This is a genomic window from Paraburkholderia sp. J11-2, assembly GCF_905220185.1.
In the GTDB taxonomy this organism is placed as follows: Bacteria; Pseudomonadota; Gammaproteobacteria; order Burkholderiales; family Burkholderiaceae; genus Paraburkholderia.
Genome location: NZ_CAJMYY010000023.1, coordinates 56738 through 112775, shown reverse-complemented (window position 1 = coordinate 112775; position 56038 = coordinate 56738). Strand labels below are relative to the sequence as shown.

General features: G+C 63.2%; 53 protein-coding genes (2 of these 53 cut by a window edge). 33 read left to right on the top strand and 20 right to left on the bottom strand.

Features of this window, described 5'->3' with window-relative positions; translation table 11 throughout:
* Window positions 1–70, bottom strand: partial view of an XRE family transcriptional regulator gene (locus U5A57_RS28820; RefSeq protein WP_321915044.1) — the 5' end (the start) only. It extends 503 nt beyond the left edge of the window; only the first 70 of its 573 coding nucleotides appear in the window; it begins with the start codon at window positions 68–70; the stop codon falls past the left edge of the window.
* Between the two features lie 253 nt (window positions 71–323).
* Here U5A57_RS28820 and U5A57_RS28815 point away from each other — a divergent pair, with 253 nt between their 5' ends.
* Genes U5A57_RS28815 through U5A57_RS28805 form a run of 3 tightly spaced genes read left to right on the top strand, consistent with a single transcriptional unit; the run spans window position 324 to window position 4901 of the window.
* Window positions 324–2867 carry an EAL domain-containing protein gene (locus U5A57_RS28815; RefSeq protein WP_321915043.1) on the top strand — a complete coding sequence of 848 codons (2544 nt, stop codon included), beginning with the start codon at window positions 324–326 and terminating at the stop codon, window positions 2865–2867.
* A 48-nt stretch (window positions 2868–2915) separates the two neighbouring features.
* Entirely contained in the window at window positions 2916–3224 is a 309-nt protein-coding gene (locus U5A57_RS28810) for a hypothetical protein (RefSeq protein WP_321915042.1), read from the top strand.
* Window positions 3225–3239: 15 nt separating this feature from the next.
* Window positions 3240–4901: a methyl-accepting chemotaxis protein gene (locus tag U5A57_RS28805; protein WP_321915041.1), complete on the top strand. Its 1662-nt coding sequence runs from the start codon at window positions 3240–3242 to the stop codon at window positions 4899–4901.
* Window positions 4902–4905: 4 nt separating this feature from the next.
* Here U5A57_RS28805 and U5A57_RS28800 read toward each other — a convergent pair whose 3' ends face one another.
* Window positions 4906–5649 carry a FadR/GntR family transcriptional regulator gene (locus U5A57_RS28800; RefSeq protein ID WP_321915040.1) on the bottom strand — a complete coding sequence of 248 codons (744 nt, stop codon included), beginning with the start codon at window positions 5647–5649 and terminating at the stop codon, window positions 4906–4908.
* A gap of 396 nt (window positions 5650–6045) precedes the next feature.
* On the opposite strand from U5A57_RS28800, the gene U5A57_RS28795 reads away from it, so the two are divergent.
* The 4 genes from U5A57_RS28795 to U5A57_RS28780 are packed head-to-tail and all read left to right on the top strand — an operon-like array spanning window position 6046 to window position 10741.
* The gene (locus U5A57_RS28795; RefSeq protein ID WP_321915039.1) at window positions 6046–7173 is read left to right on the top strand and encodes a sugar ABC transporter substrate-binding protein; all 1128 of its coding nucleotides are present in this window, start codon (window positions 6046–6048) and stop codon (window positions 7171–7173) included.
* A gap of 36 nt (window positions 7174–7209) precedes the next feature.
* On the top strand, window positions 7210–8781 hold the full coding sequence (locus U5A57_RS28790) for a sugar ABC transporter ATP-binding protein (protein WP_321915038.1): 1572 nt from the start codon (window positions 7210–7212) through the stop codon (window positions 8779–8781).
* Window positions 8778–9758, top strand: coding sequence for an ABC transporter permease (locus tag U5A57_RS28785; protein WP_321915037.1), 981 nt, complete (start codon window positions 8778–8780; stop codon window positions 9756–9758). The genes U5A57_RS28790 and U5A57_RS28785 overlap by 4 nt, the downstream gene beginning before the upstream one ends.
* A complete protein-coding gene (locus U5A57_RS28780; protein WP_321915036.1) occupies window positions 9755–10741 on the top strand; it encodes an ABC transporter permease in 987 nt (328 codons plus the stop codon). Before U5A57_RS28785 ends, U5A57_RS28780 begins: the two co-directional genes overlap by 4 nt.
* Window positions 10742–10782: 41 nt before the next feature.
* Here the strand turns inward: U5A57_RS28780 and U5A57_RS28775 are convergent, their stop codons facing one another.
* A complete protein-coding gene (locus U5A57_RS28775) occupies window positions 10783–11586 on the bottom strand; it encodes an SDR family oxidoreductase (protein WP_321915035.1) in 804 nt (267 codons plus the stop codon).
* Between the two features lie 143 nt (window positions 11587–11729).
* Between U5A57_RS28775 and U5A57_RS28770 the strand changes: the two genes are divergently transcribed.
* Window positions 11730–12683 (top strand): GlxA family transcriptional regulator, encoded by a 954-nt coding sequence (locus tag U5A57_RS28770; RefSeq protein ID WP_321915034.1) that lies wholly within the window; start codon window positions 11730–11732, stop codon window positions 12681–12683.
* 6 nt (window positions 12684–12689) lie between these two features.
* Here U5A57_RS28770 and U5A57_RS28765 read toward each other — a convergent pair whose 3' ends face one another.
* Window positions 12690–13685 carry a GlxA family transcriptional regulator gene (locus tag U5A57_RS28765; protein ID WP_321915033.1) on the bottom strand — a complete coding sequence of 332 codons (996 nt, stop codon included), beginning with the start codon at window positions 13683–13685 and terminating at the stop codon, window positions 12690–12692.
* A 313-nt stretch (window positions 13686–13998) separates the two neighbouring features.
* On the opposite strand from U5A57_RS28765, the gene U5A57_RS28760 reads away from it, so the two are divergent.
* Entirely contained in the window at window positions 13999–14289 is a 291-nt protein-coding gene (locus U5A57_RS28760) for a hypothetical protein (RefSeq protein WP_321915032.1), read from the top strand.
* A 116-nt stretch (window positions 14290–14405) separates the two neighbouring features.
* Here U5A57_RS28760 and U5A57_RS28755 read toward each other — a convergent pair whose 3' ends face one another.
* On the bottom strand, window positions 14406–14618 hold the full coding sequence (locus U5A57_RS28755) for a hypothetical protein (RefSeq protein ID WP_321915031.1): 213 nt from the start codon (window positions 14616–14618) through the stop codon (window positions 14406–14408).
* A gap of 253 nt (window positions 14619–14871) precedes the next feature.
* Window positions 14872–15258 carry a hypothetical protein gene (locus U5A57_RS28750; RefSeq protein WP_321915030.1) on the bottom strand — a complete coding sequence of 129 codons (387 nt, stop codon included), beginning with the start codon at window positions 15256–15258 and terminating at the stop codon, window positions 14872–14874.
* 347 nt (window positions 15259–15605) lie between these two features.
* On the opposite strand from U5A57_RS28750, the gene U5A57_RS28745 reads away from it, so the two are divergent.
* The 12 genes from U5A57_RS28745 to yicI all read left to right on the top strand — a co-directional run bounded on the left by U5A57_RS28745 (window position 15606) and on the right by yicI (window position 30117).
* Window positions 15606–16505: a LysR family transcriptional regulator gene (locus tag U5A57_RS28745; protein ID WP_321915029.1), complete on the top strand. Its 900-nt coding sequence runs from the start codon at window positions 15606–15608 to the stop codon at window positions 16503–16505.
* Between the two features lie 169 nt (window positions 16506–16674).
* The gene (locus U5A57_RS28740) at window positions 16675–18003 is read left to right on the top strand and encodes an MFS transporter (protein ID WP_321915028.1); all 1329 of its coding nucleotides are present in this window, start codon (window positions 16675–16677) and stop codon (window positions 18001–18003) included.
* Between the two features lie 34 nt (window positions 18004–18037).
* On the top strand, window positions 18038–19078 hold the full coding sequence (locus U5A57_RS28735; RefSeq protein WP_321915027.1) for an amidohydrolase family protein: 1041 nt from the start codon (window positions 18038–18040) through the stop codon (window positions 19076–19078).
* The gene (locus tag U5A57_RS28730; RefSeq protein WP_321915026.1) at window positions 19075–19758 is read left to right on the top strand and encodes an RraA family protein; all 684 of its coding nucleotides are present in this window, start codon (window positions 19075–19077) and stop codon (window positions 19756–19758) included. Before U5A57_RS28735 ends, U5A57_RS28730 begins: the two co-directional genes overlap by 4 nt.
* Before the next feature lie 81 nt (window positions 19759–19839).
* Window positions 19840–20232 carry a hypothetical protein gene (locus tag U5A57_RS28725; RefSeq protein WP_321915025.1) on the top strand — a complete coding sequence of 131 codons (393 nt, stop codon included), beginning with the start codon at window positions 19840–19842 and terminating at the stop codon, window positions 20230–20232.
* 645 nt (window positions 20233–20877) lie between these two features.
* Window positions 20878–22023, top strand: a complete 1146-nt coding sequence (locus U5A57_RS28720) for a hypothetical protein (protein ID WP_321915024.1) — start codon at window positions 20878–20880, stop codon at window positions 22021–22023.
* 167 nt (window positions 22024–22190) lie between these two features.
* Entirely contained in the window at window positions 22191–23237 is a 1047-nt protein-coding gene (locus U5A57_RS28715) for a substrate-binding domain-containing protein (protein WP_321915023.1), read from the top strand.
* 262 nt (window positions 23238–23499) lie between these two features.
* Entirely contained in the window at window positions 23500–24711 is a 1212-nt protein-coding gene (locus U5A57_RS28710) for a sugar ABC transporter substrate-binding protein (protein ID WP_321915022.1), read from the top strand.
* Between the two features lie 87 nt (window positions 24712–24798).
* A complete protein-coding gene (locus tag U5A57_RS28705; protein WP_321915021.1) occupies window positions 24799–25737 on the top strand; it encodes a sugar ABC transporter permease in 939 nt (312 codons plus the stop codon).
* An 84-nt stretch (window positions 25738–25821) separates the two neighbouring features.
* Window positions 25822–26634, top strand: a complete 813-nt coding sequence (locus U5A57_RS28700) for a carbohydrate ABC transporter permease (RefSeq protein ID WP_321915020.1) — start codon at window positions 25822–25824, stop codon at window positions 26632–26634.
* An 18-nt stretch (window positions 26635–26652) separates the two neighbouring features.
* Window positions 26653–27732 carry a sn-glycerol-3-phosphate ABC transporter ATP-binding protein UgpC gene (locus U5A57_RS28695; RefSeq protein WP_321915019.1) on the top strand — a complete coding sequence of 360 codons (1080 nt, stop codon included), beginning with the start codon at window positions 26653–26655 and terminating at the stop codon, window positions 27730–27732.
* Between the two features lie 54 nt (window positions 27733–27786).
* The gene (gene yicI / locus U5A57_RS28690; protein ID WP_321915018.1) at window positions 27787–30117 is read left to right on the top strand and encodes an alpha-xylosidase; all 2331 of its coding nucleotides are present in this window, start codon (window positions 27787–27789) and stop codon (window positions 30115–30117) included.
* 77 nt (window positions 30118–30194) lie between these two features.
* On the opposite strand, the gene U5A57_RS28685 is transcribed toward yicI, so the two are convergent.
* Together U5A57_RS28685 and U5A57_RS28680 are read right to left on the bottom strand one after the other, a co-directional pair.
* Window positions 30195–30461: a DUF4148 domain-containing protein gene (locus U5A57_RS28685; protein ID WP_321915017.1), complete on the bottom strand. Its 267-nt coding sequence runs from the start codon at window positions 30459–30461 to the stop codon at window positions 30195–30197.
* 191 nt (window positions 30462–30652) lie between these two features.
* Window positions 30653–31729 carry a GGDEF domain-containing protein gene (locus tag U5A57_RS28680; RefSeq protein ID WP_321915016.1) on the bottom strand — a complete coding sequence of 359 codons (1077 nt, stop codon included), beginning with the start codon at window positions 31727–31729 and terminating at the stop codon, window positions 30653–30655.
* Window positions 31730–31996: 267 nt separating this feature from the next.
* Here U5A57_RS28680 and U5A57_RS28675 point away from each other — a divergent pair, with 267 nt between their 5' ends.
* Complete coding sequence (locus tag U5A57_RS28675; protein ID WP_321915015.1) at window positions 31997–33250, top strand: serine hydrolase domain-containing protein; 1254 nt, start codon at window positions 31997–31999, stop codon at window positions 33248–33250.
* Window positions 33251–33385: 135 nt separating this feature from the next.
* Here U5A57_RS28675 and U5A57_RS28670 read toward each other — a convergent pair whose 3' ends face one another.
* The 3 genes from U5A57_RS28670 to U5A57_RS28660 all read right to left on the bottom strand — a co-directional run bounded on the left by U5A57_RS28670 (window position 33386) and on the right by U5A57_RS28660 (window position 35148).
* On the bottom strand, window positions 33386–33619 hold the full coding sequence (locus U5A57_RS28670) for a 4-oxalocrotonate tautomerase family protein (protein WP_321915014.1): 234 nt from the start codon (window positions 33617–33619) through the stop codon (window positions 33386–33388).
* Window positions 33620–33700: 81 nt separating this feature from the next.
* Window positions 33701–34411 (bottom strand): SDR family oxidoreductase, encoded by a 711-nt coding sequence (locus U5A57_RS28665; RefSeq protein ID WP_321915013.1) that lies wholly within the window; start codon window positions 34409–34411, stop codon window positions 33701–33703.
* A gap of 314 nt (window positions 34412–34725) precedes the next feature.
* Window positions 34726–35148 (bottom strand): VOC family protein, encoded by a 423-nt coding sequence (locus U5A57_RS28660; protein WP_321915012.1) that lies wholly within the window; start codon window positions 35146–35148, stop codon window positions 34726–34728.
* Window positions 35149–35617: 469 nt separating this feature from the next.
* On the opposite strand from U5A57_RS28660, the gene U5A57_RS28655 reads away from it, so the two are divergent.
* The 4 genes from U5A57_RS28655 to U5A57_RS28640 all read left to right on the top strand — a co-directional run bounded on the left by U5A57_RS28655 (window position 35618) and on the right by U5A57_RS28640 (window position 40651).
* Window positions 35618–37180 (top strand): DHA2 family efflux MFS transporter permease subunit, encoded by a 1563-nt coding sequence (locus tag U5A57_RS28655; protein ID WP_321915011.1) that lies wholly within the window; start codon window positions 35618–35620, stop codon window positions 37178–37180.
* Between the two features lie 105 nt (window positions 37181–37285).
* Window positions 37286–37723 carry a MarR family transcriptional regulator gene (locus U5A57_RS28650; protein ID WP_321915010.1) on the top strand — a complete coding sequence of 146 codons (438 nt, stop codon included), beginning with the start codon at window positions 37286–37288 and terminating at the stop codon, window positions 37721–37723.
* 56 nt (window positions 37724–37779) lie between these two features.
* Complete coding sequence (locus U5A57_RS28645; protein ID WP_321915009.1) at window positions 37780–39303, top strand: efflux transporter outer membrane subunit; 1524 nt, start codon at window positions 37780–37782, stop codon at window positions 39301–39303.
* A gap of 34 nt (window positions 39304–39337) precedes the next feature.
* On the top strand, window positions 39338–40651 hold the full coding sequence (locus U5A57_RS28640) for an HlyD family efflux transporter periplasmic adaptor subunit (protein WP_321915008.1): 1314 nt from the start codon (window positions 39338–39340) through the stop codon (window positions 40649–40651).
* Here the strand turns inward: U5A57_RS28640 and U5A57_RS28635 are convergent.
* Entirely contained in the window at window positions 40624–42045 is a 1422-nt protein-coding gene (locus U5A57_RS28635) for a PLP-dependent aminotransferase family protein (protein ID WP_321915092.1), read from the bottom strand. The two genes, U5A57_RS28640 and U5A57_RS28635, sit on opposite strands and share 28 nt — an antisense overlap.
* A 407-nt stretch (window positions 42046–42452) precedes the next feature.
* Here U5A57_RS28635 and U5A57_RS28630 point away from each other — a divergent pair, with 407 nt between their 5' ends.
* Window positions 42453–42656, top strand: coding sequence for a DUF2970 domain-containing protein (locus U5A57_RS28630; protein WP_110382942.1), 204 nt, complete (start codon window positions 42453–42455; stop codon window positions 42654–42656).
* Window positions 42657–42748: 92 nt separating this feature from the next.
* On the opposite strand, the gene U5A57_RS28625 is transcribed toward U5A57_RS28630, so the two are convergent.
* On the bottom strand, window positions 42749–45421 hold the full coding sequence (locus U5A57_RS28625) for an excinuclease ABC subunit UvrA (protein WP_321915007.1): 2673 nt from the start codon (window positions 45419–45421) through the stop codon (window positions 42749–42751).
* A gap of 296 nt (window positions 45422–45717) precedes the next feature.
* Here U5A57_RS28625 and U5A57_RS28620 point away from each other — a divergent pair, with 296 nt between their 5' ends.
* On the top strand, window positions 45718–46038 hold the full coding sequence (locus U5A57_RS28620) for a DUF4148 domain-containing protein (RefSeq protein WP_321915006.1): 321 nt from the start codon (window positions 45718–45720) through the stop codon (window positions 46036–46038).
* A gap of 160 nt (window positions 46039–46198) precedes the next feature.
* Here U5A57_RS28620 and U5A57_RS28615 read toward each other — a convergent pair whose 3' ends face one another.
* Together U5A57_RS28615 and U5A57_RS28610 are read right to left on the bottom strand one after the other, a co-directional pair.
* Window positions 46199–46984: an anti-sigma factor gene (locus U5A57_RS28615; RefSeq protein ID WP_321915005.1), complete on the bottom strand. Its 786-nt coding sequence runs from the start codon at window positions 46982–46984 to the stop codon at window positions 46199–46201.
* Window positions 46984–47520 (bottom strand): sigma-70 family RNA polymerase sigma factor, encoded by a 537-nt coding sequence (locus U5A57_RS28610; RefSeq protein WP_321915004.1) that lies wholly within the window; start codon window positions 47518–47520, stop codon window positions 46984–46986. Before U5A57_RS28610 ends, U5A57_RS28615 begins: the two co-directional genes overlap by 1 nt.
* A 508-nt stretch (window positions 47521–48028) precedes the next feature.
* On the opposite strand from U5A57_RS28610, the gene U5A57_RS28605 reads away from it, so the two are divergent.
* On the top strand, window positions 48029–48409 hold the full coding sequence (locus U5A57_RS28605) for a DUF4148 domain-containing protein (protein WP_321915003.1): 381 nt from the start codon (window positions 48029–48031) through the stop codon (window positions 48407–48409).
* A 297-nt stretch (window positions 48410–48706) separates the two neighbouring features.
* On the top strand, window positions 48707–49732 hold the full coding sequence (locus tag U5A57_RS28600; RefSeq protein WP_321915001.1) for an AraC family transcriptional regulator: 1026 nt from the start codon (window positions 48707–48709) through the stop codon (window positions 49730–49732).
* A 17-nt stretch (window positions 49733–49749) separates the two neighbouring features.
* Here U5A57_RS28600 and U5A57_RS28595 read toward each other — a convergent pair whose 3' ends face one another.
* From U5A57_RS28595 to U5A57_RS28580, 4 genes are all read right to left on the bottom strand, one after another.
* A complete protein-coding gene (locus U5A57_RS28595) occupies window positions 49750–50676 on the bottom strand; it encodes a 3-hydroxyacyl-CoA dehydrogenase (RefSeq protein ID WP_321915000.1) in 927 nt (308 codons plus the stop codon).
* On the bottom strand, window positions 50651–51058 hold the full coding sequence (locus tag U5A57_RS28590; RefSeq protein ID WP_321914999.1) for an alpha/beta fold hydrolase: 408 nt from the start codon (window positions 51056–51058) through the stop codon (window positions 50651–50653). The genes U5A57_RS28595 and U5A57_RS28590 overlap by 26 nt, the downstream gene beginning before the upstream one ends.
* 30 nt (window positions 51059–51088) lie before the next feature.
* On the bottom strand, window positions 51089–51595 hold the full coding sequence (locus U5A57_RS28585; RefSeq protein ID WP_321914998.1) for a 2,4'-dihydroxyacetophenone dioxygenase family protein: 507 nt from the start codon (window positions 51593–51595) through the stop codon (window positions 51089–51091).
* A gap of 705 nt (window positions 51596–52300) precedes the next feature.
* Window positions 52301–53362 carry a porin gene (locus tag U5A57_RS28580; protein ID WP_415774116.1) on the bottom strand — a complete coding sequence of 354 codons (1062 nt, stop codon included), beginning with the start codon at window positions 53360–53362 and terminating at the stop codon, window positions 52301–52303.
* A 371-nt stretch (window positions 53363–53733) separates the two neighbouring features.
* Between U5A57_RS28580 and U5A57_RS28575 the strand changes: the two genes are divergently transcribed.
* The 3 genes from U5A57_RS28575 (at window position 53734) to U5A57_RS28565 (ending at window position 55695) form a co-directional block, all read left to right on the top strand.
* A complete protein-coding gene (locus U5A57_RS28575; protein WP_321914996.1) occupies window positions 53734–53898 on the top strand; it encodes a hypothetical protein in 165 nt (54 codons plus the stop codon).
* A 106-nt stretch (window positions 53899–54004) separates the two neighbouring features.
* Window positions 54005–54457, top strand: a complete 453-nt coding sequence (locus tag U5A57_RS28570) for a MarR family winged helix-turn-helix transcriptional regulator (RefSeq protein ID WP_321914995.1) — start codon at window positions 54005–54007, stop codon at window positions 54455–54457.
* Between the two features lie 14 nt (window positions 54458–54471).
* A complete protein-coding gene (locus U5A57_RS28565; RefSeq protein ID WP_321914994.1) occupies window positions 54472–55695 on the top strand; it encodes an MFS transporter in 1224 nt (407 codons plus the stop codon).
* Between the two features lie 12 nt (window positions 55696–55707).
* On the opposite strand, the gene U5A57_RS28560 is transcribed toward U5A57_RS28565, so the two are convergent.
* Window positions 55708–56038 carry the final stretch of an MFS transporter gene (locus U5A57_RS28560; protein WP_321914992.1) on the bottom strand. Its footprint extends 1025 nt past the window's final position, so the window shows 331 of its 1356 coding nt (coding positions 1026–1356); its start codon lies off the right edge, out of view; the stop codon is at window positions 55708–55710.

Here is a 56038-nt window from a genome sequence, read left to right as displayed (position 1 = left end):
CTTCGAGCGACCAGCCTTTGGCGTCGCGTAGTTCGCGCAGGCGGCGGGCGATGTTGGTGTGGATATCCATAGTGTCCAGTTTAATGGATTTAACTGTCCAGTAAACTAGATTATGTGGCTCCACATATAAAAGTTTATGCGCATCAAGTTTGTCGCGAGCGCGCGACACATGATGCCGCCCTGATATTCCTGGAAGTGAATGCGCAAACGTTTGCGTGATCTCGGATGGTTAGAACCTTGATTTTCGTCAACTGAAACCCGCTTGCCCGCTGTTAGCTTCCCGCTATCTCACAAAGACATCGCAGTGCGGTTCGGGGCGCTACATGCAACACCACACGCTGGACCTGGAAATCGGGCAGCTTCTTTCAGGGCCGCCGCTTGCCTGCGGGCCCGACGTGCCGATTCGCGAAGCGGCGCGCATGATGAGCGAGCGGCGCTATAGCGCCATCGTGATTACCGAAATGGGGCGGCCTGTCGGCATCTGGACCGAGCACGACGCGCTCGCGCTGGGCGAAGACGCCGCCGCGCTGGCGCTGCCCATCCGTCACGCGATGAGCCATCCGGTGCGCGCGCTGCCTGCGAACACGCGCCTGCGCGACGCCGCGCTGCGCTTCAAGCGCGAGGGCATCCGCCATTGTCTCGTCGTGGATCAAGCTGGCCGCTCGCTCGGCATCGTCACGCAAACCGACCTGGTCATGAATCAGGGGCTCGAATGCTTCCTGCGGCTGAAGACCGTCGGGTCGGTCAACGCCGCGATGCCGCTCGTGGTCGACGCGCGCATGGCTATGCACGAGGCCATGCAGCGCATGCGTGCGCGGCGCTTGAGCGCTCTGGTCGTGAGCTATCCCGAAGGCGACTACGGCATCGTGACCGAGCGCGACGTGGTGCGCTTCGCGGCCGCCGGTGCGCTCGACGGCACGGCCGGCGCGCGCGCGAGCCGGCCGCTGCGCTCGCTCGCGCATTCGCAAAGCCTCTATGCCGCACGTCAGTATCTCGTCGAGCACCGCATGCGCCACGTGGGGGTGATCGGCGAAGACGGCAGTCTCGCTGGCCTGCTCGACCTCTCCCATATCCTGCACGACATCGAAGACGGTTTCGTGCGCGAACTGCAGATCGCGCTGCGCGAGCGCGACGACGCGCTGCTCGCTTCGCGCGCGAATCTGCGCCTCGCCGACCAGGTGGTGGAATCGACGCTCGACGGCGTGATGATCACCGACCTCGACGGCACCATAGAACGCGTGAATCCCGCTTTTACGCGCCTCACGGGCTATACGGAGCACGAAGCGCTGGGCCGCAACGCGAGCCTGCTCAACTCGGGGCGCCAGGGTGCGGCGTTCTACAGCGAACTGTGGCGCAGCCTTCAGCAAAACGGCCACTGGAAAGGCGAAATCTGGAACCGCCGCAAGGACGGCGCGCTTTACCTGGAATACCTGACGATTTCCAGCATCTGCGACCCCGGGGGCCGCTGCACGCATTACGCCGCGATCTTCGCGGACATCACGCAGCGCCGCGAGACCGAGGAGCGCCTGAGCTACCTCGCGACGCACGACGCCTTGACGGGCCTGCCCAATCGCACGCTGTTCACCGAGCGCCTTACGCTCTCGCTTGCGCGCGCACGCCGTTCGGGCAAGCGCGTCGCGGTGATGTTTCTCGACCTCGACCGCTTCAAGCTCATCAACGACACGATGGGCCACGGCGTGGGCGACGAGGCGCTCACGGTGATCGCCACGCGTCTGCGCGAAGCGGTGCGCGAGACCGACACGGTGGCGCGTCTTGGCGGCGATGAGTTCACGCTGCTGATCGAGGACATCGAGGACATTCGCCACGTCGGGCAGATCGCCCAGGGGCTGCTCGCGCGCGTGGGCGCCGCGATGCACATTGGCGAGCAACTGCTGTTCGTCACGCCGAGCATCGGCATCAGCATGTATCCGGACGACGCGCGCGATCCGCGGCAACTGCTCATGCAGGCCGACCGCGCGATGTACGAGGCCAAGGACGCGGGCAAGAACAACTTCCGCTTCTTCGCCGCGCCGATGACGTCTTCGGCCATGGAGCGCATCGTGCTCGAAAGCGAGCTTCACCATGCGCTGGAGGCCGGCGAACTCGTGCTCCACTATCAGCCCGAATTCGATGTGGCGAGCGGGGCACTCGTCAATATCGAGGCGCTCGTGCGCTGGCAGCATCCGCGCCGCGGCCTCGTGCCGCCCGATCAGTTCATTCCGATTGCCGAGGAATCCTCATTGATTGTGCCGCTTGGCGCGTGGGTGTTGCGCGAAGCCTGCCGCCAGGCGCGCGAGTGGCTGGACGAAGGCTTCGACTTCGGGCGCATCAGCGTGAATCTCTCCGCGCGGCAATGCCTGCACGACGGTTTCCTGCATCAGCTGACGACCATACTCAGCGAAACCGGCTTGCCGCCCACGCGCCTGCAGCTCGAACTCGTGGAGAGCATGGCGATGACGTCGGGCCGGGGCGGTATCGAAGCGTTGCTGCAGGAACTCGCCGCCCGCGGCATCAGCCTCGCGATCGACGACTTCGGCACGGGGTATTCGTCTTTCAAGTATCTGCAGTCCTTACCGGTCGACACGCTCAAGGTGGACCGTTCGTTCCTCGCGGATATGGCCGAGCCGGAGCCGGACATGTCGCCGCGGGTGAAGAAAAGCGCCGCGCGCGACCGCTCGATCGTGCGCGCGATTGTCGCGATGGCGCGCTCGCTCGGCGTCACGGTGGTGGCCGAGGGCGTCGAGACGCCGCGGCAACTCGAGTTCCTGCGCGAGATCGGCTGTGACCGCGCGCAAGGTTATCTGCTTGCACGTCCCGCGCCCGCCGAATTGATGCCGCGCGTGCTGGAAGTGTGCGTGGCCGGTTGAAGGCTGCCGTTTCCAATTCCCCTTTGGCCGTTGTATCTGGAGAATTCCGTGAGCACCAGTGACGAGATGCTGTTGAAATCGATGACCGCGCTAGTGAGCGCGCATGGCAAGGCCATCTCGCGCTTCGGCGCGAGCGTGGTGGTGATGACGAAGTTCGTCGAGGCGGTGCTGCCGCAACTGTCGACTGTGCAGATCGAGCGCACGATCCTCGCGTTTCGCGCGCAGCTCGGCGAAGCGATGGCCGTGGCCGACGACGTGCTGCTGCCCGGCGAATACCGCGCCACGCTGATCGAGCAGGCGAACATGCTGCTGGCCCGCATGGGCAGCGACGCTGTCCCAACCACGTCGAAGCCCTGAACCGGGAAGAGAGCCATGCGTAATCTGACGATTCGAACCGGGCTGCTGGTCGTGCTCTGCACGTTCGCGGCGATGCTGGTGGTGGGCGCTGCGGTAGGTGTCCTGATGATCGGCCGCGCCGACAACTCGGCGCGTTTCATTCACGAAGTCGCGCGCCAGGACGCACTCGCGCTCGCCTTGCGCGAGGACGCGGCGCTTGCGCAAACGGCACTCGCGCGCGCGTACCAGGCGGCGAAGGAAACGAGCGACGCAGCAACGCGCGAGCAAGCGCAAAAGCGGGCGCAGCAGGACGCAAGCGATCTCTTCGATCAGGCCGCAAAGCATAGCGCCGCGCTGCGGACGAGCGCACCGTTCAATGCCGCGGCGGCCCAGCAGCGCGACACCTTGCTCTCTACGTGGAGCGCGCTCGCGGACACGCTGCGGCGCGCGGCCGCGGCGCTCGGTGCTGGCGACACGGCCACATATGCCACGCTCGCCGCCGGAGACGTCGCCAACGCAAATACGCAGTTTTCGGCGAGCGTGGGCGCGTTGCGCGCGAACGCGGACGCCGCCACGCGCGCAACGCTCGACCAGGGCGAGCGCGAGCACGACTGGGTGATGGCGATGGTGGCGGTGGGCTTGACAGGCGCGCTGGCGCTCGTCGTCGCAACCCATATGGCGCTGCGCCGCCTCGTGACGGCGCCGCTCAAAGGGGCGGTGGAAGTGCTGAACCAGATCGCCGCGAACGATCTCTCGGTCCACATAGCAAGTGGCGGGCGCAACGAAATCGGCCAGTTGCTCGGCGCCATGCGGCGCATGCAAGGCGGCCTGAGCCACACGGTGCACAGCGTGCGCTCGAGTTGCGACGCCATCAATACGGGCGCACGCGAAATCGCGGCGGGCAACCTCGATCTGTCGAGCCGCACGGAGCAGCAGTCGGCGTCGCTGGAGCAGACGGCATCGAGCATGGAGCAGCTCACGTCGAGCGTGCGTCAGAATGCGCAGCACGCGAACGCGGCGAGCGCGCTCGCCACGGGGGCGGCGGATGTCGCGCAGCGCGGCGGACGCGTGGTCGAACAGGTGATCGAAACGATGGAGGAGATCAGCCGCAGCTCGGGCAAGATTGCGGACATCACGGGCATCATCGACGGCATTGCGTTTCAGACCAATATCCTCGCGCTCAACGCTTCGGTCGAGGCCGCGCGCGCAGGTGAGCAAGGGCGCGGCTTTGCGGTGGTCGCGGGCGAGGTGCGCATGCTCGCACAGCGCAGCGCCGCTGCGGCGCGCGAGATCAAGTCGCTGATCGACGCCTCGGTGCATGACGTGCGCAATGGCCGCTCGCTCGTGGGCGAAGCAGGCGCGACGATGGCCGAGATCGTCGCGTCGGTGGACAAGGTGTCGGGCCTCATGAAGGAGATCGCCTCGGCCACGGTGGAGCAGAGCGCCGGCATCGAGCAGGTCGAGACGGCGGTCAGCCAGATGGATCAGGTCACGCAGCAGAACGCGGCGCTCGTGGAAGAGGCAGCGGCTGCCGCCGAATCGCTCGAGCAGCAGGCGAGCCAGATGGCCGAGGCCGTGGCGACCTTCCGTGTGAGCGAGACGGTGGACATGCCGCAAGAGGCGCCGTTCAACGCACCGTTGGCTGTTGCGCACGAGGAAAGCGCGCTGCTCGCGCACGCGCTGCCTGCGGCCGCATAAGGCGCTAACGCCACGCCTGGGTGAATTCGCCGATCACGCGTGCGAGATGCGCCTGCATCGCCGCACGCGCGGCATCGGCATCGCGCGCCATGATGGCCGAGAAGATGCGCTGGTGGTCTTTCTGTGACGCGGCGCGCAACGCGGGCGTATGGAAGTGCTCCTCGATCTTCTGCCACAGCGGGTCGGCGCGTGAGTTGTCCCACATCGCGCTCACCACCTGGCGCAGCATGTCGTTCCCCGTTGCGCCCGCAATCGCCAGATGGAACTCGCGGTCGGCGGCCTCGTTGGCGGCCTTGTCGTCCATGTTTTCGCGCATCGCGCGCAACGCGGCGAAGAGGCGGTCGAGGTCCGAGTCCTTGCGTTCGGTTGCGGCGAGCGCCGCGATGCCGCTTTCGATCACTTCGCGCGCGCGCAGCGTCTCGATCGGGCCCGGCCCGCGCGGCAGGTCGAACGCGATGGAGCGCGCCTCCGGCGCTTCGGCCACATAGATGCCCGAGCCCACGCGCACCTCGACCACGCCTTGCACTTCCAGCGCGATGATCGCCTCTCTCACCTGCGTACGGCTCACGCCAAAGCGCTCCGCGAGCGTGCGCTCGGAAGGCAGGCGCTCGCGCGGGCCTACCGGCGCGCGCCCGTGTTCGCCCGCCGCGATCAGCTCGTAGATCTGTTTCGCGAGGCCGACGTAGGAGCGGTCGGCCGCGTCCGCATCGGCGGCGCGACCGGTTGGCGTATGCGAAAGATCGGCCATCCAGATTCTCGAAAGCGTCGAAGCCGCCGGGCGGCGGCTGAAGTTCGGCAAAATGGTACACCAGTTGCCGCACCGCCACGCATAGGCGTGGTGCGGGTTTTCGCCCGATTCCCGCCAGTTGGCCCGCGCGCCGCATCCAGTGGTAAACCACTATCGCGCGCAGATTGGTATGCCAGTACTGTCAGACGGGGTGGCGTTCACGCATGCCCGTCGTTTTGCTTCGAGGGGACGCCTTTGAAGATGTCATTCCGCTGGTTCGGCGCGTCCGGTCCAGTCCCGCTGCAGCACATCCAGAAAGATTCCCCGCGTTACGCACACGGTGTCGGCCATTTTCGGCAAGCCAGGTGCGCCGGTTATCCATAAGCAGTCAGTTCTATCCGACAAAAAGGAGACAACATGCTTTCAGGAATCCACGTGCTTCGAGCGGCGGCGACCGCGGCAATGGCGCTGTGCGCAAGCGCTGCATTCGCGCAGGCATCGATCGTTTCCGGCCCGTCCAGCGACCCCACATGCATGGTCCCCTGGAAGACCGACACGAAGTTCATCAAGTATCCGAAGAAGAGCGGCCCGTACCGTGTCGCGCTCGTGAACGGCTATATCGCGAACACCTGGCGTATCCAGATGATCAAGACGGCCAAGGCCTATACGGCGCAACCGGACGTCGCCGCCAAGCTCAAGGAGTTCAAGGTCGTCTCGACCGGCGAGGACGTTCCGGCGCAGATCTCGGCTGTCAACAACTTCATCGACGCCGGCTACGACGCGATCATCGTCGACGCGCAGAATCCCGCTTCGTTCGGACCCGCGATCCGCCGCGCGAAGAAAGCCGGCGTCGTGCTGGTCGCGTTCGACAATACGCTCGACAGCGAAGACGCGATCAACGTGGACGTCGACCAGTACGGGCTGGGCGTGTTGTGGGCCAAGTGGCTCGCGGGCCATCTGCCGAGCGGCGGCAAGGTGCTCGAAGTGCGCGGCGTGGCGGGCACGTCGGTCGACACCGACCGCCACAATGGCTTCACGAAGACCCTGGACGAGAGCGGCAAGAAGTGGAACGTCGTGCAGGTCTACGGCAAGTGGGACGACGCCGTCGCGCAGAAGGCCACCGCCGACGCGATTGCCGTGCAAGGCCATTTCGACGGCATCTCGGCGCAAGGCGGCGACACCGGTGTCGTGCGCGCGATGATCGATGCGAAACATCCGTTCGTGCCGTTCGGCGGCGAGACGGAAAACGGCTTTCGCAAGTTCTGCGCGCAGTACGGCGCCCAGGGGCTGAAGTGCACGTCGGCGGGCAGCGGTCCCGCGCAGGTGGCCGTGGCGATCAAGACGGCGCTCGCGGCGCTCGATGGCCAGACGATTCCCGTGGCGATCAAGCTGCCGCTCGACGTCACTGACGACTCGAAGCTGAAGGCGGGCACCAACTATTTCCCGAACGAGTCGGACAACTTCTTCGTCGGCAATTCGTTTCCCACTTGCGGCATCAACTTCTCCGCGCAGGAGATCATGAAGCAAAGCCAGGGCAACCAGTGAACGCGTGAAGGCCGGCGACGTGACGGGAGACGAAGCATGCAGCAGGATGCAGGGCAGCCGTTCTTTCAGATGTCCGGCGTGTCGAAAAGCTATGGCGGCGCCGTGGCGCTCGATCACGCGGACCTCGCGGTGCGAAAGGGCCGCATTCACGCGATCCTCGGCGAAAACGGCGCGGGCAAGTCCACGCTGCTGAAGGTGATGTCCGGCGTCGTGCAGCCGGACGAAGGCGTGATGCACCTCGACGGCCGCGAGGTCTCGTTCGCGTCGCCCGCCGAGGCGAACGCGGCCGGCATTGTCTGTGTGTATCAGGAGCTGTCGCTGATTCCCGACCTGAGCGTGGCCGACAACATCTTCGCTTCGAACCCGCCACGCCGTTTTGGCATGATCGACCGCCGGGCCCAGCGCCGCCAGGCCGAGGAAGCGCTTGCGCGAGCGGGCGCGGCCGACATCAATCCGCTCGCGAAAGTCCGCGACCTGCCGCTGTCGCGCCAGCAGATGGTCGAGCTGGCCAAGGGGCTGGCTCACGCGCCGCGCATTCTGATCCTCGACGAGGCCACGTCCGCGCTCACCGCGGCCGACGTCGCGCGCGTGATCGAGGTGCTCAAGCGCCTGCGGCAAGAGGGGCTCGCGCTTCTCTTCATTTCGCACCGCATGCACGAAGTGAAGGCGCTCGCGGACGAATGCACGGTCTACCGCAATGGCCGTCATGTGATGAGCTTCGAGGCGGGCACGCGTTCGGATAATGAGGTCGTCGAAATGATGATCGGCCGGACGTACCAGCATGCTTTTCCGGACAAGCCTGCCGAAAAGCCTGAGCCGTCGAGCGCCGCCGCGCCGGTTCTCGCCTGTCACGATCTTGCATGGAGCGACACGCTGCGAGGCATCAGCTTTTCGCTGCAGCGCGGCGAAATTCTCGGGCTGGGCGGCCTCGACGGCCAGGGGCAGCGCGAACTGCTGCTCGCGCTGTTCGGCGTGCTGCGCGGTTGCGCGGGCAAGATCGAGATCGACGGCAAGGCCGTGTCGATCGGCAGCCCGGTTGCCGCGCGCGCCAAGGGAATCGGCATGGCGCTGATCCCGGAGGACCGCAAGACCGAAGGGCTGATGCTGCCGATGTCGGTGCGCGAAAATCTCTCGTTTGCGGCACTCGATCGCATGTCCACCGCGGGTGTCATCGATCGCGAGCGCCAGCAGTCGTTCGTAGACCGAATGATGGAACTCCTCGCGATCAAGTCGCATGGCGTCGACGCGCCGGTGGGGTCGCTCTCGGGCGGCAACCAGCAGAAGGTGGTCATCGCGAAGTGGCTGATCCGCAAGCCCAGAATCCTGCTCCTCAGCGACCCGACGCGCGGCATCGACGTGGGCACCAAGCAGGAGCTTTATCAGTTGCTCAGGCGGCTTGCCGACGAAGGCGCCGCGATTCTCTTTTACTCGACCGACTATGACGAACTGATCGGCTGCTGCGACCGCGTGCTCGTGCTGTACGAAGGCCGGATCAAGCAGGAACTGGTCGGGGCGGCGATCACCGAGCAGAACCTGATCGCCAGCGCGCTGGACCTGCCGGTTGGACAAATCGCGCAAGCAACGCCCTCCACAGGAGTCGCGCCATGAGCGGGCTGCGTTACTGGTATGCGGAAAATCGCGGGACGGCGTTCGCGTTCGGCCTGTTCGTGCTGATGTTCGCGATTTATCTGTTCAACTATCCGTCGAGTTTGTCGGCGAACGTGTTTCAGACCGCTGCGAACAAGGCGGTGCTGCTCGCACTGGTGTCGATGGGCCAGGCGCTCGTCGTGCTCACGGCCGGCATCGATCTCTCTATCGGCATGATGCTCGTGCTGACGAATTGCATTGGCTCGTGGATCGTCACCGGCGACGCGCTGCACAGCGCGCTCGGCATTGTGGGCGTGCTCGCGGCAGGCGCGCTGTGCGGCGCGCTCAATGGCGTGATCATCATTTTCGGGCGCTTGCAACCGATCGTGACGACGATCGCGACGGGCGCCGTCTACTACGGCATCGCGTTGCTACTGCGCCCCGTGCCGGGCGGCTCGATCAACGAGGACCTCGCCGACGTTCTGACCGGCAAGGTTGCAGGCGTTGTGCCGACGAGCCTGCTGATTCTCATTGCGGCGGTGGCAATCGTCTGGATTCCTTTCAAACGCTCGGCAGTGGGGCGGGCGGCCTATGCGACCGGTTCGTCCGAACCCGCGGCCTTCCTCTCCGGCATGCCGATCCGCCGCGCGAAGTTCGCAAGCTACACGCTGGCCGGCCTGCTCGCCGCGATAGGCGGCCTTTTTCTGACCTTCTTCACCGACACCGGCGAAGCGAGCCTTGGCAGCGCCAACTCATACACGCTCTTTTCGATTGCCGCCGTGGTGATCGGCGGCGTGTCGCTGCTCGGCGGCAAGGGCAGTGCGATTGGCGCGATCTTCGGCGCATTCGCGTTTCGCTCGATCGGCGACCTGCTGTTCGTGTTCAACGTCGACGCGCTGTGGCAGCCGCTATTCCAGGGCGTGATTCTTCTGCTGGCTGTCGCGATTGGCGCGTGTGGGCTGTTCAGCGTGCGCAACCGTCTGGAGTGGTTCCAATGAGCGGCGTTTCGGCAAGCACGCGGACCACGTTCGTGTCGAGGCTCACGAGCAAGATCGACAAGCCGATCGTGATTGCGTTCGGCTGCATCATTGCGCTGCTGCTCGTGGGCGGGATGTTTTCGCGCAACTTCACGTCGCCGGAATACATCCTGTTGCAACTGAAGGTGGGCGCGTTTCTCGGCATTATCGCGACCGGGCTGATGATGGTGATTCTGCTTGGCCACATCGACCTGTCCCTGCCGTGGACGATCACGGTCGGCGCCATGATGGCGTGCGCGGTGTCAGGGCACGGCGAACTCGGGCAAATTCTCGCGATTCCCGTTGGCATTGGTTGTGGCGTGCTGATCGGCATCGTCAACGGCATTCTCGTCGCACTCCTGCGCATTCCATCGATGATCGCGACACTCGCGACCAATGCGGTCGCGCAGGGCATCATGATCGTCTACACGGGGGGATCGTCGCCGCAGGATTCTGCGCCGCAAGTCATGCGATGGCTCGCCGCGGGCTGGCTCGTGCCCGGCGTGCCGAATGCCGTCGCGCTGTGGGTGGTGATTGGGGCCGCGACGATGTTCCTGCTCTCGCGCACGACCTTCGGCCGCACGCTCTACGCGATCGGCAACACCGAGCGCGCCGCCTACCTCTCCGGCATCGATACGCGGTTCGTGACCGTGGCTGCGTTCGCCGTGTGCAGTGCGTTCGCGGCGTTCGGCGGCGTGCTGCTCGCGGGTTATGCGTCGAAGGCGGCACAGTCGATGGGCGACGCTTACCTGCTGCCCGCAATCGCGGCGGTGGTGCTGGGCGGCACGTCCATCCTGGGTGGCCGGGGCTCGTACCTCGGCACCGTGGCCGGTGCGATCCTCATCACGCTGCTGCAATCGATCCTCTCGGTCGCGCAGATGCCGGAGGCCGGACGCCAGATCATCTACGGCGTAGTGATTGCGGCGATGCTGCTGCTATACGGGCGGACCAAGCGGGAAGCGTGAGTTGCGGGGGCAAAAGCCCCCGCCTGACTCGAACGCGAACGTCACTGCGCAACGCGATAGCGTGCCGCGGGCGTGTTGCTCGACAGATGCGCGGACATCGCGCGGCGAGCCGTCTCGAACGTGTTCCATTGCTCCACGTCGTGCAACGCAGGAATCGTCACGGTTTCGCCGCGCTCGAAGCCGATGAGCGCGGCGCTCACCATGTCTTGCGCCGACATCACGATCGCACTGTCGAGATGTTCGAGCGGCAGTCCACCCGTCTCCCAGAACTCCGTAGCCGTGGCGCCGGGCAGCACCGCCTGCACGCGAACGCCCTTGGCCGCCAGTTCGTGATGCAGCGACTGGCTGAACGCGAGCACGAACGCCTTGGTGCCGCCATACACGCCGTTGAGGATCTCGGGCGCGATGCCGACGATGGAGGCGATATTGATGATCGCGCCATTGCCGCGCGCGACGAATCCCGGCACGGCCGCATACGTGAGCCGCGTGAGCGCGGTGACGTTCAACTCGATCATGCGCGTCATGTGATCGACATCGCTCTCCACGAGCGGCGTGTGCGTGCCGATGCCCGCGTTGTTCACGAGCAGCGTGAGGCTCGCGTCGTCGCGCAGGCGCGCTTCCACGGCGGCGAGGTCGTTGCGGTCGTTGAGATCGGCGGCGAGCACTTCCACGTCGCGCTGGGTTTCGCTCGTGATGCGCTCGGCGAGCGCGGCGAGCCGGTCGCGATTGCGCGCGACGAGCACGAGGTCGTAGCCCTGGCGGGCGAGTTCTGCGGCGTACACGGCGCCAATACCGGAAGAGGCGCCGGTGACGAGCGCGGTGCCGCGATGAGATGGCTGGGTCATGATTGCACTCCTTTGTGTAGCGGCGCGAGTGGTTAGGTAACGTACGAGTTGGCGCTGCTGTGAATGCATTCTGGCCGTGATTGACCGTGGCGCAAATGACGTATATGGTCATGTTTTAGGACACGCAACGACGGGAGTAGGACATGCACCGCATCGGCTACCTGCTGAGCGACGGGTTCCAGGTGATGGCGCTCGCGACCCAAAGCGTTTTCGAATACGCGAACGTGGTGGCGGGCTCGCCGTTCTACGCGATGGAGAACTATTCGATGGAGGGCGGGGCGGTTCGCTCGTCGCTCGGCATGAGCGTGGACACGCAGCGTACGCCCGCGCCCGCGCGCAGCCGCGTGGACACCTGGATCGTGGCGGGCGTGAACGATCCGGTTGCCGTGGCTGCAGAGCCCGCGGTGCTGGCGTTCCTGCGCCGCGCGAGCGGCCGCGCACGCCGGGTGGCGGGCATTTGCACGGGCGGGTTCGTGCTGGCCGAGGCAGGCCTGCTCGACGGCCGCCGCGCCACCACACACTGGATCTACGCGCGCGATTTGCGGCAGCGCTTTCCGGACGTGCGCGTGGAAGACGACCGCATCTATATCGTCGACGGGCCGGTCTGGACCTCGGCGGGCATGACGGCGGGGCTCGATCTCGCGCTCGCCATGGTCGAGCGCGACCTTGGCGCGGAAGTGGCGCGCTCGGTCGCGCACAAGCTCGTCATGTATCAGCGTCGCTCGGGCGGCCAGTCGCAGCATTCGGAAATGCTCGCGCTCGCGCCCAAATCCGACCGCATCCAGAACGCGCTCGACTACGCGCGGCGCAACCTGAGCAGCGCGCTCACGGTGGAGCAACTCGCCGAAGCCGTGCATCTCAGCCCGCGCCAGTTCAGCCGCGTGTTCACGGCGGAAACGGGACAGTCGCCCGCGCGGGCCGTGGAGGGGCTGCGCCTCGAGGCGGCGCGGCTCATGATCGAGCAGAGCACGCATCCGCTCGACGTCATCGCGCGCGAGACTGGCTTTCGCGACCGGCGGCACATGCGCGAGGCGTTCGTGCGTGGCTTTGGCGTGCCGCCACAGGCGGTGCGGCGCGAGATGCGCGCGGGGGCGTAGGTTCTTCTACGAATCCGCTTTGCTCGCGCGTTTGCCCTTCCCCGTAACCGCGCCGAAGTGCGCGCGATATTGCTGCGGCGTGGTGCCCAGCTTGCGCTTGAATGCCAGGCGCAAATGATCGGCGTCGCGCATGCCGCAGCGGAAGGCCACGGTTTTTAACGGCGCGGTGCTGTTTTCCAGCATGACGCGCGCCGCGTCGACGCGTGCGCTCTCGACGAATTCGGCGGGCGTCACGTGGGTGTCGCGCACGAAGATTCTCGCGAAGTTTCGCTTGCTCATCTTCGCTATGGCGGCGAGCACTTCCACGCCCAGATCCTCGTTCAAATGCCCGAGCACATGCTGCTGCACCTGGGCAATCGGCGACGACGCCTCCGCATAAGGCGTGAGATACGGGCTGAACTGCGACTGGCCGCCCGCGCGCTGCACGAACACCACCAGCCGGCGCGCCACCTGCAACGCGATTTCCGGACCGTGGTCCTGCGCGAGCAGATACAGCGAAAGATCGATGCCCGCCGTCACGCCCGCCGAGGTATAGAGATTGCCGTCCTGAATGAAGATGCGGTCGAATTCGACGTTCGCGGTGGGGCACATCGCGGCGAGGGCGGCGGCGTCGTTCCAGTGCGTGGTGACGGTGCGCGCGTCGAGCAAGCCTGCGCGCCCGAGCGTGAGCGCGCCGTTGCAGATCGATCCGAAGCGGCGGGCGCGCGCGCTGGCTTCACGCAGCCATACATGCGCCGCATCGGGAAGCGGTTGCTCCACTAGCGAGGGCCCGCCTGCGACGAGCAGCAGATCGTAGTGGCCGCGTGCCTCGCTAAAGTGGCGGTCCGCGCCGATGCGCACACCGCTCGAGCAGCGCACGGTGTCGCGTTCCGTTGCGATCAGCTCGAGCCGGTATTGCGCCTCGGGAGCGAGCAGCCGATTGGCCTCCGAGAAAACGTCGGTAGGCCCGAATACGTCGAGGGCCTGGACGCCTGGGAACACGAGAAGCGCAACAGTAAGCATCGGTGTGGACGAAGATGGGAGTCAGGGGTCGGAGGCTTGCTAGCGTCGCGCGACGATGGGCAGCGCGGTGGTGATGACCGTTGCGTCGAGGTTCTCCATGAAGAACGTTGCGGCCACAAGGAATGCGATGGCGGTGCGGCGATCGAGGGCGTGCAGCATCAGGCGTGTTCCGGGGCGTGATTCTTCGTCTGCGGCCAGATTCGGCGCGGAGTGTCCCTCATTCTACTGAAGTTGGTACACGCCGTTTGCTGGCATGTTCCGTGCGTGATGTGTATGGACCATGCGATATCCATCGCAAAGGGAGGTCGAAACGATGAGCCACCAGACCGACAAGCCCGAACAGCCCCAAGACGCACCGGAGCCGCGCGGCACGGATCTGCCCAAGCCATTTGGGGACGCTGTGCCCGCACCCACCGAGCCGGGTCTCGATCAGCCTTTACCGCCAAAGACGCACGATTTGCCGACTGCCCAGGAGGAGGCCGAGAGCCCTGACGAGGAAGATCGTGCGCCGCACAACGATATTTCGAGGCCGCTAGGCGACGCGGTGCCCACGCCGGTCGAGCCCGGCCTCGACCAGCCGCTGCCGCCTAAAAGGCAGGCGTGACATAAGGATGTAGTCAACGCGCAGCGGGTCAGCGCACCTTACGGCAACACGGGCGGCGCGGCTCAGGCGGGCGCGTTCAGGCGCGCGCCACTCTCGCAACTTGCCTCGTCGCCCGATTAAGGAACCGTTGCATGTAACCGGAACGCCTTGCCGTCGAAGGCGTACCAGTATGTGCCTTGTTCCTCGCGTTCATTGCGGCTTCCTCGCACAACCAGCATGCAGCTATCCGAGCGGTACGTTAGCGGCTCCGTCACATCGAGCGGCCAGTCCGACACCGTGAACGGCAAGGACGTAACGCGACCGGTTTTCGTATCGATCGCGGCGGCCATGACACAACCGGCTCCACAGCCCCATTGCGCGAGGATATAGCGCCCAGCGAAATTGACCGGTCCTCTGGCGGCATTCTGGATTGCGCTGCGGTACTGGCGCGACCGTGCATCGAACGTGAGGCGCGCGGGTGCGCGCTTCGCCTGGATCGTTGCGGGACAGTCTTCAAACCTGGGCGGTTGCTGAGCGTGGGCAATAAATGGGAACGCACACAGGAATAGCAACGTAACGGTTATTGATTGCGTACGCATGGCCTCAATACCAGTGGTGACTTTGCCAGAAATCGCGCGCCCGGCGCGCCGTGTGATAACGCCCATAGATGTAGCGGATTCCGCCTTGGCATTCCTCAACTGCGTTTCCGAATGATGCCTCGCCGCGCGGATTCAAATCATACTGTGCATGGAGCAGCTGGAAGAGGCCGCGCGCCGTCGAAGCACCGTTACGCGCGTCGACAACGCCCGCCGATTCCTGTGCCATGATCCATAGAAGATCGTTGTAATCCGCCAATGAAATGCCTTCTTTGGCCATTGCGTCGCGAAGGGCGAGTTGTGACGTCAGTGGGACGATGCTGACGGACTTCTCCGACCACGGATGCTTCTGGTGTTTGATCGGGCGGTGCGAGTGAGTATGTGTGCCGGCCATCGGCGAATCTCCATGGATTAAGGAAATCGCAAAGCTAGCGCTAACCCAAAGTGCGCGGTCTGTGCTCCGTCAACATCTAGAGACTTCACGGCCATGGTGACTGCTATAACCCCTCACTATCGATTTTGGCGGGGCCCACAATTCGAGGCGGCACGCGCAGCGTGACATACCGTGACGTCTCTCGGGAACCGCGAGGCGCTTGTTCATCAAGGTCAGGAGCGGAGCGGTGAAATACCACGCTTCATCCGATGCATCCGTTGGGTAGGGCTTACGTTTTGGCATACTGCCAGGATGTCAACCCTGACCTTAAATGCTTAACACCCTCTAAGCGACACGGAGACGACGAGATGAACGAGCTTCGGGGCCTGCAGTGTTTCGTGACACTCGCCGAAGAACTGAACTTCAGCCGCGCCGCGGAACGTCTGCATATCGCGCAGCCGGCGTTGAGCCAGCAGATACGCGCCCTGGAGGACCGCGTGGGCACGCAGCTGATCGATCGCACGCGCCGCCCGCTGCGGCTGACCGAAGCCGGCCAGTACCTTGCCACCGAAGCGCGGCAGATTCTCGGTTCGCTCGCCGAGGTGACACACGGCGCGCTGGAGATCGGCGTTGGCCGGCGCGGTTGGCTCAGTGTCGGCTTCACGCGCTCGTCGATGTACAGCGTCCTGCCGCCCGCGCTCAAGGCGTTTCATCAGGCGTATCCGCAAGTCGAACTCAAGCTGTTCGAAATGCTGACCGACGAGCAAACCGACGCTTTGCGCGACATGCGCATCCATATCGGCATCGGGCGGCAGCCGGTGCCCGTGCCCGGCTACACGACCTTGCCGCTGCTGCGCGAGCGGCTCGTGGTGTTGATGGCGTCCGATCACCCGCTCGCCAAACGAAAGAAGGTGCGCATCGACGAGCTTGCCGATACGCCGTTGATCCTCTATCCGAAGCATCAGAACGCGCAGTTCAAGCGCACGGTGCAGGCGCTCTACCGCGACGCGGGCGTGACGCCCTTCGTCGCGCACCAGGCCTACGAGATCCAGACCGCCATCGCGCTCGTGGCGGCGGGGCTTGGCGTGACCGTGGTGGGCGAGTCGGTGGCGCGAAATGGCCGCGCCGACGTCGTGGCGCGCCACCTCGACGGCCCCGGCGCTGCGCAGCGCACCGTGCTGGCGGCGACCTTCCGCAGCGACGACGCCTCGCCGCATCTGCGCGCGTTTCTCGAATGCCTGCCGCCGCCGCTTGCAGCCACACTATAAGCGCACGCTTATAGAAGCATAAGTATCGCGTCTTGGACTCGACGCTCCCCGCTTCTTATTATCGAAACTCAGGCGCCCGGTCTCGTGAGGTGCCGCCGGCAGCGATCAACGCTCCCGGCCGATAACGATGCAGCGACGGCACCGCCCGTCGCCATGATGCGGAGACAGCATGAGTCACATCGACGAAGCAGCAACCATGCGAAAGGTTTACAAGCGGCTTGTGCCGCTGCTTTTCTGCATGATGTTTTTCAATTATCTGGACCGTATCAATATCGGCTTCGCCGCGCTCGACATGAACTCGGACATGGGCTTCGACCCCGCCGTGTTCGGCTTCGCGGGCAGCATTTTCTTTATCGGCTACATGCTGCTGGAAGTGCCCAGCAATCTGTTGTTGCACCGCGTGGGCGCGCGCCGCTGGATCGCGCGCATTCTGCTCACGTGGGGCGCCGTTGCGGCCGCAACGGCTTTTGTGTTCAACGCCTCGAGCTTCTACGTGCTGCGCTTTTTGCTTGGCGTGATGGAAGCGGGCTTTCTGCCAGGTATTGCGGTCTATCTGACCTACTGGTTTCCGGAGCGCTACCGCGCCCGCGCCGTGGGCGGGTACATCATCGCGGGGTCGTTCTCGGCCGTGCTGGGCGGCCCGCTCTCGACCACGCTCATGACCTATGCGAACGGCCTGCTCGGCATGCACGGCTGGCAGTGGATGTTCATTCTCGAAGGCGTGCCCGCCATGCTGCTCGGCCTCATTACGCTGCGCGTCATGACCGAGCGCCCCGCGGACGCCGACTGGCTTTCCACGGAAGAAAAGCAATGGCTCGAGTCCACGCTCGCAGCGGAACGCGAGGCGCTTGGCGGCCATCGGCATTTTCCGCTGCTGAAGGTGGCAAGCGACATTCGCGTATGGAGCCTCGCCTGTCTGTTCGGCTGCGCGCTGGTCGGCATTTACGGGCTCTTCCTGTGGCTGCCGCAAATCGTGAAGAGCCTCGGCCATCTCAACAACATCGAAGTGGGCTTCCTTTCCGCTGCGCCACCACTGCTGGGCGTGCTCGGCACGTATCTCGTGAGCCGCAGCTCGGACCGCACCGGCGACCGCAAATACCACCTTGCATTCGTCTACGGTATGAGCGCACTCGCGATTGCAGGCAGCGCGTATGCACCGAATCCGCTGCTTGCGTATGCGCTGCTTTGCGTGACGGGCCTCTTCATTTACGCGGGCAACCCGCTGTTCTGGAGTCTGGCCGCTTCGTTCAGAACCGGCGCGGCGGGCGCGGCGACGATTGCGCTCATCAATACGATCGCGCAGTTCGGCGGCGTAGTGGGGCCGTGGAGCATTGGTCTCGTGCGCCACGCCACCGGCAACTTCAAGCTCGCGCTGCTCACCATCGCTGCTTTCCTCGTAGTCGCCACGCTCATTGCCATTGTGATGCGCGTGAAGCCTGCCGAGAACGCCGCTTCGAACCGCGCGCTCGTTGGCCGCGATGAAGCGACGGAAAGCTGACTTCAATCGTCCGTACCCCTGATGGAATTGCTACATGATCATTGACTGCCACGGTCACTACACGACCTCGCCGCCCCAGCACGAAGCCTGGCGCGCGCAACAGATTGCCGCGCTCAAGGACGGCACGCCGGTGCCGCCGCGCCCGTCGATCACCGACGACGAGATTCGCGAGAGCATCGAAAACGGCCAGCGCCGCATTCAGCGCGAGCGCGGCACGGACCTGACGATTTTCTCCCCGCGCGCCGCCGGCATGGGGCACCACCAGGCGGGCGAAGCGGCCAATGCGCACTGGTCCAGCGAATGCAATGACCTCGTGCACCGCGTGTGCTCGCTGTTCCCGCAGCATTTCGTGGGCGTTTGCCAGCTACCGCAGGCGCCGGGCGTGTCGCCGGAGAACTGCATTCCCGAGTTGCGGCGTTGCGTGGAGGAACTGGGTTTCGTGGGCTGCAACCTGAATCCCGATCCATCGGGCGGGCACTGGTCCGGGCCGCCGGTCACGGACCGCTCGTGGTATCCGCTTTACGAGGCCATGGTCGAACTCGATGTGCCCGCCATGATTCACGTTTCGTCGTCATGCAATCCTAACTTTCATGCCACGGGGGCGCACTACATCAACGGCGACACCTCGGTATTCATGCAGCTCTTGCAGGGCGACCTCTTCGCCGACTTCCCGACGTTGCGCTTCATCATTCCGCATGGCGGCGGCGCGGTGCCGTATCACTGGGGGCGTTATCGCGGTCTGGCGCAGGACATGAAACGCCCGCTCCTGAAGGACTATCTCCTCAAGAACGTCTTTTTCGATACCTGCGTGTACCACCAACCGGGCTCCGACCTGCTCGCCAAGGTGATTCCGGTCGAGAACATCCTGTTCGCCTCGGAGACGATCGGTGCGGTGCAGGGCATCGACCCGGAAACCGGCCACTACTACGACGACACGCGCCGCTATATCGACGCGATCGAATGGCTGAGCGACGCCGACCGGCAACGCATTTACGAAGGCAACGCGCGCGCGGTGTACAGCCGCCTTTCCGCGCAGATCGAACGACAAACCGCACTGGAAGGGATGACGAAATGAATCACAATGCAAACCCGATCGGCTGGCGCGAAAACGCATCCGCTCCCCAGGCCAGCGAAGCTACGCTCGCCGTGTTGCGCGAACTGGCCGTGTCGCTCCTGAGCGATAACATGGCGCGCTCGAGCGGCATTCTCGGCTTGCAGCCGTTCCACAAGGCCAAGCCGATGGCGGGCACGGCCGTGACCGTGCGCACGCGGCCCGGCGACAATCTCGCCATTCATCGCGCCTTCGACTTCTGCCGGCCGGGCGACGTGCTCGTGATCGACGGCGCAGGCGAAGTGACCCAGGCGCTGATGGGCGACATCATGTCGAGCTATGCAGAAAGCCTTGGCGTACAGGGCCTCGTGATCGACGGCGCGATCCGCGACGTTGGCGCACTTCGGCAGCGCGACTTTCCTGTTTACGCGCGCGGCGTGACACATCGCGGCCCGTACAAGAACGGACCCGGCGAAATCAACGTGCCCGTGACCATCGGCAGAATGGTCGTCAACCCGGGCGACATCATCGTCGGCGACGAGGACGGTTTGCTCGCCATCGCCCCCGAAGATGTGGAAACCGTGATTGCGGGCGCGCGCAAGCAGGGCGAAAAGGAGGCCGCCGCATTGCATGCGATAGCCGAAGGCCGCTTCGACCGCGCTTGGGTGATGCCGCATATCGAACGCATGAGAAGCGGGGTTTGATGATCTCTCGTGGCGCCAGGCGTTAAGATGCGCGCTGGAGCCTGTGCGCTCCCTGGCTCAACCGCAGTCCATTCTTGCTCCATGACCCGATACCTTGACGCTGCCGCGCTGCGCGAACTCGCCGAACACGCGGAGCGAACCGACCCGCCGCCGTGCACCTGCACGAAAACGCCGCTCGATGGCTGGCAATCGCAACCGCTTTCGCTCGACGAGCGGCAACTGGAACAGATCGGCACGCTCGTATGCGCCGACGAAGCCGAGCCGACCTTTGCCGAACATCTGCCGGGGGAAACCGGCTACTGGTCGGAGAGCGCGCCGATCGCACCCCGGTACTTTCCGTATAACCGTTGCGGTGTCTGGAAGTGCACACTGTGCGGACGCCTTTACCTTCGCTATACGGAAGGCGGCGGCTATTTCGTCGATCAGCGCATCCGTGCGTTGAAAGCGCGGTTGATCGAGGATGTGCCGCTTTGAGTACGGCTAGATTGGCGAATAACTTCTGATTCGTTCGCGCTTATATTCGTCGTGAATCATCCAGAGGTCAGGCTTTTCCCTGGCCTCTCTTTCATTTCTCTCGGCATGACATTCGACTGACTGCCTATGGCGCTTTCGAATTCACAACCGCGCCTTACATGAGCGCGCAGGTCGCGCTGCGCAACGCGCGCGTGTGTCGAGCCGGGCCTTTCGATGTGCCCGCGCATCAAATCCTCAATGGCGAGTTGAAGCTCGCGCCCAGACTCCCTCGCTGCAGTGCGATGCAGGAGATGGCGCGACGCAGCACGCGCCGATTATCTTCCCCCTCTGATCAATTCTGAGTTTTGTTCTCAAAATCAAATGCGTGAATTAAAACTTACTAAGTTCGCGTAATTCATTGGTCGAAAAATTTCCGCAGCCATACATTCATAGATGCCTTTATATGGAAACGATCAATTTCTTTGTTGTGCATGATTACCGTTCCTTGCGCATTCTTACGTCCAGATCGAAGCCCTGCCATTTGGCCGCTTCAAGGACATGGATGACGTGAGCCGCAGTGCGATGACAAGTCATCGATGTGCTCCCGCAGATTCCGTGAGGCATTCGTCTTGACCCACTTGTTCTGCTACTCAAAGGAGCCGACTGATGAATAAACCGTTATTGGCCTTTCTATTGATAGCCACCGTAGCCGTTGCCGGTTGCGGCGGAGGAGACAGTTCCAGTTCGAACCCGACTTCGGCCGCGGCCACACCGTCCGCGCCCAAACTGCTCACGAACATTGCCGTGCCCAATACCACGAGCCCTGCGTTCAGCTTCGACATCGGCTATGTGGAGGCGGGCAAGTATTATCTGGCCGATCGTAACAACAAGTCTGTCGATGTCGTCGACACCAAATCGCACGCGCTTATTGCGCAGATTTCCGGCAACTTCACTGGCGTGGGCGCGAATACCGATGCCTCCGGGCCGGATGGTATCGTGGGCGTGACGGGAACGCATACGCTGTATGTGGGCGACGTCGATAACGTGAAAGTCGTCGATACGTCCGCGATGCAAACGGTCAAGACGATCCCCATCAGCACGTCCGGCTCGCGCGTGGACGAAGGCTGCTACGATCCCGACGACCATCTGATCATGTTTGCGAGCCCTGGCGACACGCCGCCCTACGTGACCTTCATCTCGACCACGACGCAGACCGTCGTGAACAAGCTGGTCTTTAACGGCTCGTCCGGTCTCGAAGCCTGCGCATACGACCCGGTGTCGAAGAACTTCCTCATCAACAACGACGGAACGGCCGCTAACCCCGACGGCGAACTCGACGTGATTACCGCCAGTTCGGTCGCATCGGGCGCGCCAGCAGTCAGCAAGTCGTTTCCGCTCGGCAAATGCGGGCCTGCAGGCATCGCGCTCGGTCCTAACAGTGACGTGCTGATTGGCTGCGATCCTTCGGCGGGTGACCCGCTCATCACGCTGATACTCGATCGCAATACTGGCGCGCAACTCGCGTCGGTGCCATTTGGCGGCGTGGATCAGGTGGCATACGATCCCTCGTCGAACCGCTATTTCCTGCCAGCGCGCCACTACGTCACGAGCGGCACCGCGGCGGCGTCGGGCTTCACGCCGACCATGGGTGTCATCGACGGCGCGACGCGCAAGCTCATTTATACCGTGGCGGTGGGGACGGGCGCGCACTCGGTTGGCATCGACAGCAGCCTGGGCGAAGTCTTCGTGCCATACCAGCCCGGTGCATCGGCATTCCCGAATGGCGGGATATCGGTGTTCTCGACGCAGTAGCCGGGAAGCATGAAGTCATAGCCAACAGCCAGCGGACGTGAAAATCGTCCGCTGGCTGTTTTTGTTTCTTCGGCTGCTTCGGCCCTTCGGTCACTTACGGTTATGATGTTTCGCACCGTGCCGGCTCCGCGAGCCCGGACTGATTCCAATCATCATTACACCAGCGCATGGGTATTCGGGAACTCGCCAAAGTACTGAAGCTGTCTGTTTCGACCGTGTCGCGCGCCTTGAACGACAGCGACGAGGTGAGCGCCGAAACGCGCGAGCGCGTGCGTGCCGCCGCGCTCGAGCATGGCTACGCACCCAGCAAATCGGCCGCGAGCCTGCGCCGGGGGCGGCTCGACATCGTCGGCCTGATGCTGCCGGTGCGGCGCGAAGAAGAGACCTACACGCTCGGCATTTTCATGAAGCTGGCGGACGGTCTGCAGTCGGTGTTGTCGCGCCACGGCATGGATCTTGTCATGTACTCGAGCGAGTCGTGGGACGACGAGTTCGCGCGGTTGCGGCGCATTGTCGATCGCCGGCATGTGGACGGCGTAATTCTCGCGGGCACGCGCAAGCACGACGAGCGGCTCGATTATGTCGCGAGCCGCCATTTTCCGTTCGTGGCGCTCGGCCGCAGCGAGTCGGGCGGCGAGCATGCATGGGTCGATCTGGACTTCGAGGCGGCCGTGACGGAGGGCGTCGAGCGGCTCGTGGCGCAAGGGCATCGGCGTATCGCGCTCGCCATTCCCGGCGGCGACGCCATGCAGGCGCACATCTACCTGCGCGCATGGAAGAAGGCGATGAAGAAGCACGGGCTGCCCGTGCCCGAAGGGTTCGTGCAGCGCAACGAACTCTCCGAGCGCGGCGGCTATCTCGCGACCGAGGCGTTGCTCAACCTGGACGTGCCGCCGGACGCGCTGATGTTCCAGAGCGACTGCATGGCGATTGGCGCGTACCGCAAGCTGCACGAAACGGGCAGGGCGCCGGGCCGCGATCTGGCGATTTCGGGCGGCGTGCTGGCGGGCGAAGTGTCGGAATACCTGGCGCCGCGCCTCTCCGGCTTCACACTCGACGCGTATGGCCTCGGACAGCGTCTCGCGCAGGCGCTGCTCGCGCAGTTCCCGGATATCGGCGACGCCTACCGCGCTGCGCGCGAGCCGCTGCTGTGGCCGCTCACGCTGCGCGAGCGCGACGACGACATCGTGACGCCCGAGGCCGTTCAACGCTAATGGCCAGCCCGGCAACGCCGCGCAAAGTATTGCGGTTTCCGCGAATCGACATTGTGATTTTCGCTTGGCTGTCTTGACAGCGCCTGCCTCACAAGCAACTATTTGCCTGTTTCCGGAAACGTTTCCGGAAAACGCGGTTCCCGCGGCACGAAGTCATGAGACCGAGGCCTGATAACGCGAACCGAACGAGACGGCTCCCGCACCGCCACAGAAAAGAGCCTGAAACAAAGCGCGATTCCCAACGCGCGAAAACGGAGACAGCATGAAGAAGCTACTTGCCGCATCCGCGGCCATTGGTTTGGCATTCTCGCTTTCCTGTGCGTCGCTGCACGCCGCGACGCTCTCGGTCTGGGCCGTGGACGAGCCCGACGACTACACCGCGAAAATGGCGCAGGAATTCGGGAAGCTGCATCCCGATGTCCAGGTGCAGATCCGCAAGGTGGGTTTTGCGGCGCTCAACGACGAAACCATGCGCGCCGTGATGTCCGGCAACATGCCGGACGTCGTGCCGGTCGACAACCCGAACACGGCGATGTTCGCTTCGAAGAACGCACTGCTCGATCTTGGTCCGTACCTCGCGAAGTCGAAGGTGATCGACGCGAAACAGATCTTCCCCGGCCCGCTGAAAAACGCCACGTGGAATGGCAAGGTGTACGCCATTCCGCGCGGCACGAACACGCTCGCGCTTTACTACAACAAGGACATGTTCAAGGCAGCCGGGCTCGATCCCGAGCGTGCGCCGCAAACGTGGGACGAACTCTATACCGACGCGCAAAAGCTCACCGACGCAAAGAAAGGCGTGTACGGTCTCGCGTTTTCCGCCATCAACACGGAAGAGGGCGTGTTCCAGTTCCTGCCGTTCGTGCAGGCCGCGGGCGCCGACTGGGACCGCATGAGCGACCCGGGCGCGGTGCGCGCGGCGGCCTTCTGGCAGAAACTGCTGGACAGCAAGGTGGCCTCGCCGGACACGCTCACGCATAGCCAGTCGGAGGCGGCGGCCACGTTCATCAACGGCAATGCCGCGATGGACATCGACGGTCCGTGGGAACTGGGCGCCGTGGACAAGGGCGCGAAGTTCAAGTGGGGCGTGGCGCTGCTGCCGGTCGAGAAGGCGGGCGGCCCGCGCGCCTCGGCGCTCGGCGAGCAGAATCATGCGATCCTGCGCGGCGCGAAGAACCCGGACGTGGCGTTCCAGTTCCTCGAGTACATGTATGCGCAGCGCGGCCGCGACTGGAACGAATTCGGCATGCTGCCGCCTTCGAAAGACACCGTGACGCCGGACCCGAAGTGGCCGCAGGCATACAAGGTGTTCAACGAGCAGATGCAGTACGCCCGTCCGCGCGGTCCGAACCCGAACTGGCCGAAAATCTCGAAGTCGATCTCCGACGCGATCCAGTCCGTGCTCACGCATCAGGCCACGCCGCAACAGGCCATGGCGGCGGACGCACAGACGGTTCAAGCCGCGGCTAAATAAGCAATCCGAACGAAGTATGGCATTGAGGTTGCCGCCCGAGGAACATGCGTTCTTCGGGCGCTGGCCCGCCTTTGAGCAATGACCGCCATGAACACACTTTTGCGCCGTGCTCCGCGCGACCCGGCAGCGGGGCTGCTGCGCCGCTTTCCGCGCGCCCATGCCTTCGAGATTTCGCTGGCGGTGTTCGCGTTGCTGTATCTGCTGGTGTTTGCGGGCTTGCCGCTGATCTACAACATCGTGCTGTCGTTTCAGCAGGTCGACTTGATGGCGCCTGCCACGCTGTTGCGGCCGTTTGTCGGGCTCGCGAACTATCGCGATGTGTTCAGCCGTCCCGAGATGCACCAGGTGATCGTGAACACGGTGCTGTTCGTTGGGCTGTCGCTCGTCTTTCAGGTGGTGATCGGCTTTCTGCTGGCGTTGTTGTTCGCGCAGGACTTTCCGTTTTCGAGCCTCATGCGCGGCCTCTTTCTCGCGGGCTGGATCATGCCGGGCCTCGTGGTCGGCGTGATCTGGAAGCTGATTTTCGCGGGCGATTATGGCGTGCTCAATCACGTGCTGATGCAAACGCACATCCTGCAAGAGAAAATCTTCTGGCTCTCCGACCCGCACTGGTCGCTCTATGCGGTGATCGCCGCGAACGTGTGGCTTGGCGTGCCGTTCAACATGCTGCTGCTCTCGGTCGGACTCGCAGCCATTCCGGCCGACCTTTATGAAGCGGCTGAACTCGACGGCGCGAATGCGCTGCAACGCTTCGTCGGCATCACGTTGCCGATGATGAAAGCCACGCTCGGCGCCGTGATCGCGTTGGGCGCGATCCTGACAATGCAGCAGTTCGACCTGATCGCGGCGCTCACGCAAGGCGGTCCGGCCAATTCATCGCTCGTGGCGCAGTACTGGTCCTGGCAGCTTTCCCTGCAGACCTTCGAGGTGTCGGCGGGCTCCGCGGTGGCCACGGTCATGCTGGTGCTCGTGCTGATCGTCGCGGTGATCTATGTGCGCTCCACTCGCAATGAAAGGATGGTGTGAGATGAAACAGCCCCTACGCTCGCTGCGCTCACGGCCCCCCAGGGGAGCGGCCAGCCTCCTTGGGGCGGCCCTGCGGAGGCTGGCATGAAGCGCTATGTGCTGTTCGCCATCGCGCTGTGTGTCACGGTGGTTTATCTGTTCCCGCTGTACTGGATGTACATCACCGCGTTCAAGAGCGCGAGCGAAATGTTCCAGTATCCGCCCACGTTCTGGCCGCAACATCTGCAATCGCATCTGTGGCAGGTGTTCAGCAGCAGCGGCATGGGCCGCTTCTTGTGGAACTCGTTCGTGACCGCATGCGGCACGGTGGCGGTGACCGTGTTCGTCGGCACCGGCGCGGCCTACGCGCTCGCGTTCGTGCAGAACCGCTGGACCCGTTTCGCGATCTTCGCGGTGCTGGTGCTCCAGGCGCTGCCTTCGAGCCTCATGGTCACGCCGATCTTCACGGCGTTCAAGAGCCTCGGCCTGCTCGATACGCCGCGTCTGGCCGTCGTGCTCGCGCAGATCACCAAGACGCTGCCGTTCTATATCGTGCTGTGCCGCCCGAGCTTCGTGCAGGTGCCGCGCGAGTTGCGCGACGCGGCGCTCGTGGACGGCGCCACGCCGGCGCGCGCGTTCTTCGGCGTGATTCTGCCGCTCGCGGTCAACGGCATTCTCGTCTCGGCGATTCTCGTGTTCCTGCAATCGTTCGGCGAGTACGTGTACGCCCGCTCGCTGATTCTCGACGACCAGTATCAGACCGCCACGGTGGGCCTTTCGGCATTCGTCGGCGCGACCAAGGTCGACTGGATCGGCATCATGACCTACTCGGCCATTTTCGTCACGCCTATCCTCGTGGCGTTCATGCTGCTGCAACGCAAGATCGTCGCCGGGCTGACGGCCGGCGCGCTCAAGTAACGCATACGGAGAATCGCTGTGGATCGCATACAGATCGAGCGCCTGAGCAAGAGCTACGGAGCCGTGCAGGTGTTGAAGGACATCGACATTAGTGTGCCCGAAGGGTGTTTCGTCGCGCTGGTCGGGCCTTCGGGCTGCGGCAAGTCCACCTTGCTGCGCACCATTGCCGGGCTCGAGCAGATTACGGGCGGCACGCTGCGTATCGACGGCCAGGTCGTCAACGACGTGCCGCCGCGCAAGCGCGACGTGGCGATGGTGTTCCAGAGCTACGCGCTCTACCCGCACATGAACATCGAAAAGAACATGTCGTACTCGCTGCGGCTGCGGCGCGCTGCGCCCCAGGTCATTCGCGAAAGCATAGACGGCGTGGCGCGCACGCTGGGCCTCGACCAGCTGCTCGGGCGCATGCCGCGCCAGCTTTCGGGGGGGCAGCGCCAGCGCGTGGCGATGGGTCGCGCAATCGTACGCAATCCAAAGGTATTTCTGTTCGATGAACCGCTCTCGAATCTCGATGCGGCGCTGCGCGTGCATATGCGCACGGAGATCCGCAAGCTGCACCAGCGTCTTTCCGCGACTTCGGTGTATGTCACGCACGACCAGATCGAGGCGATGACGATGGCCGATCACGTGGTCGTGATGCGCGCAGGCCAAGTGGAGCAGCAGGGCGCGCCGCTCACGCTGTATCACCAGCCTGCCAACCGCTTTGTCGCGGGCTTCATCGGTTCGCCTTCGATGAACTTCATCGAGGCCGTGATCGGGCCGGACGGGCGCAGCGCACAGTTCGGCGGCACACAAGGCGCGAGCCTGCAGACGCTGGACCTTGGGCGTTCGCTGCCAGCGGGCGCGGAAGTCTGGATCGGTTTGCGTCCCGAACATTTGACGTTGCACCGCGAGGCCCACGGCCTGCGCGGCGTGATCGACACCGTGGAGACCACCGGCTCCATGAACTTCATCGCGGCGAAGCTCGATGGCGTTGCGGCGCCCGTGATGATCGCGCAGGCCGGCGTATGCGCCATGCGCAGCGGCGAAGCGCTCGGGCTCGACATTTCGGGCGAGCACATTCACGTGTTCGACAGGAAGACCGAGCGGGCGCTGTAGCCAAACCGCAAGTGAATCTGGACAAGCTGTTCAATAAGCTATGAGTACATCTAAATGAAAATCAGCGATGGCAACTGGTTGATCCGGGACGGTCTGAACGTCTCGTACTCAGCGTCGCCGCACAGCGTGGAGATCGTCGGCGACGAACTGCTCGTGCACGTCGCGCCGCGCGACGTTTCGAACCGCGAACGGCAACTCGACACGGGCCTCTTTACGTGGCGCTTTTTTTCGCCGCAAAGCGGCGTGATTGGCGTGCGCGTCGAGCATTTCGCGGGCGTGGTCGATCGCGGACCGCATTTCGCGCTCAAACACGCGAGAACGGACGTCGTTACGCAGAACACTGAAGAAGAGGCGTGCCTGACAAGCGGCTCGCTCACCGTGCGTATCGTGAAGTCGGGAGACTGGTCGGTGGATTTCCTGCGCGACGGCGAGCGCATCACCGGCAGCGGCTTTCGCGCGAGCGGCCAGGTTCACGACGCCAGCCAGCAGGGCGCCGCATTCATGTTCGAGCGCCTCGATCTCGGCGTTGGCGAGAATGTCTATGGCCTCGGCGAGCGCTTCACCGCGTTCGTGAAGAACGGTCAGGTGGTCGAAAGCTGGAACCGCGACGGCGGAACGGGCACCGAGCAGGCGTACAAGAACGTGCCGTTCTATCTGACCAACCGCGGCTACGGCGTGCTGGTGAATCATCCGGAAAACGTTTCGTTCGAAGTGGCCAGCGAGAAAGTCGCGAAGGTGCAGTTCAGCGTGGCAGGCGAGCGGCTCGAATACTACGTGATCGACGGCCCCACGCCGAAAACCGTGCTGGAGCGCTTCACGCAACTCACCGGCCGGCCCGCGCTGCCGCCCGCGTGGTCGTTCGGCCTGTGGCTCACCACCTCGTTCACGACGAATTACGACGAAGCCACGGTGAACCACTTCATCGACGGCATGGCGGAGCGCGGTATCCCGCTGCATGTGTTCCACTTCGACTGCTTCTGGATGAAAGCCTTCCACTGGTGCGATTTCGAGTGGAACCGCGAGACCTTTCCCGATCCGCAGGGCATGCTCGCGCGGCTCAAAGCGCGCGGGCTGAAGATCTGCGTGTGGATCAATCCGTATATCGCGCAACCGTCGCCGCTTTTCGCCGAGGGCATGGCGAAAGGCTACCTGCTGCGCAAGCCCAACGGCGACGTGTGGCAGTGGGACCGCTGGCAGCCAGGCCAGGGCATTGTCGACTTCACGAATCCCGCTGCGGCGCAGTGGTATGCGGGCCATTTGCGTCGCTTGCTGGAAATGGGCGTGGATTGCTTCAAGACGGATTTCGGCGAGCGCATTCCCACCGACGTGGTCTATCACGACGGCTCCGATCCGCAAAAGATGCACAACTACTACAGCTACCTCTACAACAAGGTGGTGTTCGACGTGCTGCGCGAAGTGCGCGGCGAGGGCGAGGCGGTGGTGTTCGCGCGCTCCGGCACCGTGGGCAGCCAGCAGTTGCCCGTGCATTGGGGCGGCGATTGCAGCGCGACCTACGAATCGATGGCCGAGACGTTGCGCGGCGGCCTCTCGCTGGGCTTGAGCGGCTTCGGCTTCTGGAGCCACGACATCGGCGGATTCGAGCACACTGCGCCCGCCGACGTCTACAAGCGCTGGTGCGCGTTCGGACTGCTGTCGAGCCATAGCCGCCTGCACGGCAGCAAGTCGTATCGCGTTCCATGGCTGTTCGACGACGAAGCCGTGGACGTGGTGCGCCATTTCACCGAATGGAAGTCGCGCCTCATGCCGTACCTGTTCGACGCCGCGCAACAGGCGGTCGATCACGGCACGCCCGTGTTGCGCGCCATGCTGCTGGAGTTTCCGGAGGACCCGACCTGCGATCATCTGGACCGCCAGTATCTGCTCGGCGACTCGCTGCTAGTGGCGCCGGTGTTCAATGCCGTGGGCGACGTGGACTTCTGGCTGCCGGCGGGGCGCTGGACGCATCTGTTCACGGGCCGGCAGGTCGAGGGCGGCCGGTGGCTGCGCGAGCGGCACGGGTTTCTGAGCCTGCCGGTGTACGTGCGGCCGAATACGCTGCTCGCGATCGGGACCGAGGACCAGCGTCCCGACTACGACTACGCGTCGCGCAGCGAACTGCATCTGTTCGAGCTGGCCGATGGCGCGAGCGCGGCAGCGACGCTGCGCGACGAGCGCGGCGCAAGCGTCACTCACGTGAGCGTGACCCGGCGCGGCGACACGCTGACTGTGTGTTACGACGGCGTGAAATCGCCGTTGCCGATGACGCTGCGGCAATGGCCCGAACTGCGCGACGCCGGAGGACTGAAGTCGCTCGCCGGGGAATCAGGCGTAGTCGTGCAGTTGCCGGCAGGTGAGGGAGAAGTGGTGTTGCGCGTCCCGGCGTAAGGCCAGAAATGCGACTGGCCCGCAATGGCGGGCCAGAAGGCAACAACCTTAAAGCGTGGCTTATTCAGCCTTACAGCTTACTGCGCGGCTTGACCGGCTTGCGACGAACCGTTGTTCACGCCGCCGACTGCGCTATTTTGCGCAGCCACGCGAGCTTCAGCGGCTTGAACGTTCGCCGGATATTCATTGGGGTTCGAACGTGCCGGATTGAAGCCGGCCTTTTCGACCTGGATCATGTCTGCACGGACTTGTGCGCGGGTCACGGGCTGGTTCGACTGGGCGAACACGGCAACGGGAGCGGCGAGGGCGGCAGCGATAACAACGGCTTGGACGAGCGATTTCATGACATAACCTCCAGATTTACTTTCTTCTTGAGCTGCCGACGGGGATGTCTGCAGCGATGGAGGCAGTGTAGGAGGGTCAGGGACTAGGGTAAATACCTAAGAAACGAATTCACTGTTTTCGCCGCAAGAACAATCCGGGCACGGGCACGGCGCAAGCCGTTTATTTCCGAACGTGGCGGGAGTCAGTGGGGTCAGACCGCGCTGGGCACCACGCCGACCGGATCGACGAACTCCGTCTTCCCCATGCCGCGCGACTTGGCCCGGTACATGGCGCTGTCCACGGCGCGCATCAAGGTTCGCGCGTCGAGCGAGCGGCTGCCGGTGCCTTCCGTGAGCAGGCACACGCCAATGCTGCACGACACCGTGACCGGATAGCCGCTCACGGTGCGCATATTGGCGAGAATCGCGTGGATGCTGTTGGCGACCGTGAGCGCGTCGTTCTTGTCGTAGACGTGGCGGGCCAGCACCACGAATTCGTCGCCGCCCAGGCGCGCGAGCGTGTCGCCGCGCCGCATGCGGCGCTCCAAAGCCGCGGCGAAGTTGCGCAGCAGTTCGTCGCCTACCGCGTGCCCGAAGGAGTCGTTCACTTCCTTGAAGCCGTCGAGATCGACGAGCAGCATGGCGGTGCGGTCGACTTCGCCGACGCGCGTAAAGAGCGTGCGCCCAATGGCCTGCTCGAGCCGCACGCGGTTGTAGAGCCCGGTGAGCGGATCGGTCGACGCCTGGCGTTCCAGCCGGTGCACGAGCACCGCCAGATAAATGGACGTCGCCACGAGGCTGAGCGCGATGCCGAGCCCGGCCGCGATGTTGGCGTGCCACCACGGCTGCCAGTGCATGAGTCCCATGATGCCGACGAGCGCGACGACACAGGAAAGGCCCAGCATGCGCTGGCCATAGCGGCAGCCCGCGCCAACCAGAAACCAGAAGGCCACCCACAGCAGCGGCAGCGCGGCCGTGCCGCCCACGGCCAGCGCGGCGGTGACGATGGCCTGATCGGCGAACGTGGAGAGCGCGAGGCGCACGAGCGAGCGCGCCGGCGCGACGGTTACCGCCACATACGTGATGACGCCGAACGCCACATAAGCGGTGACCGCAAGAAGCGTTGCGTAGGCATGCGTCGAGCGATAGATCGAGCAGGCAAGAAGGTAGGCGAGCAGCACGACGGAACCGAGCGTAATGCGCAGTACGGACTGCTCTTTTTCAGGGTCCTTCGGAAATGCGCGAAACAACGCCTTCCCGGGCCAGGAATGTATTTCCGTTTCGCCCATGGCTGCCACCCCCGCTGTCGTTCTGTATTTTGTCGCCCGGTAGTGTACCCCACACATATTGCGTGTCGAGGCGCGAAAAAAACGAATTTCAATCGTGCTTTGGGTCGATGCGGTTTGCATGCGCCGCGAGCGCCACAATGTGGCGTCGTGCTGGACAACGCAATGCAGCGCTGCGCAACTTCGCGCCGAATGACCGATACTGTGGCGCGCATCGCATGTAATCCATCCATTCGGAATTGGCTCGGTCAACCCGGTAAAGGAGAAGTCATGGGTAGGGAAGGTCTGGAAAAGCAGGGTATGTCGTGTGAGCGGCTCGCGCGAATCGAACGTTTTCTCGACGAGAACTACGTCGCCGCCGGCACGCTCGCCGGCACCGTCACCCAGGTGTGGCGGCGTGGCGAACTCGCGCTGAACTCGGTGCTGGGTCTCGCGGATCGCGAACGAGAGACGCGCATGGCCGAGGACTCGATCTTCCGCATCTACTCGATGACCAAGCCCATTACGTCGGTGGCGATCATGATGCTGGTCGAGGAGTGCAAGATCGCGCTCGACGACCCCGTGAGCAAGTACATCCCGTCATGGGAAAAGCTTGGCGTGTACGCGGGCGGCTTCATGGAGAGTTTCCAGACGCGTGCGGGCGCGCGCCCGATGCGCGTGGTCGACCTGTTGCGCCATACCTCGGGCCTGACCTACGGCTTCCAGCAAAACACCAACGTTGACGCGGCGTATCGCAAGCTCAAGGTGGGTGAGCTTGCAACCGCAGGCACGCTCGACGAAATGATCGAGAAGCTGGCCACGCTGCCGCTGGAATTTTCGCCGGGCGAAGCGTGGAACTATTCGGTTTCCACGGACGTACTCGGCTATCTCGTCGGCAAAGTCAGCGGCATGGCCTTTGAGGACTTTCTGAAAGCGCGCATCTTCGACCCGCTCGGCATGGTCGATACGGCCTTTTACGTGCCGCAAGAGAAAGTGTCCCGCTTCTGCGCGTGCTATGCCATCGGCGCGCTCGGCTCGAAGGTCGTCTCCGATCGGGGGCCGACGCTGCAGGACGATCCTCATACGAGCCCGTATCGCGAGCCGCCTTCGTTCGTTTCGGGCGGCGGCGGCCTGGTTTCCACGGCGGCGGACTACATGCGCTTCGCGCGCATGCTGCTGGGCGGCGGCGAGCTGGACGGCGTGCGCTTGCTCGGGCCGAAGACCGTCCAGCTGATGACCGCCAACCATTTGCCAGGCGGTGTCGACCTGCCGCGCCTCTCGCGCTCGATGTTCACCGAAGCGGCCTACGAAGGCGTGGGTTTCGGGCTGGGCTTCGCCACGACGATTGCGCCCGCATCCACACTGATTCCGGGCAGCGCGGGCGACTTTTTCTGGGGCGGCGCGGCCAGCACCTTCTTCTGGGTCGATCCGCGCGAGGACATGATCGTGCTGTTTCTCACGCAACTCCTGCCTTCGACTGCGTACCCGATTCGCCGCCAGTTGCGCACGCTCGTTTACAGCGCGATTACGGAGTGCGGAACCTGAGAGTCGCACCGCAATGGACCCGCTTTCCGAAATGCTTTCCCTGCTGAACGATGGACATCGATTGAAGGCGTGACCACCCACTAAGCGTCCGGTGCATTTGTGCGCGAAGCCTGTTCTCGGGCAGGCCGCGCACCTTTACTTGATGAGTCCCTTCTGTCGCCGGTAGACGTCGGTGGGCAGGCCGCCCCATCCCCAGTTTTCCGTTGGCACCTCTTCGATGACGACAAAGGTCGCCTCGAGCGGCTTGTTCAACACGTCGAGCAATAGCTGGCTCACGCCCTTGATGAGCTGGGCCTTTTCGTCCGCCGTGACGGAATCCGTGCCGGGCTTGGTACCCTCGCGTGTGACTTGAATGGTGACGATCGGCATTTCGCTCTCCTTGATGATGATCCGTGGAAGGAGCGCCGGCGCGCGGCGCTCCTCGTTGGCATCGGTGATGCCCGGCGCGGCTTAGTGGCCGGCGATCTGGCCGCCGTCTACGTGAAGGATCTCACCCGTCACGAACGGGGCCGAGTCGAGATAGAGGATAGCGTTCACGATGTCGCTCATCTCGCCCATATGACCCATCGGGTGCAGTGCGCCAAGCGCCGCGTGGGTTTCGGGCGCGTGCATCGGCGACTTGATGATGCCGGGCGACACGGCGTTCGCGCGAATGCCGCGCTTTGCATACTCGATAGCGAGCGAGCGCGTGGCGGCGGCGAGACCGCCCTTGGTCAGCGAGGCCAGCACCGACGGTACGCCGTCGATTGCGTGATCGACGAGTGTCGTCGTGACACTGAGAACATGACCGCTCTCGTGCTTTTCCATCTCTGCAATCGCGAGCTGCGTGATATGGAAGAAACCGCCGAGGTTGATGCCCGTGATCGCGGCGTAGTCTTCCGCTGTGTATTGCGTGAACGGCTTCGCCAGGAAAATGCCCGCATTGTTGATGAGCGTATCGACGCGGCCAAAACGCGAGACGGCCGTTTCGATGACACGGCGAGCCGTGGCCGGGTCGGCGATGTCGCCGGCCACTGCGACGAGATTGCTATCGTCAGTCTGTTTGATGTTGCGCGACGTCGCGACCACGTTGTGGCCGAGTGCACGGAATGCCTTGGCCGTTTCGGCGCCGATACCTTGTGATGCACCTGTGATCACGACGACTTTGGGGGATTGGCTCATATCAACCTCGAAGTAAGTTGGACTCTCTATCTGATCGGGCTTGCTGCTCCGATGTCGATCAATTTACGCACCGGCGCTGCTGTTTTGAACACAGAGGGCGGACAAACAGTTGTGAGTCGCAGGAACAAATGGGTACAAGCCGGGCACAATGACGCCACGCGGAAAAGTCATCGGATTGGCGCTTTATTAACTACGGATTACTGATTAAATAGCGGCGACCGAAACGCGTGAATGCACACGTGCGGGTCAATCTGGATAGGGGGAAAGGTGGGGTGCGCAGCGACCGTCTGGCCGCTGGCGAGTGGATGCGAGGTTCAGGAGGCTTGCGAGCGTGGATCGTGGTCGAATTCGAGCCTGATCCCGCCCGGTTCGTACACCATGGTGTGGCGTTTTGGCCCCGGCCCGAGGTTTTCCGGCGCAAACTCAATTTTCACGCCGGGCCACGCAGAAACGCGCGAGAAGACCTCGTTGAGCGCTTCTTCGCTGCCTACACGCAAGGCGAGATGATGCAGGCCCACGTGCGTCTTGCGGTCGAATTCGACAAGGCGGCTCGGGTCGGTCACTTGCCAGAGCGTCAACATGACGTGCCCGTCCGAGACGAACGCAGCAGGATAGCTGGGCCTTTCGCCAACCTGTTTCCAGCCCAGACAATCCACGAAAAAGTCGCGGGTGAGGTTCAGGTCGCGTACGGTCAACCCGACATGATCGATGCCCAGCGTAAGCGGTTTGTCAGTCATGCTTCGATTCTCCTGAGGAAAGAGGGTGGAGATCCGGGGCAAATCTCTGCCGAAACAATATAGCTGTGAAGTACGGCGTCGATAGTCGCTTGCCGCTCACATCACTTTTTACACGGTGTATCGCGTCGCGCGCGGAGGGGGGGGCCGCGCCAGTTCGAGGCGCTGACTCGTCGCGTACGGCTCCGGGAACTTGGTTGCATGAATCTGCAATGTCAGATATATTCCGCATCAGATATCGAGGAGGGCAATCGATGAACGATCCCGTCAATGAAGATTCCCCGGGGCAACATTTGAGTTGCGGGCCGCGACCGAGCGGCCCTCGCGCGTCGACGAAACGTCGACGAGGCGCCAAACGCTGCTTTCCAGATTGCTCCATGGCTAAGGCGGCTTTTTTTTACCCAATTATCAGACATGTCAGATAACGGCCCGAGCTTGACGGGACATTCGCATCCAGACGAGAGAACCTAACATGAACCCATCGACCAACCCAGGCGGGCTCGCCCAGCTGACTGGCCTGAAGTTCGCACTGGGCACCTTCGCCGTGGCGCTCGCCACTTTCATGAACGTGCTGGACTCGTCGATCGCAAACGTTGCGATTCCCACGCTCTCCGGCAATCTCGGCGTGTCGATTGACGAAGGCACCTGGGTCATCACGCTGTTTGCCGCGGCCAATGCCGTGTCCATTCCGTTGACCGGGTGGCTCACGCAGCGCGTAGGCCAGGTCAAGCTGTTCGTCTGGGCGATCCTGCTGTTCGTGCTCTCTTCGGCAGCATGTGGTCTGGCGCCGAACCTGCTCACGCTGCTCGTGGCCCGTATCGTTCAGGGCGCGGTGGCGGGGCCGCTGGTGCCGCTCTCGCAGGCCTTGCTGCTCGCTTCGTTTCCGAAGGAAAAGAGTTCGAACGCGCTGGCGTTGTGGGCGATGACAGCAACCGTGGGACCGATTGCGGGCCCGGCGCTCGGCGGCTGGATCACCGACAGCTACAGCTGGTCATGGATCTTTTACATCAACGTGCCCGTTGGCCTCTTCGCCGCTGGCGCGATATGGGCGATCTACCGCGACCGCGAGACCCCGGCCCGCAAACTGCCAATCGACAAGGTCGGGCTGATCTCGCTCATCGCCTGGGTGGCGCCGCTGCAGATCATGCTCGACAAGGGCAAGGATCTCGACTGGTTCAGCTCGCCGGTTATCTGGGCGCTCACCATCGTCGCCGCAGTCAGCTTCGTGTTCTTCCTGATCTGGGAGTTGACTGAGGAAAAGCCGATCGTCAACTTGCGGCTGTTCGCCAAACGCAACTTCCTTGGCGGCACGATTGCGATCTCGGTTGCGTATGCGATCTTCTTTGCAAACCTCGTGATCCTGCCGCAGTGGATCCAGGGCTTTCTCGGCTACCGCGCGGTGGATGCGGGGCTGGTGACCGCGCCATTGGGGATTTTCGCCGTGATCCTCGCCCCCGTCATGGGCAAGGTCATGCCGCGCTCCGACCTGCGGGTGCTCGCCACGCTGGCGTTCGTGGGTTTCGCCGCCGTGTTCTTCATGCGCTCGAACTACACGACTGGCGTCGATGCCTGGACGCTCGTTCTGCCGACGCTGCTGCAAGGCATACCAACGGCGCTGTTCTTTACGCCGCTCACCGGCATCATCCTCTCGGGGCTGCGGCCCGACGAGATTCCGGCAGCCGCGGGCCTGTCCAATTTCGCGCGCATTTTCGCGGGCGCCGTGGGCACGTCGCTCATGAGCAATGCCTGGAACGACCGCACGATCCTCCATCACGCCCGGCTCACCGAGCAAACGAGCGTGAACAATCCCGCTTTCACCAGCGCGATTGCGCACCTGCAGGCGACGCTGGGCGGCGGCGTTCCGAAGGCCACGGCCTTTTACGAAAGTTCGCTCAACGCGCAGGCCACCATGCTGGGGTTGAACGACATCTTCTGGATATCGGCGGTGATCTTCATCGTCATCATCCCGCTGATCTGGGTGACGAGACCGGTCAAGGGCGGTGGCGCGGGCGCGGCAGCGGCTGGCGGACATTGAATAGTGCAGTTGAACCCGGTCCCGATGGCAGACCCGTCTCGTGTGTTTTTCTTGACAATATCTGATAATGCAGATATTGTAATCTGTAACACGGAGGATGTCGCGATGGACCACTACACCACGAGAAATTTCATGCTCACGGAAAGTGTCGGCTTCAGGATCGTCAAGGCGCGTAATCTGGTCGTCGCGGAAATGGACGCGGCGCTCAAGGGCCTCGACATCACGGGCCAGCAAATGGGTATTCTGCTTTCGCTGAAGCAGGGTGTGGCGACCACGCCGTTCGAACTGTCGAAACTGCTCGGTATCGATACGGGCCTCATGACGCGCATGCTGGACAAGCTGGAAACCAAAGGTCTGCTGGAGCGTTCGCGCGACGCAGACGACCGCCGCGTGGTCAATCTGCACCTCACGGCAAAGGGGCAAGCAACGGCGGCGCAGATTCCGGAAGTCGCGCCGCATGTGTTGAACGCCCGCCTGCGCAAATTCACGAAGGCGGAGTTTGCCGAGCTGAACCGCCTGCTTCGCAAGTTCACAGACGACTGAACGGTGCGGCCGTGGTGGCGCGCTTTTTTTCGATCATTAATCTGATTTGTCAGAAAATGAAAACGCAGACTTCTAGATCAAGCATCGGTGCCCGTACGCTGAAGCTGGGTGTATCGGCAATCGCCATGGCCGTGCTGGCGGCGTGCGCAAACTATGCGGGCATCCACAGCGACGCGCAGATGGCCAAGCCACAACAGTTCGAAACGGCGCAGAGCCTGCCGCAAGAAGAGGGCCACTGGCCGTCCGCCGACTGGGTCGACCAGTTTGGCGACGCGCAGTTGAAGGCGCTGATTGCCGAAGCGCTGCAGGGCAGCCCGACGGTCGAGCAGGCCAAGGCGCGTGTGGCGCAGGCACAGGCCTATAGCGAAACCGCGAAGGCGAATACGTTGCCGCGCGTCGACGCCAGCTACTCGCTCTCGCGCCAGCAGTACAGCAGCACGGCGCTGATTCCGCCGCCGTACGCCGGCTCGTGGCAGACCGAAAACAAGGGCCTGCTCACCGCATCCTACGATCTCGATCTGTGGGGCAAGAACCGCGAGGCGCTGCGGGCCGCCGTTTCGCAGACCGCTGCGAGCGAAGCCGACGAGGAGATGGTCAAGCTCACGCTGGATACCTCGATCGCGCGCACCTACAACCAGCTGGCGCGGCTCTACGCGTTGCGCGATATCGCGCAGGAAGAAGTCACGCGCCGCGAGCAGATCGACCGCATCACGGCGGGCCGAATCGCCACGGGCCTCGACACGCAAGTGGAGCGCAAGACCGCGCAGGCAAACCTGGCGACAAGCCGCTCGCGCGTGAGTGCGCTGGACGGCAGCATTCTGACCACGCGCTACCAGCTGGCAGCGTTGATGGGCAAGGGCCCCGACCGCGGACTCGCGATCGCGCGGCCAACGCTTGGGGTGGGCGACGAAGTGCGTTTGCCGGACAACCTGCCCGCCGACCTCGTGAGCCGCCGCCCCGATATCGTCGCGGCGCGCTGGCGCGTGGATGCGATCACGCACGAGGTGAAAGAAGCGAAGGCCGAGTTCTATCCGGACATCAACCTGAGCGCCGCGCTGGGCCTCGACGCGTTCGGTTTCGGCCGCTTCCTGACTGCCGCGAGCCGCACAGCGTCGGTGGGTTCAGCGATCCATCTGCCGATCTTCGACGGTGGCGAACTGCGTGCGCAGTTGAAGGGCCGCTACGCGGAGTTCGACTATGCGGTGGCCGCGTACGACCAGACGCTCATTGGGGCGCTCAGCGGCGTGGCCACGCAGCTCGCGCAGATCCGCTCGAACGACGCGCAGCTCGCCGATGCACAAACCGCGCAGCAGGCGGCGCGCGACGCCGACCAGCTCGCGATCCTGCAGTACAAGGGCGGGCTGACCAATCAGCTCACGGTGCTCAATGCCGACGTCACGGCGCTGAACGCCGACGAAGCCATCGCCAACCTGAAGATGGATCGCCGCGACGAACAGATCGCGCTGGCTTCGGATTTGGGTGGCGGCTATGTCGATACCTCAGCCGATACCGGCCACCACACGGACGTTGCCGCCCAACCTGCTCCCCAAGCCCATTCCGTTATTGCCGCCGCACGTTGAACGGCATGTTTGCAAACCCGTCAGGAGAACTGAAATGAGCGAAACGATCACGACCGACCGCGAGGCGGTGGATCAACGCGACGAGAAGAAAGGCGGCGCGCAAGCGGCCCCGGCGCACGAGGACAAAGCGCCCACGCCCCCCGGCCGCCGCAAGCGCCTGATCGCGCTGCTCGGCGCCGTCACCCTGATTGCGGGCGCGGCGTATGGGGCGTACTACTTCACGGAAGGCCGCTTTCACGAGTCGACCGACGACGCCTATGTGAACGGCAATCTCGTGCAGCTCACGCCGCAGGTCACGGGCACGGTGGTCGCCGTCAATGCCGACGACACGCAGATCGTGAAGGAGGGCGACCCAGTCGTGACGCTGGATCCGGCGGACGCAAGAATCGCACTGGCCGATGCCGAAGCGTCGCTGGGCCAGACCGTGCGCCGTGTGAGCGGCCTGTACGTCAACAACGACTTCTATGCGGCCAACGTGGCGCAACGCGAGTCGGACCTGGCGCGCGCCAATGACGATCTGCGCCGGCGCGTGGCCGTCGCGGACTCGGGCGCCGTTTCCGCCGAGGATGTCGCCCACGCCCGCGACGCCGTGCAGGCCGCGCAAGCCGCGCTCGACGCAGCACGCCAGCAAGGCGCGGCGAACCATGCGCTGACCGATCGCACGTCGGTCGAACAGCATCCGGACGTGCAGGCGGCCGCCTCGAAAGTGCGCGCCGCGTGGCTCGCGTACGCGCGCGACACCTTGCCGGCGCCGGTCACGGGCTATGTGGCGCAGCGTCAGGTGCAGGTTGGCGAGCGCGTGTCGCCCGGCACGCCGCTCATGGCGATCGTGCCGCTCGACGGCGTGTGGGTGGACGCGAACTTCAAGGAAGTGCAGCTCAAGCATATGCGCATTGGCCAGCCGGTAACGCTCACTGCGGATGTCTATGGCTCGGGCGTGAAGTATCACGGTCGTATCGAGGGGTTCTCGGCGGGGACGGGCAGTGCATTCGCGACGCTGCCGGCGCAGAACGCTACGGGCAACTGGATCAAGATCGTCCAGCGCCTGCCGGTGCGCATCGCACTCGATCCGCACGAACTCGCGGCGCGGCCGTTGCGCATTGGCCTCTCGATGACGGTGGATACCGATACGCGCGACGATGCCGGCTCGCAGCTCGGCGCGGCGCACAATACGCGCTATCGCACCGATGTGTTTGCACAGTACGATGCGCAAGCCAACGGCGAGATCGAAAAGATCATCAAGCAGAACGAAATGGCTGCATCTTCCTCTACGCCCGAGACCGCTTCACAACCCTCGCCGCAACGTGTGGCGTCGCGCGATCACAATCGAGCGCACACATCGGGATGAACGAGCAGTTCGCCGAGCGTGCGAATCGCTTCGTCGATGCGCTGCGACCACGGATGACCATAATTGAGCCGGATGCAGTTTTCGAATGCATGCGACGCGGAAAAGAGCGGGCCAGGCGCGACGCTGATGCCGCGTTCGATAGCGAGACGATGGAGCGCCATGGCGTCGATGCGCTCGCGGAACGTCAGCCACAGGAAATAGCCGCCCTCGGGTCGCGTGTACTGCGTGCCTTCGGGCAGCCAACGGCGGATCGCCTCGATCATCGCGTCGCGCTGCGTTTGCATGGCTAGCCGGATCTTCTTCAGATGACGCTCGTAGCCGCCGTGCTCGAGATAATCTGCAATGCCGGCCTGTGCCGGAATACTCGCCGAGATCGTCGTCATGAGCTTGAGGCGCTGCACGCGCTCGGCGAAGCGCCCGGCGCTCGCCCAGCCCACGCGATAGCCGGGCGCGAGGTTCTTCGAAAACGAGCTGCAATGCATGACGAGGCCGCGCCGGTCGAACGCGATGGCCGGCGGCGGATAGTTCGGCGCGTAGTGCAGCTCGCCGTACACATCGTCTTCGATGAGCGGGACATCGTGTTTCGCGAGCAGCTCGACTAGCGCTTCTTTCTTCGCCGCCGACAACGTGACGCCCGTGGGGTTCTGGAAATTCGTCATGAACCAGCAGGCGCGGATGGGGTGCTTCTCCAGCGCTTGCGCGAGCGCGTCGAGGTCGAGCCCCGTGGCCGTATCGACGGGAATTTCGACCGCGCGCAGGCCAAGACGCTCGATCGCCTGCAGCGCGGCGTAAAAGCCCGGCGACTCGACCGCGACGATATCGCCGGGCTGCGTGACGGCCATCAGGCAAAGATTGAGCGCTTCCAGCGCGCCGTTCGTGATGATGATGTCCTCGGCCGGCTGCGAGATGCCAACCCGCATATAGCGCAACGCGATTTGCCGCCGCAGGTTCTCGTTGCCCGGCGGCAGATCGACCACCGTGCTCCACGGACTCACGCTGCGCGCGGCCTGGCCAAGCGATTTCGCCAGCCGCGACAGCGGAAAGAGCAGCGGGGAAGGGAACGCGGAGCCGAGCGGCACGATGCCGGGGCGCTTCGCGGCGTCGAGCACCGAAAACACGAGTTCGCTGATATCGACGGTGGCGGTTTCGCCTGTCGTTGCGCGCGAGTCCGCGTGGCTCGCCTTCGAAGGCGGCGCGACGTAATAGCCCGAACGCTCTTCGGCGCGCACGAGGCCCCACTGTTCGAGCACGTAGTAAGCGCGCGCCGCCGTGGACTGGCTCACGCCGTGCTGCGCGATGATCTGCCGCAGCGAAGGCATGCGAGAGCCCGGCTTCAGGTTGCCCGAGCGAATCTCGGCGGCCATGCTCTGCGCGAGGCGTTCATAGCGTGTCATGCGTTCAGGCTGTTCCAGTGCGGTCATGGGTCGATTCGTACGTTTCTTGTGGCGAGCAGGAAGGGGATTCCAATCTGCTGCGCTCAATTATGCGTCGGCTGCTTCTATACGGCCTTCCCCGGAGCGCGGATCATTGCGGCCAGCGCGCATCGCAGTCCGGGTCTGTTCTCCCGGGATGCGCCGGGATTACTGCGCGAGTGCCTGGATCATCACCTAAACCCGCAGAGCTTGCGGCTCTTTTTGCCTGTAGCGTGGCAAGCCTTTCGCCCCGGTGCGCGAGTACCGGGGCGTTTTCTTTATCCGGCGGGACGATTCTGCATCGCTCAGATTGTTCGCAACTGCTCCTTTTTTCGCCGCCCGTGAAGTCCGAACATAGACCCATCGAATCGAACCCGATGGAGGGCGTGATGGAACTCGTACGCATGGTGCGCATGGTCCTGTGGAGCTTCTTTGGCGTGCGCAAGAGCGCGTCGCACGAAGCCGATCTGGCCAATATCAACTTCAGCTGGCTCCCGTTCGTGGCCGTTGGGCTGGCTGCGTTGATCGGCGCTTGCATTTTGGGCGTCGTGCTGCTGGTCGCGCATTCGACAGGAACTGCGCAGGGGTTCTAACGGTTTGCGATTGTTCAAACAGGCTTGCGATTAAAGGTATTTGAAAGGGTTGTTCGGAGGGAGCGGCGTTTGCGATATGGCGAGCTTATTGGTTAGCGATGCCGGTGCGGTGCGGTCGGTGTGGCACGCGCCAGCTCCTGCGCAATAAAATGTGCGCTTCGGCTGCCGGACGCTCGCGCCACCTGTTGCGGCGTGCCGGTCGCCACCACGCGGCCACCCGCATCGCCCGCGCCCGGTCCCACATCGATCACCCAATCGGCTTGTGTCACGGCACGCATGTCATGCTCGATCATGACGACCGTATTGCCCGCGTCGACCAGACGCTGCAACTGCACCAGCAATCTATCGGCGTCCGCCGCATGCAGCCCCGTAGTCGGCTCGTCGAGCACGTACAGGTTGCGGCCGCGCTGGCTGCGCTGCAGCTCCGTGGCCAGCTTGATGCGCTGCGCTTCGCCCCCGGAGAGCTCGGTGGCCGGCTGTCCCAGGCGCAGGTATCCCAGCCCGATCTCTCGCAGCAATTGCAGCGGGCGCGCTACCACGTCCTCGTGGGCGAAAAAGTCGCGGGCTTCGTCCACGCTCATCTGGAGCACCTCGGCGATGTTGCGCTCGTTCCAGCGGACCTTCAGTGTGGCTTCGTTGTAGCGTGCGCCGTGGCAAGTCGGGCAGGGCGCATACACGCTCGGCATGAACAGCAGCTCCACGCTCACGAAGCCTTCTCCCTCGCAGGTGTCGCAGCGCCCCTTGGGCACGTTGAACGAAAACCGGCCCGCGTCGAAGCGGCGGCGGCGTGCGTCCGGCGTAGCGGCAAATAGCTTGCGCACGTGATCGAACAGGCCGGTATAAGTGGCCAGGTTCGAGCGTGGCGTTCGGCCGATGGGTTTCTGGTCCACCTGCACCACGCGCTGCACGGCATCCACATCACCGGCCAGGTGGCCGCCAGTGGTTTCGATGACTGTTGGACCCTCGCTCGTGGCTTCGGCCGAATCGTCCTCGGGTTCGTGGCCCAGACGCAGGAGCACCAGTTCGGGCAGTGCTTGTGCGAAGAGGCTGGATTTGCCGGAGCCCGAGATACCCGTGACCGCAGTCAACACACCTAACGGAATGCGTGCGTCCACGCCGTGCAGATTGTGGCGTTGAATCCCATGCAGCTCGAGCCATCCACTGGGGGCGCGTTTGCGGCTGGGTAGCGCGGGAATCTCGTCGAACAGGTAGCGTGCGGTGCGGGACTCAGCGATCGCGCGCAGGCCTTCGGGCGCGCCGCTGTAGAGCACGCGGCCGCCACGCTCCCCGGCATCCGGTCCCACGTCTACCAGCCATTGCGCGCGGCGCATCAGATCGAGGTCGTGCTCGACCACGAACACCGAATTGCCCGCATCACGCAGCTTGTCGAGTGCGTCATAGAGGGCATGGCTGTCCGAAGGGTGCAAGCCCGCCGAGGGCTCGTCGAGTACGTACACGACGCCGAATAGCATCGAGCTCAATTGCGTGGCCAGCCGAAGCCGCTGAAGCTCACCCGCCGAAAGCGTTGGCGTAGCGCGATCCAGCGTCAGATAACCGAGGCCCAGCCCGCGCAACTGATGCAATCGCGCAACCATGCCTTCGGCGAGGCGCTGGGCAGCCATGCGCTTCTCCTCCGACAATGCGGAAGTGCGGCGCACGTCCGGAGTGATCGCATGCGTGGCGCGGCCCGCTGTTGCGCGTTCGGCGCGGTCGCGCTGGGTCGCTTCCTTGTCGGTGCCTGCTCCGGCGCAATGAGCGTGGAAATCGCCATGGGCTATGGGTTCGAGCAGGCTGGCCAACCGGTCCAGCGGCATTTGCGTGAGTTCGCCAATGTCCACACCAGCAAAGGTCACCGACAGTGCCTCGGGTTTGAGCCGCTTGCCGTGGCAAGCGGGGCATAACATCCCTTCCATGAAGCGCGACACGCGCTTTCTCATCAGCGCGCTTTGCGTGTTGGCGAAGGTATGCAGCACATAACGCCGCGCGCCGGTGAAGGTCCCCATGTAGCTCGGCTCCTGCTTGCGCTTGAGCGCTGCGCGGGTTTGCGCGGGTGTGAGGCCCGCATACACCGGCACCGTGGGTGTTTCCTCGGTGAACAGGATCCAGTCGCGGTCTTTCCTCGGCAGGTCCTTCCAGGGCCGGTCGACGTCATAGCCCAGGGTCACCAGAATGTCGCGCAGGTTCTGCCCATGCCAGGCGGGCGGCCAGGAAGCGATGGCCCGCTCGCGGATGCTCAACGATGGGTCCGGCACCATGGTGGCTTCGGTCACCTCATACACACGGCCCAGGCCATGACAGGTCGCGCACGCGCCCTGCGGCGTGTTAGGCGAGAAGTCTTCGGCATACAGCATCGGCTGGTTCGCCGGGTAGGCGCCAGCGCGCGAATACATCATTCGCACGAGACTGGACAGGGTAGTCACGCTGCCTACGGACGAGCGTGCATTGCTGGCGCCGCGTTGCTGCTGCAGCGCCACCGCGGGCGGCAGGCCGTCAATGGCATCTACGTCAGGTACGCCCACCTGGTCGATCAGGCGCCGCGCATACGGTGCGACCGACTCGAAGTAGCGCCGCTGCGCCTCGGCATAGAGGGTGCCGAAGGCAAGTGAGGACTTGCCTGAGCCGGAGACGCCCGAGAACACGACGAGCGCGTCGCGCGGAATGGAGACGTCCACATCCTTGAGGTTATGCTCGCGAGCACCGCGCACTTCCACGAAGCCGCTGACCGAAGCATGAGGGGACAACTCACTGGAGGGCTTTTTGGACACTTCGCACTCACCGTTTGATGGGCTGCGCGCCCGTTCAAGATAGACGATTGCACTGTACGTGCCAACGCGAAACTTCCGATATTCACTATCTGTCTATGCCCCGCGCTTCGGCCAAACAGGCCTTCAGCATATCGACAATCGTGTGCACGCGCATCGGGACCGGGCGCCGCACTCGGGCCGGCACTCGCGCTCATGGAATAAGAAGGGTTGTACGACGGTCTAGTCATGTAGAGCGTTGTCCCGCCAGAACTCGCAGACGGCGGGGCTTCAACGCTCATTGACCAAGGAGTGTCGACATGAAATCAAGCCGGTCGGATCGCCGTGAGATCCTGAAATTGTTGCGCCCGCCGCTCGTGAGCGCAGCGCTACTGGTACTGTCGTCCGGTACGTTTGCGCAAGCCGCATTGAACCCAGACGTGCATCAGATTACGCGCGCGGAAGTGAGGCATGAACTGAATGAGCTGGCGTCGGTCGGCTATCACCAACCTGTGGGTAACAATCCGTATTACCCGGGCGACATCCAGGCTGCGGAGCAACGCGTCGAGGCAAAACGGCAAGCGCAGGTGACCGCGTCAATGGCCGGTCACAAGGCGGTCGAGGTTGAAAGCAGGCCTTGATTGCGAGAGATGGGGTGTTGTACAGGGGCTGCTGGCGGATTCAATCAGGCGTTCAATCAGTTGTTCAAGCCGCCAGTCAGTTCCCTCAGTGAGCAGCGCGACGCTTATGCCGTCTTTTTCGCACCGCTTTCATCGATGCTCACGGTCTCGGGGGTTCCGTTCACGAACCAGCTTGCGCCCTCAGGCTTTTGACGAATCCGTACAGTTCGTTCTTTCCGGCGTCCGTAATGGCCCAATAGTTCATCCGTCCATCGGTCCAGTGAGCGATATGGTAGCCCTGCTGCTCATGAACCTTCGCACTGTCTCCCGCGTCGTGGCCGGGCCACACGTAGAGATTGATTGCATGAAGCTTGTAGCGGTAGACCATGACCGCCACAGTGCGGCCGTCGAGATAATCGAGACGCCCGCCAACAAGAGGATAGCCATCCTGCGCCAGATTCAGTACGGGTGGCGCAAAATCGATCTTCCCTTCGAACCATGGCTTGACCGTATGTCGATCCGTGGAAATGACATCGATAAGGTGATTCAGTTGTAGCGAGCGCACATGGTTGTCGACAAACTCCTGACTAAGCCGGACGTCGGAGGAGGGGGCAGCCAGATAAAGCATCCCGCTTCCCATGAATGCCGCTGCGCTGATGATCATTACACCAGTTGCGGCCCGGCCAGACCTGCCGCCTTCTTTCCACGAAGGCAGCCAATCCACAAGACGCTGGAAAAGGGACTCGCGCGGATACAGTTCCTTCTTGATGCGCGCTCGCAGTTCGGCCGGCGCGGTGAACTGGAGCTTGGACGTTTTCAATAACGTACTTACCCGCCGCTGCGAAGCCAGCACACAGTGACACACGGCACAGCCGGAAAGATGATGCTCGAACTCTACCGTTTCACCGAGGGTGAGTTCGTTGTCGATGTAACCCGGTAGCAGTTCGAACGCTTTCCCGTGATCCATCATGCCTCCTGGCCCATTCCTGCAAGGACCGCGGCAAGCTGTTGACGCCCCCGTCCAAGACGGGACATGACCGTGCCCATTGGAATGCCGACAATGCCCGCAATCTCCTTGTAGGTCATTTCCTCGATCTCCCGCAGCACGATGATCTCCCGATGTTCGAGGCTCAGCATGCTCAGCGCCTTGATGACCTGCTTGCGGTCCTGATCGCGCATGACCAGAACCTCTGGACTTTCGATACCTTCGTCGTCTGGCTCCGATTCATATGCGGCTTCCTCGAATACCTGCGATTCGAAGGCCCGGCTCTTGTTGTGCTGATACCACGTGTAGAACGAATTGCGGACGATGGTCAGCAGCCAGGCGCGCGCATCCGTACCCTGAAAGCTGCCAATGAACCGGAATGCCTTGATGTACGCTTCCTGAACGACATCCTGTGCATCCTGGTCGTTGTGGGTCAGCCACCTTGCGACGCTGTACGCGGAATTCATGTGAGGTATTACCAGGGTTTCAAAGCGCCTGAGAGGAGTCAGATCGTTCATTCCGGACCCGAATTGTCGCTGTGACGCATCCGCGCCCGTCGAGAGGTTTAACCGTCGGCGCACAACTTTTATTCCGCACCTGAGCAAAGCTGGCGTCCAACAGCAATACCGGAGAGCGGGCTGGTTTATTCCAACGACGTACCGCGTTTGGGCGAACGAAGGCGACGCACTCGCCAATAAATTTTTCTCTCGCACCTGTGTCAGCTGTGGGAATAAGCGGTACCTGTTCCCGGTATACCTTGGCGTGGGCAAGCCCGATGACGACTGCAGCGTTTCAGTCCTCTCATCTGAAAGTGAGCGGAGAAACGGACGCCACAGTGTCTGACGTTCTGGGCCATTGGATTGGTCACTTCATCTTATTTAAATCGGAGTCCAAATTGAATAAGCGAACCATGAATGTTTCCCTGATAATTTTTTCTGAATCTGGCGTTGCAATCGACGCGCAGGCTAACGGTCGACCTGCGTCGGATCTGCCAGTTTCTGCACGCTTTGGGAAGGAGTTCTGATCATGAAAAAGCTCGCCCTGCTGGCTTTGGCGCTTTGCGCGCTCGTCAGCTCCACCGTGACTTTTGCGCAGTCCGCGTCCGTGCCGCTCACCCGAGCGCAGGTGCGCGCCGATCTCATCAGGCTCGAACAGGCCGGATACAATCCGTCGGCTGGCGACGACGCGAACTATCCGGACGACATCCAGGCGGCGCAGGCGAAGGCTGCCGCCCAGGACGCTGAACGGCAAGCCGCCGAGCCCCAGCAGCAGAACAGCAACAGCGGCATGGGTGCCGCCATGACAGGCACGAGCGACGCGGGCCACATCAAAAAAGAAAAGACGCCGTCCGATCCGTCGACCTGCGTCGGACCGGTTAGCTTTTGCACTATCTTCTTCGGCTCTTGAGCCAACCGTCACGGTGCTTCGCGAGTTTCAAGGTGATCCGGCGCCGCAACGACCCATCGCGCCAGACAATTGATACGCGACACCGCTTGCCCGGATGAACGTTTCCACAAGCACTGCGCCAGCGCCCCGTTAATGCCGGGGCGCTGGCGTTTTGTGACCGCGGCTGCGGGCTACTGTCAGGCATGTTCCGCGCGTGGTGCGTTTGAGGGAAAATACCAAAATCAAGGCCGGTCTTCGCGACCCGCATATGAACCTCTTCCCACAGTGCCCCGTCGCAAGTGACTACCTGTACATAGAATGCAAGGCTACCTACCAAGTGTCGTGTTGACGGGAGCTGCCGCTCTACTCGAAGCGCTCGGCGTCCGACCCGAGTTGGTGGTGACTCGAGCGGATTTGCCGGAGCTTGCGCTGCGTTCCACTGACGTGCCAATTCGAGGCGCACAGGTACTGCGCTTCCTTTCGCTCGCTGCTGAAATCACACAATGCCGGGACTTCGGACTGAGGCTCTCCGAGTACCAGGGCCTGGCGGTCCTGGGGCCCATACTTGTCATGATGCAGGGCATGCGTACCGTTGGCGAGGCCATGGAAACGCTTGCCGAGTTTTATGTGCTCCATACGTCAATGTCATCGGTAAGGGCGGTTCGCGATGAACAAGGAATGGTATTGACTTACGACCTTGAGAATGCGGCTGGGTCTGGAGAGGTGCAGGCAATCGAATTGGGGCTTGCCAACGGTGTGCGGTATTTGCGGACGATTTGTGGCACAGACTGGAAGCCGGAAGTCGTGCAGTTTCGTCATGCTGCGCCGGCGGACTGCTCGATGCACCTGCGTACGTTTGGACCATCCCTGAGATTCGACCAGGATAGAAACGCGATTGTTTTGGACCATGACACGATGACGCGCCCGGTTACGCAGTTTCGGCGTAACGCACATCGCGTGCTCGAAGCACATTTGCGGCGAGAAAGGGCGCAAATCGAGGCGCTCTGGGTTGTGCGCACCCAAGCGGTGATTCGGGCACTTTTGCCGTTCACGGACAGTTCGCTGAGTGCGATTGCACGAGCGCTTGCAATTTCCCCGCGGACTCTGCAACGCCGCCTCTCGGAAGCCGGGACGAGCTTCGATGAAATTCGGGACGAAGTTCGTGAAGACCTCGCGGTCAAGTATGTGCAGCAATCCAGCCTGCCACTTGCGGAGATATCCGAAATGCTGGGTTATTCCCAGCAGAGTGCCTTTAGCCGTGCATTCAAGCGGCTGCGGGGCATGACACCCCGACAGCTGCGCGCAACGTGCCGCGGGACCGACCGCGAACGCGCCGACGAATAGCGATCCTGGCTGGCAGTTCAAGCTGAGACGAACGCGGGATCCAGGAAGTCAGGATCAGGATACCGATAGAACCCGCGCCCCGTTGACTCACCAAGATTGCCCGTCTCGATGAAATGCGTCTTCACGTATTCCGCAATGCGACGATGAGTGGAATCGCCGGTGCGTTCAGCGAGTGCGCGGGTGACGTTGTACACGGTCGTCATGCCGATTCCGTCGAGAATGCCGAAGGGTCCGATGCAGTCTCCTTTCGCAACCATCCACGCTTTGTCGATCGTCTGTATGTCGGCGACATCGTTGACGAGCAGGCCGAGTGCCGCCAATAGCATCGGAATAAGCATGGTATTCAGCAGGTAACCCGGTTGCTCCTTGCGCAGCGGCAACGGCACCATGCCAATACGGCGGGAAAACTGCACCACGCGCCCGAATACGGCAGGGTCGGTGCCCGCGTGGCCCATGATCTCCGCGATGTTGTGCTTCCAGACGTCGTGGGCGAAATGCAGCGTCAGCAGGCGCTCGGGGCGGTCCGTGACGCTGACAAGCTGGCTCGGCACGAGCGTCGACGAGTTAGTCGCGAAGATGGTGGCGGCCGGCGCGCAGGCAGACAGCGCGCGGTAGAACGACTGTTTGGTCGCGAGATCTTCGGGGATGGCTTCGAGGACAAGATCGGCGTGCGCCGCGGCAGAACCAAGATTGATATTGCCCACGATGCGAGCCCGCGCGGCTTCGATTTGTGCGCGTGTGGCGCCGAGCTCCACAGCGTAAATGTGTCCGAGCTGATCAAATCTCGTGTTCGCGCGTTCGAGGCAGCCAGTGTCGACATCGTAGGTAACAACATCGACGCCGGAGAAAGCGCATTGAAAGGCGATCTGCGCGCCGAGTACGCCAGTGCCGGCCACCATGACGCGAGCAATCGGCTGGCTATCGTTCAGGGAGTGAGAAGACATGAATGACAGGTGATGGATATAACGTATAGAGAGGAGAGCGGCCCCAGTCGTGCGCGATCAGATGGAACGGTGTCGCCCCGATTTGATCAGCGAACGCAAGTGCGTCCAAGTCGAGATGAGCCGCGGTGTAGAGCGCAATATTCGTAGGCCTGGCATTTTCAGCATAGCCGCGCGGGTCCACTGCGACGGCCCGGTATCCCGCAGCGCAGAGAGCGGCCAGTATGTCGCGCCAGCAGTCGGCGAATTCCGGCCAGTCATGGAGCAGCAGGACGCACTCTCCGCTGCGCGGCCCCGCAGCCAGTGCGGTATCGGCATGCGGTCCACAGGTCAGCTTCAGGGCTTCAATGGATTCGGCCGGCGCGGAGGGTGCGAGGTGAGCCATAGGCGCAACCTCCGTGAGAAGGCGTGCTGCTCAGCGGCTGCCCTGACAGCCGATCAGGTCAACTTCAGGCAACCCATGGCTCCTGCAATAGGCCTGGTAGCGGTTCAAAGCGGTCCGCCACGTCTCGACGTGCGTGACATTGCCCTGTTCATCCAGGAAGTGGAGTTCTCCGGTCGAGACGACGAGCGCCATGCCGTTGTCGTCGTCGGAGAGGTTCGTGAACGAGTGCGACGACTCCGAGGGCTCGAACACAAAGTCACCGGCTTCTGCGATCCAGTCGTGCTGGTCGTATTTCCAGCGGCCGCTGAGCGTGTAGACCATCACCGTGCCGGTATGCCGGTGGATATGCGCGCCTTCGCCTTTGGCCGCCTTCATAAGCAAGACCACTTCGCCCGTGACAGGGTTGATCCGGAAATACTTGAGGTGAATCTTGTCGTTGATCGGAGCAAAGGGGAGCCACGGCGTGGATTGTCCGCCGATATGCACCGTGTCAATTGCGGAAACATCATTGAGGGCTTGTGCGACTTCTGCGTTCATGGAAAGTGTCTCCAGTGGGGATGAGGAACAGGATTGGCATCGAGACAAGCCGATGTGCAATCTCTGGTGTCTATTCCATCGCAGTTTCGCCGCCGGAACTTGACCGGCGCCGCCCAAATTTGTACTTTACGCGCCAGTTTTTCCGCTGGCTGGAGGACCGGCAAAGAGGACGCCAGCCAAAGATCGTGTCGGCTGGCCGTCAAGGCATGCATGTGAAGAATCCGTTCGAAAAGGATTCCTGTTTATAGCGTGGGCGTGATTCGATGAATCGACTGCTGCTGCACAAGTGATGGTCGTTTTCCTGTACGGATGGGGAATAACCGGCGCCTGCCCGCGGTATGACAGGAAAGGCACCTAAACAGGAGATCAAAATGGACATCATCGACATGGCCCGCGCGTCGGGATTGACCGTCATCCTCGATGGCAGGATTGGCCGCGAGGAATACCAGAGCGTATGCGGTTCGGTATCGGCTTTACAGCGATTCGCGGAATCACTGCATCGATGCACGGCGCGTCAGCATGAGAGTGCCGCGCACCGGTCATCGGCGGCCAGCGTGTTTGGCCGGTTACGTCGGCGCATCAGCAGACTGGCGATAATAGCGGGCGCCACGGCGAAGCCTGCCCGACGCATGGCGCGCGTAGGGCATGGCAGGCTCAAGTTGGGAAGCCTCGGGGTAAGGCCGCAGCAGCGTGAGAAATCGAATATTAAAACAGGTGTCGAATGCCAACATCGGCGCCGAACTGTGACCCTGTTACGCCAAAGAGCGCCCCGTTGATTGCTAATCCTGTATTCATGCGCCCGTGATTGTTAGCGTAAGCGACCTGCGTATAAAGAGTTGTGCGCCTGGAGAGAGAGTAGTCAACGCCGAGCGAGCCGAGGATTGAATGATTGCTTGAGTCATTGCCGTCGCGGGTATACCAGGCACCCCCGTCGATGGAGAGGGAGGGCGTGAGCGTATACGCAAGGCCGCCGGCGATCACGCGGTTGTCGAAGGAGCCAGCGACTTTGTAGAGCGTGTAGGAGGCTTTGATAGACAGGCGGTCGAAGTAATAAGTTGCTCCGATGTTCCGGCCGACGAAAGCGACGGTACTTGGGTTCGGTATGGTGGCTGCGGTCCCGCCTGAGTTGCCGTTATACATCGCGGCGCTGAGCAGCAAGCCGCTAGCATGCCAGGAAAGCCCGAAGGAATACTGCTGACCTGCCTTGAAGTCGCCAGGAGAGCCACCAAAGGCGTACATGGCACGGCCCTGGACGCCCGCAATCTCGGGTGACGCGTACATGATTGAATTGGCGTTGAAGAGGCCAGTAACGACGACGTTGTCAACGTAGTTGACGAGTCCGCTGCCAAAATATTTGAAGTCCCGTGGATCGGTCGCAAAGATCGAAAGCAGGAACGGAGAGTATTGAAGACCGGCGGTGACTGTGCCGAAGCCGCCGACCAGGCCAACCCACGCCTGGCGGCCGAAGAACTCGCCGTTAGAGTCACCCAGTCCACCGTTGGCAATATCGATGCCGCTTTCGAGGTTGAAAATGGCTGCGAGCCCGCCACCAAGATTTTCAGTCCCTTTTACGCCAAAGCGAGTCGCGCTTTCGCCGCCGCTCTGAAGGGAAAACTGATGACCTTCACTGGCACCCGTGGCGAGATTGAAGGTCTTGTTCGTGTAGAGAATCTGGGCGTCGGCAATGCCGTACAGCGTGACGCTACTTTGGGCATGTGCAACAGATACAGCGGCGAGTGCGCAGGTGCTGATGGCGGCGCTTCGAATGGCACGCCAGGTTGGATTGCACTTCGTCATGCGGGTGTCTCCTTGAATGGCTATGCGGTCTCCTCCCTGTATTTACGCGCATTACACACATCGAAACTTGACCTACGCCGCCTGAATTTGTACATTTCCCGCCAATTCAAACTCAGCGCGGTGTCGCAATGACAACAACATGTGCGTTGCCGTGCCTGGCGAGCAACTCCCTGCACGAATGCCTTTGTGTGATTGAATTACTAAGGATAACGACATGAACCGCGTCCAGAAATGTGCCCCCGCGATCTGCAAAATTTGAAAACGGTTGCGCGCCCAGCAGCGTTAGCGGTGCGCGTGAGCGTGTTCAGATACTCGACAATGCGGGGCGCGGCTTCGGTTGCATGGCCGGAAAAACGATCGCCAGAAAAGACCTCTATGTATCCGGCAATTCCCCGCATGTCACCGTCGAGCGGAAGCGCGAACTCGGCGAAATGAATGAATTCAATTGCCCGTGGCCGAACGCAACCGACGACACAGGTCGCGTCAACGTTTCTCAGGTGACATAAAGCAATACCCCGCCAGGCATCCCCCAAACCAACCTCGCTGCAGCCTGGACTCGGAGATATGAAGGTTATCTTTGCAGTTTACCTTCATATCTCCTAGAATGCGGGGATGACCGATCGCGCCAAAACGCCCCCTCCCGACCTCGCCGCGTCGCTTGCCGGCGACCTGCGCGCCCTCGTCGGGCAACTGCGCCGCCGTTTTCGCGAGCAGGCGATCCTCGGCGAATTCACGCCTTCGCAGATGGCCGTACTGCTGCGGCTCGAACGCGAAGGGCCGGCCACGGTGTCGAGCCTCGCGCGCGCGGAGGGTATGCGCCCGCAGTCGATGGGCACGCTCATCGCGCCGCTCGAGGCGGCGGGGCATATCAGCGGCGCACCGGACCCCAACGACGGGCGCCAAACGCTCTGGTCGCTCACCCACGCCTTTCGCGAGTGGCTCAAAGAAGGGCGGGCCGCGCGTCAGGACTGGCTCTCGCGCAGGATCGACACGCGCCTTTCCGGCGCCGAGCAACAGCAGCTAGCCGCCGCAGTCGACCTGCTCAAGCGGCTCGTGGCCGACTAAGGCGAGGGGCTCACATGGGCGCTCCTGCTTCGGGGTTCTTTCGCTCGCTCAAGAGTTACAACTATCGCGTGTGGTCGGCGGGTGCGCTCGTCTCGAACGTCGGCACGTGGATGCAGCGCACGGCGCAAGACTGGCTCGTGCTCACCGGCCTCACGCATCACAGCGCGGCGGCGGTGGGCATCGTGATGGGCTTGCAGTTCGGCCCGCAAATGCTGTTCATGCCGTGGTCGGGCTTCGCCGCCGACCACTTCGACCAGCGCAAGCTGCTGATGCTCACGCAGGCGTTGCTAGGCGCTTTGGCCATTGCACTAGGCGTGCTCACGGTCACAGGGCTCGTGCAGCTCTGGCAGGTTTATGTGTTCGCGTTCCTGTTCGGCTGCACAACGGCATTCGATTCGCCGGTGCGGCAAACCTTCGTCTCGGAACTGGTCGGTGACGCCGATCTCTCCAACGCCGTTGCGCTCAATTCCACCTCGTTCAACGCCGCGCGCATGATCGGGCCGGCGGTGGCGGGGCTCGTCATCGCATCGGTGGGCGTGGGCTGGGCCTTCCTGCTCAACGGCCTTTCGTTCGTCGCCGTGCTGATCTCGCTTACACGTCTGCGCGTGGACGAACTGCGTTCAGCGAAGCGCAAGCAGCCCGCGAAGGGCGGGATTGCCGCGGGATTCCGTTACGTGTGGGCGCGCCCCGACCTGCGGGCGATCCTCGTCATGCTGTTTCTGATCGGCACCTTCGGGCTGAATTTTCCGATCTTCATCTCGACGATGGCCGTGAACGTCTTCCACGCCGACGCGGGACGCTACGGACTCCTTTCTTCCCTGATGGCGGTGGGCACCATGAGCGGCGCGTTCTTCGGCGCGGGCCGCAGCCATCCGCGTTTCGTCTCGCTGTTGTTCGCGGCGGCGGCGTTCGGGGTGGGCTGTGTGCTGGCATCTGTTGCGCCCGGGTACTGGTGGTTCGGCGGCGCGCTCGTCATGATCGGCATCGCGGCGCTCACGTTCACGACCGAAACCAACAGCCTCATGCAGCTTTCCACGGAACCTGGCATGCGCGGCCGCGTGCTGGCGATCCGCCTGGCCGTGGCGCTCGGTGGCACGCCCATCGGCGCGCCGATCGTGGGATGGATCGCCGACCACTGGGGGCCGCGCTGGGCCTTGCTGGTGGGCGCGGCTTCCGGCTTCGCGGCCGCTATTGTCGCGGCCCGCGCGCTGGCGCGGCGGGCCCACGAGCAGCCATAACGCGCCGCCGCTTCAGGCGGCCTTCAATTCCACGCGCTTGATGTCCTTCACGATCACGAGATAGCTGATCACCGTGACGAGCGCGTTCACGCCGACAAAGGCGAGCGCGCCGTTGAACGAACCGGTTTCGGCCAGCACATAGCCGATCACGATCGGCGTGACGATGCCGGCCACATTGCCGAACATGTTGAAGATCGAGCCCGAGAGGCCGATGGCTTCGCGCGGTGCGGTATCGGCGATCACGGCCCAGCCGAGTGCACCCAGCCCCTTGCCGAAGAATGCGAGCGACATGAGCGCGACCACGATCCAGTCGCTGTTCACGTAGTTGCAGCCGACGATACAG

What these genes read in the sequence shown, in the direction of transcription:
- U5A57_RS28815 (WP_321915043.1), top strand. Translation starts at nt 324, where the DNA reads ATGCAACACCACACGCTGGACCTGGAAATCGGGCAGCTTCTTTCAGGG.
- U5A57_RS28805 (WP_321915041.1), top strand. Translation starts at nt 3,240, where the DNA reads ATGCGTAATCTGACGATTCGAACCGGGCTGCTGGTCGTGCTCTGCACG.
- U5A57_RS28800 (WP_321915040.1), bottom strand. Translation starts at nt 5,649, where the DNA reads ATGGCCGATCTTTCGCATACGCCAACCGGTCGCGCCGCCGATGCGGAC.
- U5A57_RS28795 (WP_321915039.1), top strand. Translation starts at nt 6,046, where the DNA reads ATGCTTTCAGGAATCCACGTGCTTCGAGCGGCGGCGACCGCGGCAATG.
- U5A57_RS28790 (WP_321915038.1), top strand. Translation starts at nt 7,210, where the DNA reads ATGCAGCAGGATGCAGGGCAGCCGTTCTTTCAGATGTCCGGCGTGTCG.
- U5A57_RS28785 (WP_321915037.1), top strand. Translation starts at nt 8,778, where the DNA reads ATGAGCGGGCTGCGTTACTGGTATGCGGAAAATCGCGGGACGGCGTTC.
- U5A57_RS28780 (WP_321915036.1), top strand. Translation starts at nt 9,755, where the DNA reads ATGAGCGGCGTTTCGGCAAGCACGCGGACCACGTTCGTGTCGAGGCTC.
- U5A57_RS28775 (WP_321915035.1), bottom strand. Translation starts at nt 11,586, where the DNA reads ATGACCCAGCCATCTCATCGCGGCACCGCGCTCGTCACCGGCGCCTCT.
- U5A57_RS28770 (WP_321915034.1), top strand. Translation starts at nt 11,730, where the DNA reads ATGCACCGCATCGGCTACCTGCTGAGCGACGGGTTCCAGGTGATGGCG.
- U5A57_RS28765 (WP_321915033.1), bottom strand. Translation starts at nt 13,685, where the DNA reads ATGCTTACTGTTGCGCTTCTCGTGTTCCCAGGCGTCCAGGCCCTCGAC.
- U5A57_RS28760 (WP_321915032.1), top strand. Translation starts at nt 13,999, where the DNA reads ATGAGCCACCAGACCGACAAGCCCGAACAGCCCCAAGACGCACCGGAG.
- U5A57_RS28755 (WP_321915031.1), bottom strand. Translation starts at nt 14,618, where the DNA reads ATGGCCGCCGCGATCGATACGAAAACCGGTCGCGTTACGTCCTTGCCG.
- U5A57_RS28750 (WP_321915030.1), bottom strand. Translation starts at nt 15,258, where the DNA reads ATGGCCGGCACACATACTCACTCGCACCGCCCGATCAAACACCAGAAG.
- U5A57_RS28745 (WP_321915029.1), top strand. Translation starts at nt 15,606, where the DNA reads ATGAACGAGCTTCGGGGCCTGCAGTGTTTCGTGACACTCGCCGAAGAA.
- U5A57_RS28740 (WP_321915028.1), top strand. Translation starts at nt 16,675, where the DNA reads ATGAGTCACATCGACGAAGCAGCAACCATGCGAAAGGTTTACAAGCGG.
- U5A57_RS28735 (WP_321915027.1), top strand. Translation starts at nt 18,038, where the DNA reads ATGATCATTGACTGCCACGGTCACTACACGACCTCGCCGCCCCAGCAC.
- U5A57_RS28730 (WP_321915026.1), top strand. Translation starts at nt 19,075, where the DNA reads ATGAATCACAATGCAAACCCGATCGGCTGGCGCGAAAACGCATCCGCT.
- U5A57_RS28725 (WP_321915025.1), top strand. Translation starts at nt 19,840, where the DNA reads ATGACCCGATACCTTGACGCTGCCGCGCTGCGCGAACTCGCCGAACAC.
- U5A57_RS28720 (WP_321915024.1), top strand. Translation starts at nt 20,878, where the DNA reads ATGAATAAACCGTTATTGGCCTTTCTATTGATAGCCACCGTAGCCGTT.
- U5A57_RS28715 (WP_321915023.1), top strand. Translation starts at nt 22,191, where the DNA reads ATGGGTATTCGGGAACTCGCCAAAGTACTGAAGCTGTCTGTTTCGACC.
- U5A57_RS28710 (WP_321915022.1), top strand. Translation starts at nt 23,500, where the DNA reads ATGAAGAAGCTACTTGCCGCATCCGCGGCCATTGGTTTGGCATTCTCG.
- U5A57_RS28705 (WP_321915021.1), top strand. Translation starts at nt 24,799, where the DNA reads ATGAACACACTTTTGCGCCGTGCTCCGCGCGACCCGGCAGCGGGGCTG.
- U5A57_RS28700 (WP_321915020.1), top strand. Translation starts at nt 25,822, where the DNA reads ATGAAGCGCTATGTGCTGTTCGCCATCGCGCTGTGTGTCACGGTGGTT.
- yicI (WP_321915018.1), top strand. Translation starts at nt 27,787, where the DNA reads ATGAAAATCAGCGATGGCAACTGGTTGATCCGGGACGGTCTGAACGTC.
- U5A57_RS28685 (WP_321915017.1), bottom strand. Translation starts at nt 30,461, where the DNA reads ATGAAATCGCTCGTCCAAGCCGTTGTTATCGCTGCCGCCCTCGCCGCT.
- U5A57_RS28680 (WP_321915016.1), bottom strand. Translation starts at nt 31,729, where the DNA reads ATGGGCGAAACGGAAATACATTCCTGGCCCGGGAAGGCGTTGTTTCGC.
- U5A57_RS28675 (WP_321915015.1), top strand. Translation starts at nt 31,997, where the DNA reads ATGGGTAGGGAAGGTCTGGAAAAGCAGGGTATGTCGTGTGAGCGGCTC.
- U5A57_RS28670 (WP_321915014.1), bottom strand. Translation starts at nt 33,619, where the DNA reads ATGCCGATCGTCACCATTCAAGTCACACGCGAGGGTACCAAGCCCGGC.
- U5A57_RS28665 (WP_321915013.1), bottom strand. Translation starts at nt 34,411, where the DNA reads ATGAGCCAATCCCCCAAAGTCGTCGTGATCACAGGTGCATCACAAGGT.
- U5A57_RS28660 (WP_321915012.1), bottom strand. Translation starts at nt 35,148, where the DNA reads ATGACTGACAAACCGCTTACGCTGGGCATCGATCATGTCGGGTTGACC.
- U5A57_RS28655 (WP_321915011.1), top strand. Translation starts at nt 35,618, where the DNA reads ATGAACCCATCGACCAACCCAGGCGGGCTCGCCCAGCTGACTGGCCTG.
- U5A57_RS28650 (WP_321915010.1), top strand. Translation starts at nt 37,286, where the DNA reads ATGGACCACTACACCACGAGAAATTTCATGCTCACGGAAAGTGTCGGC.
- U5A57_RS28645 (WP_321915009.1), top strand. Translation starts at nt 37,780, where the DNA reads ATGAAAACGCAGACTTCTAGATCAAGCATCGGTGCCCGTACGCTGAAG.
- U5A57_RS28640 (WP_321915008.1), top strand. Translation starts at nt 39,338, where the DNA reads ATGAGCGAAACGATCACGACCGACCGCGAGGCGGTGGATCAACGCGAC.
- U5A57_RS28635 (WP_321915092.1), bottom strand. Translation starts at nt 42,045, where the DNA reads ATGACACGCTATGAACGCCTCGCGCAGAGCATGGCCGCCGAGATTCGC.
- U5A57_RS28630 (WP_110382942.1), top strand. Translation starts at nt 42,453, where the DNA reads ATGGAACTCGTACGCATGGTGCGCATGGTCCTGTGGAGCTTCTTTGGC.
- U5A57_RS28620 (WP_321915006.1), top strand. Translation starts at nt 45,718, where the DNA reads ATGAAATCAAGCCGGTCGGATCGCCGTGAGATCCTGAAATTGTTGCGC.
- U5A57_RS28615 (WP_321915005.1), bottom strand. Translation starts at nt 46,984, where the DNA reads ATGGATCACGGGAAAGCGTTCGAACTGCTACCGGGTTACATCGACAAC.
- U5A57_RS28610 (WP_321915004.1), bottom strand. Translation starts at nt 47,520, where the DNA reads ATGAACGATCTGACTCCTCTCAGGCGCTTTGAAACCCTGGTAATACCT.
- U5A57_RS28605 (WP_321915003.1), top strand. Translation starts at nt 48,029, where the DNA reads ATGAAAAAGCTCGCCCTGCTGGCTTTGGCGCTTTGCGCGCTCGTCAGC.
- U5A57_RS28600 (WP_321915001.1), top strand. Translation starts at nt 48,707, where the DNA reads ATGCAAGGCTACCTACCAAGTGTCGTGTTGACGGGAGCTGCCGCTCTA.
- U5A57_RS28595 (WP_321915000.1), bottom strand. Translation starts at nt 50,676, where the DNA reads ATGTCTTCTCACTCCCTGAACGATAGCCAGCCGATTGCTCGCGTCATG.
- U5A57_RS28590 (WP_321914999.1), bottom strand. Translation starts at nt 51,058, where the DNA reads ATGGCTCACCTCGCACCCTCCGCGCCGGCCGAATCCATTGAAGCCCTG.
- U5A57_RS28585 (WP_321914998.1), bottom strand. Translation starts at nt 51,595, where the DNA reads ATGAACGCAGAAGTCGCACAAGCCCTCAATGATGTTTCCGCAATTGAC.
- U5A57_RS28575 (WP_321914996.1), top strand. Translation starts at nt 53,734, where the DNA reads ATGGCCGGAAAAACGATCGCCAGAAAAGACCTCTATGTATCCGGCAAT.
- U5A57_RS28570 (WP_321914995.1), top strand. Translation starts at nt 54,005, where the DNA reads ATGACCGATCGCGCCAAAACGCCCCCTCCCGACCTCGCCGCGTCGCTT.
- U5A57_RS28565 (WP_321914994.1), top strand. Translation starts at nt 54,472, where the DNA reads ATGGGCGCTCCTGCTTCGGGGTTCTTTCGCTCGCTCAAGAGTTACAAC.